The 57,249-nt window shown below is 46.0% G+C and carries 53 protein-coding genes and 2 pseudogenes (1 of these 55 only partly in view); 33 read left to right on the top strand and 22 right to left on the bottom strand.

Annotated features, from left to right (window positions below):
• Nucleotides 1-8, top strand: the end of a protein-coding gene (gene glnA, locus QUA53_RS17750) for a type I glutamate--ammonia ligase (protein WP_333069245.1). Its footprint begins 1,414 nt before the window's first position; only the last 8 of its 1,422 coding nucleotides appear in the window; its start codon lies beyond the left edge, outside the window; the stop codon is at nt 6-8.
• A gap of 112 nt (nt 9-120) precedes the next feature.
• Here glnA and QUA53_RS17745 read toward each other — a convergent pair whose 3' ends face one another.
• On the bottom strand, nt 121-600 hold the full coding sequence (locus QUA53_RS17745) for a hypothetical protein (protein WP_333220695.1): 480 nt from the start codon (nt 598-600) through the stop codon (nt 121-123).
• A gap of 37 nt (nt 601-637) precedes the next feature.
• Between QUA53_RS17745 and QUA53_RS17740 the strand changes: the two genes are divergently transcribed.
• From QUA53_RS17740 to QUA53_RS17725, 4 genes are all read left to right on the top strand, one after another.
• The gene (locus QUA53_RS17740) at nt 638-964 is read left to right on the top strand and encodes a hypothetical protein (RefSeq protein ID WP_333098785.1); all 327 of its coding nucleotides are present in this window, start codon (nt 638-640) and stop codon (nt 962-964) included.
• The gene (locus QUA53_RS17735; RefSeq protein ID WP_333098786.1) at nt 961-1,194 is read left to right on the top strand and encodes a hypothetical protein; all 234 of its coding nucleotides are present in this window, start codon (nt 961-963) and stop codon (nt 1,192-1,194) included. The genes QUA53_RS17740 and QUA53_RS17735 overlap by 4 nt, the downstream gene beginning before the upstream one ends.
• A 303-nt stretch (nt 1,195-1,497) precedes the next feature.
• The gene (locus QUA53_RS17730) at nt 1,498-2,403 is read left to right on the top strand and encodes a ferritin-like domain-containing protein (protein WP_333098788.1); all 906 of its coding nucleotides are present in this window, start codon (nt 1,498-1,500) and stop codon (nt 2,401-2,403) included.
• 177 nt (nt 2,404-2,580) lie between these two features.
• Entirely contained in the window at nt 2,581-3,084 is a 504-nt protein-coding gene (locus tag QUA53_RS17725; RefSeq protein WP_333098789.1) for a YbjN domain-containing protein, read from the top strand.
• A gap of 46 nt (nt 3,085-3,130) precedes the next feature.
• Here the strand turns inward: QUA53_RS17725 and QUA53_RS17720 are convergent, their stop codons facing one another.
• The 3 genes from QUA53_RS17720 to QUA53_RS17710 all read right to left on the bottom strand — a co-directional run bounded on the left by QUA53_RS17720 (nt 3,131) and on the right by QUA53_RS17710 (nt 5,609).
• Nucleotides 3,131-3,589 carry a divergent PAP2 family protein gene (locus tag QUA53_RS17720; protein ID WP_333069238.1) on the bottom strand — a complete coding sequence of 153 codons (459 nt, stop codon included), beginning with the start codon at nt 3,587-3,589 and terminating at the stop codon, nt 3,131-3,133.
• 14 nt (nt 3,590-3,603) lie between these two features.
• Entirely contained in the window at nt 3,604-4,530 is a 927-nt protein-coding gene (crtE, locus tag QUA53_RS17715; protein ID WP_333098790.1) for a geranylgeranyl diphosphate synthase CrtE, read from the bottom strand.
• 197 nt (nt 4,531-4,727) lie between these two features.
• Nucleotides 4,728-5,609 carry a LysR family transcriptional regulator gene (locus tag QUA53_RS17710; protein ID WP_333098792.1) on the bottom strand — a complete coding sequence of 294 codons (882 nt, stop codon included), beginning with the start codon at nt 5,607-5,609 and terminating at the stop codon, nt 4,728-4,730.
• A gap of 111 nt (nt 5,610-5,720) precedes the next feature.
• On the opposite strand from QUA53_RS17710, the gene QUA53_RS17705 reads away from it, so the two are divergent.
• The 3 genes from QUA53_RS17705 to QUA53_RS17695 all read left to right on the top strand — a co-directional run bounded on the left by QUA53_RS17705 (nt 5,721) and on the right by QUA53_RS17695 (nt 7,549).
• Nucleotides 5,721-6,209 carry a GNAT family N-acetyltransferase gene (locus QUA53_RS17705; protein ID WP_333098794.1) on the top strand — a complete coding sequence of 163 codons (489 nt, stop codon included), beginning with the start codon at nt 5,721-5,723 and terminating at the stop codon, nt 6,207-6,209.
• A gap of 92 nt (nt 6,210-6,301) precedes the next feature.
• Entirely contained in the window at nt 6,302-7,072 is a 771-nt protein-coding gene (locus tag QUA53_RS17700; protein WP_333098796.1) for a methyltransferase domain-containing protein, read from the top strand.
• A gap of 342 nt (nt 7,073-7,414) precedes the next feature.
• The gene (locus QUA53_RS17695) at nt 7,415-7,549 is read left to right on the top strand and encodes a hypothetical protein (RefSeq protein ID WP_333098798.1); all 135 of its coding nucleotides are present in this window, start codon (nt 7,415-7,417) and stop codon (nt 7,547-7,549) included.
• A gap of 166 nt (nt 7,550-7,715) precedes the next feature.
• On the opposite strand, the gene QUA53_RS17690 is transcribed toward QUA53_RS17695, so the two are convergent.
• Both QUA53_RS17690 and QUA53_RS17685 read right to left on the bottom strand, forming a co-directional pair.
• Nucleotides 7,716-8,654, bottom strand: a complete 939-nt coding sequence (locus QUA53_RS17690) for a histidine kinase (protein ID WP_333098800.1) — start codon at nt 8,652-8,654, stop codon at nt 7,716-7,718.
• 541 nt (nt 8,655-9,195) lie between these two features.
• Nucleotides 9,196-10,608: an S-layer homology domain-containing protein gene (locus QUA53_RS17685; protein ID WP_333098802.1), complete on the bottom strand. Its 1,413-nt coding sequence runs from the start codon at nt 10,606-10,608 to the stop codon at nt 9,196-9,198.
• A 69-nt stretch (nt 10,609-10,677) separates the two neighbouring features.
• Here QUA53_RS17685 and QUA53_RS17680 point away from each other — a divergent pair, with 69 nt between their 5' ends.
• From QUA53_RS17680 to speD, 5 genes are all read left to right on the top strand, one after another.
• On the top strand, nt 10,678-11,232 hold the full coding sequence (locus QUA53_RS17680) for a hypothetical protein (protein WP_333098805.1): 555 nt from the start codon (nt 10,678-10,680) through the stop codon (nt 11,230-11,232).
• Between the two features lie 499 nt (nt 11,233-11,731).
• Nucleotides 11,732-12,214: a BON domain-containing protein gene (locus tag QUA53_RS17675; protein WP_333098807.1), complete on the top strand. Its 483-nt coding sequence runs from the start codon at nt 11,732-11,734 to the stop codon at nt 12,212-12,214.
• A gap of 405 nt (nt 12,215-12,619) precedes the next feature.
• The gene (locus QUA53_RS17670; protein WP_333098809.1) at nt 12,620-13,828 is read left to right on the top strand and encodes a histidine kinase; all 1,209 of its coding nucleotides are present in this window, start codon (nt 12,620-12,622) and stop codon (nt 13,826-13,828) included.
• 1,487 nt (nt 13,829-15,315) lie between these two features.
• Entirely contained in the window at nt 15,316-16,377 is a 1,062-nt protein-coding gene (locus QUA53_RS17665) for a pentapeptide repeat-containing protein (protein WP_333098811.1), read from the top strand.
• Between the two features lie 367 nt (nt 16,378-16,744).
• A complete protein-coding gene (gene speD / locus QUA53_RS17660; RefSeq protein ID WP_333098812.1) occupies nt 16,745-17,167 on the top strand; it encodes an adenosylmethionine decarboxylase in 423 nt (140 codons plus the stop codon).
• 84 nt (nt 17,168-17,251) lie between these two features.
• Here speD and QUA53_RS17655 read toward each other — a convergent pair whose 3' ends face one another.
• Nucleotides 17,252-17,848, bottom strand: coding sequence for a hypothetical protein (locus QUA53_RS17655; protein ID WP_333098814.1), 597 nt, complete (start codon nt 17,846-17,848; stop codon nt 17,252-17,254).
• Nucleotides 17,849-17,993: 145 nt separating this feature from the next.
• Between QUA53_RS17655 and queF the strand changes: the two genes are divergently transcribed.
• Complete coding sequence (gene queF, locus QUA53_RS17650) at nt 17,994-18,413, top strand: preQ(1) synthase (RefSeq protein ID WP_333098815.1); 420 nt, start codon at nt 17,994-17,996, stop codon at nt 18,411-18,413.
• A gap of 449 nt (nt 18,414-18,862) precedes the next feature.
• Here the strand turns inward: queF and QUA53_RS17645 are convergent, their stop codons facing one another.
• The 3 genes from QUA53_RS17645 to QUA53_RS17635 form a co-directional block, all read right to left on the bottom strand.
• Entirely contained in the window at nt 18,863-20,275 is a 1,413-nt protein-coding gene (locus QUA53_RS17645; protein ID WP_333098816.1) for a cytochrome c biogenesis protein, read from the bottom strand.
• A gap of 321 nt (nt 20,276-20,596) precedes the next feature.
• On the bottom strand, nt 20,597-21,328 hold the full coding sequence (locus QUA53_RS17640; protein WP_333233091.1) for a cytochrome c biogenesis protein CcdA: 732 nt from the start codon (nt 21,326-21,328) through the stop codon (nt 20,597-20,599).
• Nucleotides 21,329-21,881: 553 nt separating this feature from the next.
• Nucleotides 21,882-22,586, bottom strand: a complete 705-nt coding sequence (locus tag QUA53_RS17635) for a pentapeptide repeat-containing protein (RefSeq protein WP_445304960.1) — start codon at nt 22,584-22,586, stop codon at nt 21,882-21,884.
• A gap of 605 nt (nt 22,587-23,191) precedes the next feature.
• Between QUA53_RS17635 and QUA53_RS17630 the strand changes: the two genes are divergently transcribed.
• Nucleotides 23,192-23,902, top strand: a complete 711-nt coding sequence (locus QUA53_RS17630; protein WP_333098818.1) for a tetratricopeptide repeat protein — start codon at nt 23,192-23,194, stop codon at nt 23,900-23,902.
• Between the two features lie 102 nt (nt 23,903-24,004).
• Here the strand turns inward: QUA53_RS17630 and QUA53_RS17625 are convergent, their stop codons facing one another.
• Nucleotides 24,005-25,342 (bottom strand): peptidylprolyl isomerase, encoded by a 1,338-nt coding sequence (locus tag QUA53_RS17625; RefSeq protein WP_333098820.1) that lies wholly within the window; start codon nt 25,340-25,342, stop codon nt 24,005-24,007.
• Between the two features lie 119 nt (nt 25,343-25,461).
• Here QUA53_RS17625 and QUA53_RS17620 point away from each other — a divergent pair, with 119 nt between their 5' ends.
• On the top strand, nt 25,462-26,013 hold the full coding sequence (locus tag QUA53_RS17620; RefSeq protein WP_333098821.1) for a peroxiredoxin: 552 nt from the start codon (nt 25,462-25,464) through the stop codon (nt 26,011-26,013).
• 227 nt (nt 26,014-26,240) lie between these two features.
• Here QUA53_RS17620 and QUA53_RS17615 read toward each other — a convergent pair whose 3' ends face one another.
• On the bottom strand, nt 26,241-26,780 hold the full coding sequence (locus QUA53_RS17615; RefSeq protein ID WP_333098822.1) for a phosphate-starvation-inducible PsiE family protein: 540 nt from the start codon (nt 26,778-26,780) through the stop codon (nt 26,241-26,243).
• Between the two features lie 381 nt (nt 26,781-27,161).
• Here QUA53_RS17615 and QUA53_RS17610 point away from each other — a divergent pair, with 381 nt between their 5' ends.
• On the top strand, nt 27,162-27,764 hold the full coding sequence (locus QUA53_RS17610) for a superoxide dismutase (protein ID WP_333098823.1): 603 nt from the start codon (nt 27,162-27,164) through the stop codon (nt 27,762-27,764).
• 102 nt (nt 27,765-27,866) lie between these two features.
• Here the strand turns inward: QUA53_RS17610 and QUA53_RS17605 are convergent, their stop codons facing one another.
• The gene (locus tag QUA53_RS17605) at nt 27,867-30,602 is read right to left on the bottom strand and encodes a bifunctional acetate--CoA ligase family protein/GNAT family N-acetyltransferase (RefSeq protein ID WP_333098824.1); all 2,736 of its coding nucleotides are present in this window, start codon (nt 30,600-30,602) and stop codon (nt 27,867-27,869) included.
• A gap of 423 nt (nt 30,603-31,025) precedes the next feature.
• On the opposite strand from QUA53_RS17605, the gene pflB reads away from it, so the two are divergent.
• The 6 genes from pflB (at nt 31,026) to QUA53_RS17575 (ending at nt 39,111) form a co-directional block, all read left to right on the top strand.
• The gene (gene pflB / locus QUA53_RS17600) at nt 31,026-33,254 is read left to right on the top strand and encodes a formate C-acetyltransferase (RefSeq protein ID WP_333098825.1); all 2,229 of its coding nucleotides are present in this window, start codon (nt 31,026-31,028) and stop codon (nt 33,252-33,254) included.
• A gap of 279 nt (nt 33,255-33,533) precedes the next feature.
• On the top strand, nt 33,534-34,274 hold the full coding sequence (gene pflA, locus QUA53_RS17595; protein ID WP_333098827.1) for a pyruvate formate-lyase-activating protein: 741 nt from the start codon (nt 33,534-33,536) through the stop codon (nt 34,272-34,274).
• A gap of 126 nt (nt 34,275-34,400) precedes the next feature.
• Nucleotides 34,401-37,031, top strand: a complete 2,631-nt coding sequence (adhE, locus tag QUA53_RS17590) for a bifunctional acetaldehyde-CoA/alcohol dehydrogenase (protein WP_333098829.1) — start codon at nt 34,401-34,403, stop codon at nt 37,029-37,031.
• A 226-nt stretch (nt 37,032-37,257) separates the two neighbouring features.
• Nucleotides 37,258-37,551: an ATP-dependent Clp protease adapter ClpS gene (clpS, locus tag QUA53_RS17585; RefSeq protein ID WP_015178834.1), complete on the top strand. Its 294-nt coding sequence runs from the start codon at nt 37,258-37,260 to the stop codon at nt 37,549-37,551.
• 123 nt (nt 37,552-37,674) lie between these two features.
• Nucleotides 37,675-37,989 (top strand): hypothetical protein, encoded by a 315-nt coding sequence (locus tag QUA53_RS17580; RefSeq protein WP_333098830.1) that lies wholly within the window; start codon nt 37,675-37,677, stop codon nt 37,987-37,989.
• A gap of 216 nt (nt 37,990-38,205) precedes the next feature.
• Nucleotides 38,206-39,111 carry an MvdC/MvdD family ATP grasp protein gene (locus QUA53_RS17575; RefSeq protein WP_333098831.1) on the top strand — a complete coding sequence of 302 codons (906 nt, stop codon included), beginning with the start codon at nt 38,206-38,208 and terminating at the stop codon, nt 39,109-39,111.
• A 7-nt stretch (nt 39,112-39,118) separates the two neighbouring features.
• Here the strand turns inward: QUA53_RS17575 and QUA53_RS17570 are convergent, their stop codons facing one another.
• Both QUA53_RS17570 and QUA53_RS17565 read right to left on the bottom strand, forming a co-directional pair.
• On the bottom strand, nt 39,119-39,619 hold the full coding sequence (locus tag QUA53_RS17570) for a plastocyanin/azurin family copper-binding protein (protein ID WP_333098832.1): 501 nt from the start codon (nt 39,617-39,619) through the stop codon (nt 39,119-39,121).
• 54 nt (nt 39,620-39,673) lie between these two features.
• Nucleotides 39,674-40,792: a tocopherol cyclase family protein gene (locus tag QUA53_RS17565; protein ID WP_333098834.1), complete on the bottom strand. Its 1,119-nt coding sequence runs from the start codon at nt 40,790-40,792 to the stop codon at nt 39,674-39,676.
• Nucleotides 40,793-40,958: 166 nt separating this feature from the next.
• On the opposite strand from QUA53_RS17565, the gene QUA53_RS17560 reads away from it, so the two are divergent.
• Nucleotides 40,959-41,540, top strand: a complete 582-nt coding sequence (locus QUA53_RS17560; RefSeq protein WP_333098836.1) for an Npun_F5749 family FMN-dependent PPOX-type flavoprotein — start codon at nt 40,959-40,961, stop codon at nt 41,538-41,540.
• Nucleotides 41,541-41,631: 91 nt separating this feature from the next.
• Here the strand turns inward: QUA53_RS17560 and cysE are convergent, their stop codons facing one another.
• The gene (cysE, locus tag QUA53_RS17555; protein ID WP_006634002.1) at nt 41,632-42,429 is read right to left on the bottom strand and encodes a serine O-acetyltransferase; all 798 of its coding nucleotides are present in this window, start codon (nt 42,427-42,429) and stop codon (nt 41,632-41,634) included.
• Between the two features lie 203 nt (nt 42,430-42,632).
• On the bottom strand, nt 42,633-43,115 hold the full coding sequence (locus tag QUA53_RS17550) for a hypothetical protein (protein WP_333098838.1): 483 nt from the start codon (nt 43,113-43,115) through the stop codon (nt 42,633-42,635).
• Nucleotides 43,116-43,518: 403 nt separating this feature from the next.
• On the opposite strand from QUA53_RS17550, the gene QUA53_RS17545 reads away from it, so the two are divergent.
• Together QUA53_RS17545 and mrdA are read left to right on the top strand one after the other, a co-directional pair.
• Nucleotides 43,519-43,653 carry a hypothetical protein gene (locus QUA53_RS17545; protein ID WP_333098840.1) on the top strand — a complete coding sequence of 45 codons (135 nt, stop codon included), beginning with the start codon at nt 43,519-43,521 and terminating at the stop codon, nt 43,651-43,653.
• A 21-nt stretch (nt 43,654-43,674) separates the two neighbouring features.
• Nucleotides 43,675-45,501, top strand: coding sequence for a penicillin-binding protein 2 (gene mrdA / locus QUA53_RS17540; protein ID WP_333098841.1), 1,827 nt, complete (start codon nt 43,675-43,677; stop codon nt 45,499-45,501).
• 95 nt (nt 45,502-45,596) lie between these two features.
• On the opposite strand, the gene QUA53_RS17535 is transcribed toward mrdA, so the two are convergent.
• Nucleotides 45,597-47,351: a DUF3352 domain-containing protein gene (locus QUA53_RS17535; protein ID WP_333098843.1), complete on the bottom strand. Its 1,755-nt coding sequence runs from the start codon at nt 47,349-47,351 to the stop codon at nt 45,597-45,599.
• A 113-nt stretch (nt 47,352-47,464) separates the two neighbouring features.
• Between QUA53_RS17535 and QUA53_RS17530 the strand changes: the two genes are divergently transcribed.
• Nucleotides 47,465-48,091: a Uma2 family endonuclease gene (locus QUA53_RS17530; protein WP_333098844.1), complete on the top strand. Its 627-nt coding sequence runs from the start codon at nt 47,465-47,467 to the stop codon at nt 48,089-48,091.
• A gap of 9 nt (nt 48,092-48,100) precedes the next feature.
• Here the strand turns inward: QUA53_RS17530 and QUA53_RS17525 are convergent, their stop codons facing one another.
• Nucleotides 48,101-48,706: a pentapeptide repeat-containing protein gene (locus QUA53_RS17525; RefSeq protein ID WP_333098846.1), complete on the bottom strand. Its 606-nt coding sequence runs from the start codon at nt 48,704-48,706 to the stop codon at nt 48,101-48,103.
• 150 nt (nt 48,707-48,856) lie between these two features.
• Here QUA53_RS17525 and purL point away from each other — a divergent pair, with 150 nt between their 5' ends.
• From purL to QUA53_RS17510, 5 genes and pseudogenes are all read left to right on the top strand, one after another.
• Nucleotides 48,857-51,418: a phosphoribosylformylglycinamidine synthase subunit PurL gene (purL, locus tag QUA53_RS17520; RefSeq protein ID WP_333098848.1), complete on the top strand. Its 2,562-nt coding sequence runs from the start codon at nt 48,857-48,859 to the stop codon at nt 51,416-51,418.
• Nucleotides 51,419-52,012: 594 nt separating this feature from the next.
• Nucleotides 52,013-52,393, top strand: a complete 381-nt coding sequence (locus tag QUA53_RS29265; protein WP_445304961.1) for a hypothetical protein — start codon at nt 52,013-52,015, stop codon at nt 52,391-52,393.
• Between the two features lie 186 nt (nt 52,394-52,579).
• A complete protein-coding gene (locus QUA53_RS29260) occupies nt 52,580-53,035 on the top strand; it encodes a hypothetical protein (protein WP_445304962.1) in 456 nt (151 codons plus the stop codon).
• Between the two features lie 50 nt (nt 53,036-53,085).
• Nucleotides 53,086-53,364 (top strand): annotated as a pseudogene (locus QUA53_RS29255) (transposase); the annotation flags it as partial.
• Between the two features lie 324 nt (nt 53,365-53,688).
• A complete protein-coding gene (locus QUA53_RS17510; protein ID WP_190662287.1) occupies nt 53,689-53,970 on the top strand; it encodes a YiaA/YiaB family inner membrane protein in 282 nt (93 codons plus the stop codon).
• A gap of 94 nt (nt 53,971-54,064) precedes the next feature.
• Here the strand turns inward: QUA53_RS17510 and QUA53_RS17505 are convergent, their stop codons facing one another.
• From QUA53_RS17505 to QUA53_RS17495, 3 genes are all read right to left on the bottom strand, one after another.
• The gene (locus QUA53_RS17505; RefSeq protein ID WP_333098850.1) at nt 54,065-54,535 is read right to left on the bottom strand and encodes a ferredoxin; all 471 of its coding nucleotides are present in this window, start codon (nt 54,533-54,535) and stop codon (nt 54,065-54,067) included.
• 77 nt (nt 54,536-54,612) lie between these two features.
• Nucleotides 54,613-54,999, bottom strand: a complete 387-nt coding sequence (locus QUA53_RS17500) for a DUF1257 domain-containing protein (RefSeq protein ID WP_242716193.1) — start codon at nt 54,997-54,999, stop codon at nt 54,613-54,615.
• Nucleotides 55,000-55,039: 40 nt separating this feature from the next.
• Nucleotides 55,040-55,249, bottom strand: coding sequence for a DUF2997 domain-containing protein (locus QUA53_RS17495; protein ID WP_015176940.1), 210 nt, complete (start codon nt 55,247-55,249; stop codon nt 55,040-55,042).
• Nucleotides 55,250-55,845: 596 nt separating this feature from the next.
• On the opposite strand from QUA53_RS17495, the pseudogene QUA53_RS17490 reads away from it, so the two are divergent.
• Nucleotides 55,846-57,001: pseudogene (locus QUA53_RS17490) on the top strand (IS4 family transposase).
• Nucleotides 57,002-57,249: the final 248 nt, after the last annotated feature.

The following is a 57,249-nucleotide window of genomic DNA, read 5'->3' as shown; positions in this document are numbered from 1 at the left end:
ACTGTTAGAAGAAAATTAATAATTAAAAATTAAAAGTTAAAACTGGGAATTATACCATTTTTAACCTGTAATTTTTAATTAATAAGAACGCCGCCTTTAAAAGCGGCGTTTTTTTCGAGTTTAGAACTTCTGGATCAGAGCCCAGACTCTCCCGTTACCCGACACTATCTGGGCAACGCTGTTAGTAGTAGGACCCATTGTAGCCTCAGAGACATCCTCTACAGCCCATTTATTTGCTTTCTCATCAACAATAAATAAATCGTCAGGAGTAGTGCCTTCCTGAACCCGATATATCTTATTCAGAATGAAACGTGCCTTGGCCTCAGCTTTTGGTATGCCTGTAACTTCATCAGGATCGACAGAGAGGGCACTGCCTTCTTTTAATGTACCTTTTGAGTTAGTTAAATTGCGATCGTCCCTTTGAGTAACCCGCACGCCGTGAAGTTGCAAACCAGGCTCATTCTCAGAGATATTCCAGACAGCAGCTAGAACCACACTTTTTCCTAAACCGAGAACCGCTGCACTAACAGGCAAAATTAGCAAAAACTTGAAATAATTCACCGTATTTATGCTCCTTTGTTTGTGAGATTCTGCACTCATTCTAAATTAGCAATTAGCAATTAACAATGACTAAACGATGTCCGATATTTTTGTGATGATCCGCAATCAGAGTAACGTCGCCATGACTTCAGTTGACGGCATTGCGTTTGTCACTTTACTGACTCAAGAAGGACGAGTGCTGGCCGAGGAGACAGTTGACCTGTTTGAGGCAGATGTGAATTTTGATAACCTGAAGCAGGGAAAATATACTGTAGTTGTCAGGCACGAAGGCGTTGAACCTCGATCGGCAACTTGTAGTGTTACAATCACCGATGAAGATAAAGTAATCATGCTGACATTTGTTTACTTGGAACTAGAACGGGTGCTGCTGGGCATTCAAACTTCAACAGAAGAAAGACTATGACCGTGAAAGTTACTCCGCCAAATTCAATTAAAATGTTTCGCTATCGAGTACATTTCTTGGCAAAAGACCTCTGGAGGGAAAAAAACCCGGTTTGTCGGATGAATCTGGCTTTACAGTTAGCTGATGTGGCGACAACTCTGGCTAGGTTAGAAGTAGAAGAGGCGCGAAAATTTCAACAAGAGTCTGCTAGTGTTGAGACCCAAGACTCGAGGGAACCTGAAAAGTTTTGAGTGTATGAGGTTGCTTTCTGCGATCCGCGCAACCCTTGCGCGATCGCAGTTTAAAAAAATAATCTAACTGTAGAAAAGCTCCCAACTCTGATAATCATCAGTCATTTTTAATCTAAAATCTAAAATCTAAAATTGTATGACTGGCAACTCCAAACTATTGTCGTTGGTTGAGCTAGTAAAAAAACTGTCTGTATAAAATTGACTCTCCGTGCTAAACAATAACTTTCTGCCTTGCGAGGTAATTGGTTGTCGAAAAAACTGCGTTACACTTATATAAGTATCTTTACAAAACAACATAAAAGCATGACTGTTGCCTACCCCCGCAAGCTACGCAACGCAATGGGAGCGCGCGAAATTTTAGCTAATGTAGTGCGCGATCGCGAAATTCACCTGATCACCCTCAACCGCTACCGCTACAGCGAACAGCGCAGTTGCAAAGACCTCACCGACGTGATCGAACGGCTAGACGGGGAACCGGCCGAACTCGTACGCGACCTCTCCCGGCACATTTCCGACGAAGCGCGGCACGCTATGTGGCTCACCGACTTGCTGGTAGACCTCGGTCAAAATGTGGGAACGCCGCCGGGAATGTCCTACATTGACGAATTTGACCGCCTGCTGGACAAAGATATATACGACCCGAAACGCAACCTCGATGACAGTATAATTGCAGGCTTAGTCGCAATCAATGTCACCGAAAAGCGTGGCTGCGAATACTTCTCAGCGCACATCCACGCCCTCAAACAGGCTCCCCAAACCGCAGAAAACATCAAAATCCGCGAAACCATCGAAAAGATTTTTCCAGAAGAAGCTGGTCACGTCCGCTGGGGCAACCGCTGGCTGGCCAAAATCGCCGACAAAAGCCCGGAACACCGCCAAAAGGTGGAACAGGCAAAGCGCAAGTATATGGCGATCGAACAAGCAGCTTTTGAATCGGGAATGGATATCATGCTGGGGGCAGAACTCCGCCGCGTCACCCGCCTTGTGGATATTGCCAACACCATGCCGATGTGGGAACGCCCGCAATACCTGATGGAACGCTTGCCCGCAAGCCTGCTGGCCCCCGATCTACAAATGACCAGAGTCGATGTAGCTCAGCGGGCCTGGAACCGCGACCCGCAGGCATTTATGGAGAAATTGGTACCCATGTTCCTCAACGGCTTGAATACCATTGAGAAGAAGCCGGCGGCGGCTAAGCCCAAGGCTTAAATACGATCGCGAACCTGGTTGAAACCGCTCTGCAAGTCAAACTTGCGCCTGCCTCTGCAGACAAGCGAGATATACTGGTTCCCAGGCATAGCCTCGGAACCAGTGTATTTAAAGTCATAATTTTAAGCTTTAGCAAGTAAACTGATTATTGGAATAGTTTTCCGTCTAAATATAATCATGACTACCAGCGAGCCGAACCTACAAACAGCTTCCGCAGAAAGCCAATCGAGTGAAAGCGCGATCGCCTCCGAGCAGGTCGAAAAAGCCACAGCCGTCACCTATGCAGAAGAAATTGAAACTGTCATCGCCAGCATGGCTGTAGACCAAAAAGTGATGGTCGGTCAAAGTGAAGCTGGCGGACATCTTTGGAAGTTCAAGTACGGCAGTGTCGAAGTGTTCGTACAACTTACGGGCGAAACCGAAGATGATACTTTGACTGTTTGGGCTTTTGTACTGCAGTTGCCAGCGAAGAATGAAGCTCAATTAATGCGGAAAATTCTAGAAATGAATTGGCTGTCTACTTTAGAAGCTCATTTTGCCATTGTTGATAATCAAGTTGCCGTAGTATCGACTCGGACGATGGCGGAAATCTCGGCTGGGGAAATTTCTCGGGTTATTACTATTGTCGCCACGATCGCCGATGATAATGACGACCTGCTGCAAGCAGAATTCGGTCAGTAGTCATTAGTTAACAGTTAACAGTCAACAACTAACAGTTAACAGTTAACTAATATGCAGGCCCTGCGATCCAAGCAATAGTGATTCCTAGCCCCAAACCGACAAGCACTTGAAAAGGAGTGTGTCCCAACAACTCTTTCAGGCGAGCCTCATTAAGGTTGTGATCTTCCTCAAAAAACTCGTCAATAATTTGGTTGAGGATGCGAGCTTGCTTGCCTGCTGCTTGGCGGACGCCTGCTGCGTCATACATCACAATAATTGCAAAGATCGCAGCGATCGCAAAATCCGGACTTTCCCATCCCATCGTTTGTCCGACTCCAGCAGCCAAAGCGCCCACAAAAGACGAGTGAGCGCTGGGCATTCCCCCCGTTGTTACCAAATACCGAAGATTAAACTTGCGATTTTTGACCAACTCGATCGGCAACTTCATTATCTGAGCCGCCAGACAAGCGAGCAAAGCAACCACGAGTACATGATTGTTTAAGATGGCGCTGCAAATTTCCTGCATAGTGTTTGGTATTTCTAGTTACTCCGGCTGGTAATAAAATCGGCTATCGCCAGCAGCGGTAGAGCTTTGCTCCCAAACACTGCCAATTGAGCCTTAGCATCAGCAACAAGCTGCGAAGCTTGGCGCCGAGACTCCTCAATTCCCCACAAACTCGGATAAGTGACTTTCCCTGCTTGAACATCTTTGCCAGCAGTTTTGCCCAGTTCTTCTTGGGTAGCAGTAATATCCAAAATGTCGTCAACGATCTGGAAAGCCAGCCCAATATTTTGAGCGAAACGAGACAGTCGCTGCAAATCTGCTGCTGAGGCACCAGCCAGAATTGCCCCACAAACTACGCAGGCTTCTAACAGCGCGCCTGTTTTGTGAGCGTGAATGTAATTCAAAGTTTCCAGAGAAACATCTGTCTTTCCTTCCGATTCCAAATCAACCACCTGACCGCCTACGAGTCCAGCAGCACCCGATGCCCGCGCTAAATGGGCGATCGTCTGCAACACCTGGTGGGGGGGTACGTTCTGAGTTTTAGTGGCGATAAATTCAAAAGCATAGGTCAGCAAACCATCGCCAGCCAAAATGGCAATATCCTCGCCGTAGACTTTGTGGTTCGTCAGTTTGCCGCGCCGGTAGTCGTCATTGTCCATTGCCGGCAAATCGTCGTGAATCAGCGACATCGTGTGGATCATTTCCAAAGCGCAAGCTGTGGGAATTGCCATAGATGTAGTGCCGCCTGCCAGTTCGCAGCTAGCCAGACACAGGATCGGACGCAGGCGCTTGCCCCCCGCTAGCAGCGAGTAGCGCATTGCTTCGTAGATTTTCTCTGGGTAGATGACCGGCAGTGCACTGTCGAGAGCTACCTCGATCGCCTCTTTTCGCTTGACTAGATAAGTAGATAAATCGAAAGAGGATTCCGGTTGGGACGAACCCATTTCTGTTGCCAATACCATCCCTTGCTCTCTTGTACTGAATAGTTACGTGGGATATTGTGATCCGTTGGGGTCGGATCGTGCCGACTTTTACGGCGGTAGTTGCTCGAACTCCGAGCATCAATTAATCATTCTACGGGTGTTGTTGCACAGAAAATCTTTGAGTTTTGATAACTTTGTCAATTTACCAGTCAATCTCAAATTTACAATCTCAAATATCAAATCCGCTGCTGAAGTCTGGCGACTTCCAAAAAGCGCTGCACTGCCGCCGTTGGATCGCTGCGCCAAATCAGAGCGATCGCCACAATGCAGGTTGATTCTGGTAACGCTTTGTAAACAACCCCGCTGCGTTGAAAATTTTGCATTGATGCCGGGACGATCGCCACTCCCATCTCGGCGGCTACCAAGCTGACAATCGTTTGCATTTGAATTGCTTCTTGAGCTGCGATCGGGCTAAAACCTGCTTGCTGACAAAGACTGACGATCGGATCGTACAACCCCGGAGCTAGGGAACGCGGAAATAGGATGAACGGTTCCGTGGAAAGTTCGCGTAATTCCACCTTCGCGCGATCGGCCAAATGATGCGTTTCTGGCAGTGCCACGATCAGCGGTTCTCGAAAAACGATTTCAGAATTTATCCCGTCTTCCTCAACCGGAGGGCGCACGAAGCCGATATCAATTTGCCCGAACCGCAGCCGCTGCAACTGTTCGTTTGTCGTCAGTTCGTGCAGTTCCAGCTTGACGGCGGGACACCGAGTGCGAAAGGCCTGCAAAATCGCTGGAACCACGTTGTGGGCGGAGGAACTCACAAAGCCGATCGTCAATTGTCCGAGTTCGCCCCGACTGGTTTGTCGGCCGAGTTGAATTGCTCGATCGACTTGCTGCAAAATTTTCCCTGCCTCCTCGAAAAAAACCTGTCCCGCTGCCGTTAAATGCACCGTCCGCTTGGTGCGGCGAAACAATTGAAACCCCAACTCTGCCTCTAAATGCTGGATTTGTTGGCTCAGCGGAGGTTGCGCAATATGCAGTTTTTCCGCTGCACGAGTGAAATTCAGTTCCTCTGCAACTGCAATGAAATAACGCAAATGCCGAAGTTCCATAGCTCCCCTATCATTTATATTTTAAAAGTATAAGTTGTTAGTTAAACATATATTGGACATTGATGATGCCATTTAATACAGTGATTGATAGGCGAAGTTGAGAATTAAACAATGGCTAATTTGGATATCAAAATTAGAGAAGCAGAGCTGGCTGATTTGGAATTAATTGTGGATTTTATTTCACAAAAAAGCGAGTTCGATGGAGCTAAAAATCTGTTGAGAGCAACAGCAGATAAATTGCAGCAAACGTTGTTTTGCCAGCCTCTGCTAGTGCGGGTTTTGTTGGCTGAAGTTGCAGGAACAGCGGTAGGCTTTGCTCTTTTTTATTCCTCCTATTCAAGTTTATTGACGCAGCCGTGTCTTTGGCTTGATGATTTATTTGTGCAAGCTCCTATGCGAGGAATGGGAGTCGGTACAGCGCTGTTAAAGTATTTGGCACAAATTGCTGAGTCCACAAATTGCGGGCGTATGGAATGGACTGTTAATACTAGCAATGCACCGGGAATTACTTTTTACCAAAAGCAGGGAGCGCGCATTTTGGAAAATATTAGGGTTTGCCGAATCGAGGGAAGTGCGATAGCCCAACTCGCCAACAAATAAGTTGATTGGTTTTGTGAATAAGAATTTTTTTTTATTAACCGCAGAGACGCAGAGAACACAGAGAAAGAGAAGAAAAATTCAGGGTAGTTATCATGGCACAAAATTCTTGGAATACCGCTCTTTATGAGAAAAATCATGCTTTTGTTTGGCAGTACGGCGAATCGCTTTTGGAGTTACTCGCTCCGAAGACTGGTGAACAAATTCTGGATTTGGGCTGCGGTACCGGACAGTTAACTGAAAAGATCGCTCAAAGTGGTGCTTTTGTGCAAGGTATTGATTCATCTTTGTCGATGATTTCCACGGCAAAAGTTAACTATCCTCACATTAAGTTCGCTGCCGCAGATGCGAGGATTTTTCAAGTAAAAGAGCCGTTAGATGCTGTGTTTTCTAATGCGGTTTTGCACTGGATTAAACAGCCGGATGCTGTGATTAATTGTGTGGAAAAAGCACTGAAGCCGGGAGGGCGTTTTGTGGCTGAGTTTGGCGGTAAGGGGAACGTGGGGGCGATCGTCCGGGCAATTTTGAGTGTTTTGGCAGAAATTGGCTGCGAGGAGCCTGAAGCGCTTAATCCTTGGTATTTTCCGAGTATTGGCGAGTATGCTGGGCTTTTGGAAAAGCAGGGATTTGAGGTTAGTTATGCCGTTTTGTTCGATCGCCCGACTTCCCTAGAAGGTGGCAGCGCGGGTATGGTAAATTGGATTGAAATGTTTGCTGGCGAGTTTTTGTCGGGGTTGTCTGATGGTGTGCGATCGCAGGTAATGAACTCCGTTGAAGAGCGTTTGCGGCCGACGCTGTACCGCTATGGTAATTGGATTGCAGATTATCGCCGAATTCGCGTTGTTGCTGTCAAAAATTCCTATTGACAAATATAAGGCTACAAATCTCCCCGATTTGTAGCCTTCGTCCACTCAGTATCCCCATCGCGCCGCACGCTAGTCCCAGCAGTTATTTTCTTTTCCTATTGTAACTGCGCTTTTGTGTAGATCCCCATCAATTATCCCCTGCCAAAAGCTTACGAATCAGGCTTTTCGGATGTTGAATTTTACAGTCATATTTGTAGGGGTAAGCCGGCTAAATAAAAAATATTGTTAGCATGATACTTAGCCTCAACCAAAATAGACTCTTCCTTAACAAATAATAATCTAAGCTGACGTTTCCATAGGGAGCCGGAAGCAAAAACGAACTAACACTTAAGGAAATAGGAAATGCTACAAAAGTTACGCTCAAAGCGTTTAGCCCTTCTCCCCAGTGCGACCAATTTCCCGCAGAAAGGCGCGCCGTTAGCCATTTGTAAATTTGCTGATAGCGAAAAACTCGATCGAGAAAATGTGCGATCGTAAATTAGTATCCGCAAATACCGCAACAACTCGGTTTCATGGATAAACCGGGTTGCTAAACACAGACCTTAGTTTAAATCTGTTCTTCCCCTTGATTAAAACGCTGAATTTCGTGATTTTCCTCGACTTGCAAAGTAGCATCATTGGGAATATTGAGGATGCCTGTAAATTAACTTTGGCTTATTTTCCAAGCTTGTTCCTTATTTTTGTGTTCGGCAAGTTCTTGCTGTAAATTGTCAATAATCTGTTGAAACTGAGCGGCTTGTCTCAGCATTTCTTGTTCTGAAAAGTCCAGCAATTGCATCAGAGTAGCCACTTGATATTCCAGTAATTGGGTTTCGCAATTATTGTTATTTGTAAGAAAGGTTGTATGCTTTTCTGAATATTCAAAAACACTCTTTTCGTCGGGAAGGAACAATGCTGTTTTGACACTAAGTGCCAAATCTTTAAACATTTCAGCCCTGCGTTGGGAAATTTTAACTTTCAGGAACATCACTACCGCAAACAAACTTCCTGACGGCAGAAGTCCCCCAAATCCCAAGACAGACTTGACATTGTAGGGAATAATTAAAGAATTTTGCTCAGGAATAAAGGGGCTGCCTTTTGCCTCTGATACATAAAAAATATTTAATACTGCCGGCTCTAATTGCAGGAACCTTTCTGGCTCACTTCCGAGGAATGTAGGAATGTCTAAACCAAACTGCCGGATTATTTCCGAAATCGCCGGCATTTGAGCCACTAATTTTGTGCTAACTAATGGAATAGCTCTATTTTCTGCTGCTGTGTGCCGAGAATTCCACTGCGGTTCTGTGCCTGCGGCTGCTAGCAGAGTCCAACATTTCATGTCGGCGGCGGGGGAATTGCCCTTCATCAAGTGGCGGGCGGATTGTTGCAATGAGTCTTCTAATTCCCGGTAGGGATGAGTTTTGAACAAACGCACTAAGGCACAGCTATTTTCTCCAGTTTGCGAATCGCAAAAATGTTGGTAAATATAGTTAACAATCTTCTGGCTGGTGGCTTCCATACTAGCAGTATTTCTACCTAAGTGGCGCAGGACTAAGCTGCATTTAGCCATGTCTTGCGGGGTAAATAAGGTAATATCGTACATGAAAAAATGCTCTCCAAGAGCTCAAACACTCTTGTTCATTTATCGTTAAGGCCGCTACGGCATCCGGAATCCTACTGAGAGTTTTGAACAAAGTGTTAGTGAAAATATGTATAAAATTAGCCCGCCAAATGCAGCGCTTGTCTGGCAGGATACAGAAATTAAGATTAAAGCAAAAAAAAATCTATTTCCTAGGGTAGGCGACAAGGACAGAAAAGCAGATGTACAATCATTAAAAAAAATTTTAATGACAACTCTCCTAAAGAAATTAAAGAAACGGAGTTTTTCACCGGATATGCCTCGCGTTTTACAGGGCATTTTCGTAGATAAAAGTCGGTTTCTGGGTAAGCCATATTCACCGAACTCCTAGAAACTCAAGCTGCAATTTTTGTGGCGCGCGATCGCACGCCGATTAATCAAAAATTGGTAAAATTTCGGCAGTCTTGGACGCAGAAACCGGGTTTGCTTACAGAGAAAAAACCCAGTTTCCTGGGTATTGGTAAGTAGAGGGTGTGTTCAAAACTTTTAACCACCCTAAACAACTCTATTGAGCTGGTTGAGACTTTGCTTCCAGGGCATCTTTAGCAGACAATCCCTGATCTTGAACGCCAAAATACCACAAACTAGCAGCAGCTTCGGCGCGAGTCACGGCTTTCTTCGGCTGAAACAGAGTAGTAAAACCAAAAACGCGGCGAATATTCGCCAAATCTCCATTGTTAAAATCAGCTAAAACTGCCCGCGATGCCTGGGAATCAATCTTAGAAGCATCTTGAAAACCCCACTTTTCTTTCACTCCGTCAATGTTAGCTGTCGGTAAAACTTGACGACTATCTAAAGGCACTTTCCAGAGAATCATTGTTTCGCGAGTTAAAGGTGCATCGGGGCGAAATTTCACATCTTTACTTTCACCCGAAAGCGAACTCGGAATTACACCGGCTTCTGCTAAACCTTGAATTGCTGAAAAATCGGGGTCTGTTTTGGGTACGTCAGAAAAGGCTGGTTCGCTAGAGTCTACTGCTAATCTAATTTGTTTGGCTTGACGGCTAGCATAAATCTGATTGTTAGCTGCTACTAACCAGCGGGCGTATTCGCGGCGAGTGACAATTTTGTTGGGTTTGGGCAAAGTGCTGGCTGTTTCTAAATTAGCACTTTCTGTCGTTAGCGAAGCGCTCGGAGAGGATCGCACTTTCAGCACTTCCAACTGACTTAAATCAGCTACATACTGCCGCAACTGTTGAGGAATTTGGGTATCTAGTTGGCTAACTTGTGCTGATTTTGGCGAGGCGGATGGCGTTGGAGTAGTTCTTTCTGAATTAGATGGAGTTGGTGAAGCGGTTGGAGATGCGCTAGACTCGGAATTGTTAGGTTGCGGACTGGCGGCAATTTCGGGGCTTTCTTTGCTGTAGTCGATCGCAAATTCTGTAGAACCCCCTACTTTCTGAGTAGGAGAAAGCGACACAGTTACCCGTAAATTATCTCGCGTTGCTACCAAAGAACCTTGTCCCTCGGCGGTGGGGCGGCTGACTATTTCCCAGTTGCGACGCCCAAACTCTGTGGAGTAAAAGTTCTGAACCGAATTAACAGGATCAGTGCTTTCCCAGCGCAGCCGCACATTTTTTTGCGACGGATCGGTTTGCCCACCAACTTCTATTAACTCAGCATTAGGATAGAGTGGAATCTCTGTCGGGAAATCGGGAGGAAGTTTGGCGGTAGAGTTTGTCTCAATTGCTGTCGCTGGTGGCGGGGAAGAGAAAACTACTGGGTTTTGTTTTAATGTGGGATCGGCGGCTAATGATTCTTCGAGGGCCTTGCTGTTGGGGCTGTTTGCACAAGCTGTGACAGCAGCCAACAGACACACAGCCAGCCAAGTATTTACAGCAGCGAGTATATTGGTTTTATTGGTTTTAGATCGACCTGGAGATTTGCCTTGCCGTTGAGTAAATATAATATTCAGCATAAATCGCCCCTTTGCAGATATATTTCTAGGCTAGCGCAGATCGATCGGGCATATATAATTTTTACCCAAATGAAATTTCTGTATTTACTTCTAGTTACTGCTACATTAGTTTCATACCCTGTCAAGTTTGCCCGTCCCGCTGCATCTCAACCAGCCCCGCTGCGGGCAGAAATTCAGACGCCAGAGTGGCAGCCATTTTGCTCGGCGATGGGTCAGTTTGCGATCGATATGCCCGCAAATCCCAAAATTAATTCCGAAACTTTTTCAAATCAAATTATTGCTCATACATACCGATCGAACTTAAAAAACAAAGAAACTTATTTGCTTCAATACTTTGACCTTGATTTTAGGCTGAGGAACAATAATATCAATAATACCAGAATTACTTTAAACAATGCCGTTGATTTTTTCGTCGTGGCAGCGAATGCTAAAGTTTTGCAGGTGCGGGATATTTCCCTCGGAGGCTATCCCGGAAAAGAATTTGAGTTTCAGCCGCTTTCCCCCAGTGAACCCGTAGGTGTAGGTCAAGTTTTTTTGGTGGAAACGCGCGTTTACGGCCTGGTTGCCACTACCCCAGAACCAGAAAATGCTCAAAAATTTCTCGACTCTTTTCGTTTGTTTTGAAGCAGGAAGTTTGGCAATGAGTAGTGTAGGAAATTTAACATATTTAATGGAGAGAGGTTGAGGGAATAAGTCACAGGTTCCAGGGAATAGAGAAAAATTAGTTGGGATTGGCGATCGAATTTATTAATAAAACTTACGCTTTTCAACTTGTTGTCTAGGAAAAAAGTGACCTGAGCAAAGAAAAATTTCGGCATCAACCGAGTTTCTGAGGAATAATGCGCTCAGAACTCATTAATTTAAATGTGACTTAAGACCTTATTTTATTTTTTGTACTCTATCTAACGGAATAGATAAATTTTACACCTGTGGAGCGATGTAGATACTTCCTCAAATTTATATATTTGATATAAGGATTTTTAAATCGCAGAAAGCACAAGCAAAGATGCTCTCTTGCTCCATCTGGCTCCCATCTGGCTCCCATCTGGCTCAACGAAGTCAAGGAAGTGAAGTCAAGGAAGTCAGGCTCATCGAAAGCTTACCCGGAGGGTATTAACATATTATGAACAAACTAACACCCATTCTCCTCAGCGGCATCCTGTTATTTGGAGCTGCTGCTTGCAGCGAAGGGGCTAAAACTAGCGCTGATGCTCCTAATTCTACCACAGAAAATACCACCAGCCCGCCCCCAGCGGAGACAGTTCAAAAAACTCAGGGTGACGCAACGAGCGATATTCGCAAAAATCAAGCAAATTCTGATATCAGGGCCAGAGAACAGCGCAACAATGTGACGGGTGGCGATGCTGTAAGAGCCGATGGCGACCTCCAAAGTGAAGTGCGCTCCAAGTTAGAAGTAAACATCACTAAAGGTCAGCTAACTGTTGATGCAAAAGACGGGGTTGTCACCGTAGGTGGCACAGTTCCCAATCAAACTGATTTAGCTAAAATTGAGCCACTAGCTAAAGAGATTAAGGGTGTTAAACAGGTCAATGTTACCGCTGTTGTCGCCCCCGCTGCATCCGCATCGCCTAGCAGCAATCAATAAATGTGAAGGAAGAAGTCCGAGGAAAAGAAGGGAAAAAGATGTAGTTCTCTAGGAGAGAAGTCTGAGGGTAGAGGGTAAAGTTTGGCATTGTAAGATTGCTTTCGCAGCGGATCGCAACGCTTAGTTAACTCTATAGGGAGAGCGTGGTTTTAAGTTAAAGAGTTTAAATTGAAGTTAAAATTCATGAACTCAAAACTCCCGCAAGACCTACACTTTCCCCTTCCTAATTTCCGATTTCCCATCCCGGAGAATTAGTTGGAAACCAGCCTGAAGATAGAGACAGAGGTTATTCCCAGCGACCGATGAAAATTGTTGGGAAAGAATGACTAAATGTGATTGATGGCAGCAAGCAGAGCATAAATTCTGTGGTTGTGAAAAAGTAGTATATTTTGCAGGAGAAAGAAAATGGCTTTAGGTCAACACAAGCGAGCTGTAGGAGCATTTTCTACTTACCGAGATACGGAACTAGCCCTGAAGGAGCTACAAAGTACCGGGTTTCCGATGAATAAAGTTTCGGTAGTTGGGGAAAATCTCGATCGCAACGAAATTGCGGGCGCTACCGCTGGTAAGGGTACCGACGAGAAAGTGGGCGGTGGTGCCAAAGCAGGCGCGACAGCGGGAGCAGTGACGGGCGGTTTGATTGGGTTACTCGGAAGCATTGGAGCGCTAGCGATTCCCGGAGTGGGTCCGGTGATGGCAGGGGGTGCGATCGCAACTCTGCTGGCAGATACTGTGGTCGGAGGCGCGATTGGGGCTGCAGCAGGCGGTTTGGTCGGCGGTTTGGTCGGCTTGGGAGTTCCCGAAGAAAAAGCTAAAGTTTATAACGATCGCGTCTCGCGCGGAGAATATTTGGTATTCGTAGAAGGAACAGATGCCGAACTTGCCACAGCCGAAGGAATTATGAGCGTGCGGGGCATTCAGGATTGGGGCATTTACGATGTGCCGGCAGACACCGGTCGCAGAGCTTCGGGTCGCCAGAAGCGCGCGGTGGGAGTATTTTCAACCCGCCGCGAGACGGAACACGCACTGGGAGAACTGAGAACTGCCGGTTTCGACATGAATCGGGTTTCGGTCATCGCTAAGGATGCTGACTCGAAAGGAGACATCGCAGGCATTGACGTGCATGACAGCGCGGACAACAAATCCGATGAAGGAGCCACAAAGGGCGCACTCACAGGTGGTACTTTGGGCGGTTTGACAGGCTTGTTGGTAGGTCTGGGCCTAGTGGCAATTCCGGGAATCGGGCCGATTATGCTGGCAGGAGCCTCAGCTACGGCGATCGCCACTACACTTGCCGGTACGGCTTTGGGTGCAGCAGCAGGCGGCTTGATCGGAGCTTTAGTCGGTATGGGAATTCCCGAAGAGGAAGCTAGAGCATACAACGATCGCGTAGCGAGAGGAGATTACTTGGTACTGGTTGACGGCAGCGAAACAGAAGTCGCTCAAGCCGAAAGCATTCTGAGTCGCGGAGGTATTCAACATTGGAACACCTACGACTATCCCAGCGTAGATACTTCTCGGGCTGATTACGGCGCTCCTGGCACTCCCGGTGTTGATACCACGGCTGATATTTACGATCCCAATCAGGGCATCACCGGCCACCGTCGGATTTAATAATAATTCAGACTTTGTTTGGGTATTGTTTCTACTTTCTGCAGGGTAGTCGCACTCCCGGACTCGGATTGTCGAAAGCGATCCAACCAACATCGGCGAGCTAGCGGTTTTACGCTTCGTCGGTAAAATTATCTCAAAAGTCGGCTTTTTATCTGAAAGCCGGCTTTTGTTTTGTTCTGGGAACTTAAAAAAGCCACCTGTCAAAAGTTTAATTTTGATTAGGGTCCCAGTCCGTGAGCTCGGCTTTGCGCCGGAGGATCGATCGGCTCCCTGAATTTTAACAGCAGAAATCCGCAGCGGTTTTTTAGTCTGTAACACTCACTACTGCTCGATTTTAAACCCCGCAGTATTATCAAATTTAATGACCTAAATTACCACAGATATTGCCCAGTTAGTCAAAGAGCGACTATCTTTAATTATGGGTAGCTAATTTCAGCAACTTATACAGGTGAAGTAGCCAGTCCCGCGCGCCGAGTACGGCATGCAGTGGTCGGCAGCTATTAGAATAATATTGTCGTCGCCTTCCCGCAAGACTTAGGCTGGTCATTGCTTGGCTGTAGCAGCCCAATTGCTGTTGGCAAGACCTGCGGCATGAATACAGTTTTTCTGGGAATGCCTCAGAGAAACATTTGAGAAGCCCAGGAACAGCTTTTATGTCCGGGAGCGCGTCTGGTGTCGAGAGTTCTGTAAATTAGAACCGCAAGCGCTCATGGATCGAGAAAACATTAACAGCAAGCACAGCAGCGCGGGAATACGGGAACGACTCGCGATCCATTTTTTCGCGCAATCTCAGGCTCAGCACAGCGTATTGCTTGCTTCGCCGGCGATTCGCTCAGCACTCCGAGGGAAGCCTCCCTGTTGGTTTTCACTGGCACGGAGCACAGTGGGGGGAGGTGACACTAGCTGAGCTGGCCTGGTGCTGCCGTCCGGGTTACTCGAAGGTAGAAAGCACTTATTTAGAAGGCATTAGGCGTTGAAGCTCGGATATCTTCTTTCTTGATTGCACTCATAAATTCGATCGCCTGTACTGGCAAATTTTCGGGTGAGAAGGCCGCGCGGATGCCGCCAGCAATAATCCAAATATTCGATCGACCTTGACAAGATCGATCGACAACTTCTCGGTATTTTGGTAAAGAGTTAGCAGGTAATATTTAGTTGTTACCAGTTAGTATAAATACAACTAACCATTAACAACTAACCATTAACAACTAACTAATTACTAGCAAAATAATACTTACAGGACTTACAGGCGGCGAGAAACGCGATTTTTTCATAACTTCCGCGCTAGCCAAACTCAGATTATACCAGAACCCGGTTTATTTTCGTAAATTATAACTAAGTGAGCAGGGTGATGGTAGGAATCAAGCAGTTTTGACAATTGTTAATGTGGCAGTATTAGTTTAAAAAACTGACTGGCAAACACGATAGTACAAACTTTCACACAACATAGAACATCGAGAAATTAAGGAAACTCACTCAATTTTTTTATGAATTTCACTGAAATTTTAAGTGCCGATGAACTTTTAATTAGACATAGAAACGGGGAACGAGATTTTCGAGGTACCAACCTCATTGCAGCTCATTTGAGTGAAGCTAATCTCAGTAGAACAAATTTGAGCAGCGCTAATTTGAAAGGTGCTAACTTAATTAGAAGCAAACTGATTGGATCTAATTTAAACGCCGCCGACTTGAGCGGGGCTAATTTGTCTAAGGCGAAATTAATTGAAGCTAATCTGGGGAGTTCTAGTTTAACTGGAACTGTGGCGATCGCCGCAGATTTTAGCGGGGCAAATCTCAGCGGAGCAATATTGTCTCAGGCTGACTTGAGCAAAGCTGTGATGACGGGAGCGAGTTTAGTAGGAGCTTGTTTGCTAAGCGGCTCGAAACTAACTGAGGCTAATTTGAGCGGGGCGACGCTGAGCCGAGCAATTATGAGCGGGGTTGATTTAAGCAGAGCTAATCTGACTAGAGCGATTCTCAGCGAGGTAGATTTGAACGGGGCGAACCTGAGCGGAGCAACTTTAACTAGGGCTTATCTCAATCGCGGAAATCTCAGCGGTGTCAATTTGGTTGGGGCTAGTTTGAGCGAAGCAAGTCTGCGGGAGGCTTCTATTTGCGCTGCTAATTTGAGCGGAGCTGACTTGAGCGGTGCTGACTTACAATCCGCCAATCTAAATGGCTCTAATTTGAGCGGTGCCGATTTGCAGGGAGCTAATTTGAGCAAAGCAAATTTGAATGGTTTGATTCTGCACAATGCTGATTTGAGGGCTGCGAATTTAAACAAAGCTTCTTTGCGGGGAGCTAATTTGAGCGGTGCGAATTTGGCAGGTGCTAGCTTGCTGGAAGCGGATTTGCGGGGGGCGAATTTGAGTCACGCCAATTTATCGGGAGCGGGTTTGCTGCTGAGTTCTCTGACCGGGGCGAATTTGACAGGAACTAATTTGTCGGAGGCTAATTTGATTGGGGCGAGCTTGAATGTTGCTAACTTGAATGAAGCAGCTTTGGGCGGGGCGATTTTGCCCAATGGAGCTACTCACAGCCGGGATTGATGAGTTGACTAACCATAATTAAGTGGCTCAACTTCAAAAAATCGAACACCGAGAAACCCGGTTTATGTAGGGGCTGTGCCAAGAGTGCTGGCCCTTCCTGCTTTCTAGCCTTTTCCATCGCCACGAGCTGATTAAAGCGGTTGGGCTTTAACCGCATTCTACCGAAAGCCGATTTTGGCAGGAAATATCGAACTCAAATCGAACTCAACCCGAACTCGATCGGGGTCAGAGCGCCCCAAAAAACCCTGATATCCTCGCGATCGCCGCTATTTTTGAAATATTTTTGGAATTTACTTGAAAATTTCTGGACACCGTGCTATCGTCAAAAGGTTTGAGACATTGTGAGTTAGAGGTAAAACCCCGCAGAATGAAACAATTGGGAACCCATCTGGTCGCTGATGCTTGGCAGTCTCCTGGAGACCTGCTCAACGATCCTGAACGTATCCGCCGCGCCATACTCGATGCGATCGAAGCCGGAGGAGCTACTCTCATCGATTTGTGCGTACACCAGTTTAGTCCTCACGGAGTGACAGCTACTGCTACTTTGGCAGAGTCTCATATAGCAATCCATACTTGGCCTGAACACGGTTATTTTGCTGCAGACTTATTTTTCTGCGGAGCCGGCGACCCTCACCGAGCCATGAAGGTGCTACAGACAGCTTTGGAAGCTAAACAGGTAAAACTCACTGAGTTTACGCGCGGTTTCGAGCCAGGGGTGGGCATCGTAGGTTCTGCTTGTGAAGAGCAGTATGCGCCTCGTTCAGTAGAAACGAGTGCCGCCCGAGCATGATGGCCAATTAGCGTAACTTTGAATATTTTATGCTAGGTTTTGTTTAAAATCCCACGGCTTGAGCCGTGGGATTCTTGTTGGAATTTACTTTTTCATTAATAAAGGGCGGACAACTAAATAACCTGCGCCGAAAGCTGCAATGACAATCAGAAAAATCGCGATCGCCAACCACAATCCGCTTAAGTCTGAGGTTTTTTTGGGTTGAGATATCACACGGTAAGGAGTTTCCGGCACCTCTGTAAATAATTTTTCTGGAAGTGGCTGCGGCATCGGGGAGCCTTTTGGCTCCGGTTCCGGTAGTGGGAAGGGGAAAGCCACTGTCTGAGGTGGTTGAGGTACCGTAGAGTTAGTCCGCGAGGTGGCAGGTGCTGGGGGCGGAGGTTCAATGCTGAAATTGAATTTGACTGAGGGCATCTGAGGCATCCCTGTCTGGGTGACACTCTGAGCAGAGTTGACTACTTGCTGTAACTGTTGGGATACTTGAACTACTGTTTCTACTTCTCGCCGCAGTTGTTGATTTTGTTGGACTAATTGCTGATTGTGGGTTTTGAGGGAGTCCACCATCGCTTGGGCTGCTTGCAGCTCTGCCGTGACTTCTCGATAAAGGGAAATTGGTACCGATGGAGAGTAACTATTTGAGTTTTCAGGGGAAGTATTGTCAGATAAGGTAGTATTTTGCATAATTGTAGATGGCGAGGGTTAACTTGTTTTAGTTTAGCCTGAGAGTATTTGCAATTAGATCGATCGCAACACAATTCGTCAAGATATTTGTTACAAACATTGAACGTAAATTTAATTTAATGTTACAAGTTATTAGTCAATCGCTATGAACAACTACGCCACCGAACAAAGTATGTCGCAAAAGTCAAGCACCGAGGAAATGAAATACGGCGAACGCCAGATATTGGAAGGGGAGTTAATTACTTTCCCGAATCCGCGAGTCGGGCGGCGCTACTCTATTAACATTACTTTGCCGGAGTTTACTTGCAAGTGTCCATTTTCTGGCTATCCAGATTTTGCGACAATTCACGTTACTTATGTACCCGACGAGCGGGTGGTAGAGTTAAAGGCGCTGAAACTGTACATTAACAGTTATCGCGATCGCTACATTTCTCACGAAGAATCGATTAATCAAATTTTAGACGATTTTGTGGCAGCTTGCGCGCCGCTGGAAGCGACGATTAAGGGAGATTTTTCGCCGCGGGGGAACGTGCACACTGTGATTGAGGTGTCGCACCAGAAGTAGGGTAGGTATTAAGCTGTTGTGGCATTGAGATTTAATTGTGGGGCGGCGTCGAAGCTCACCCCACAAGGGTTTTAAGCAATAAAATTGTTAAAATTAGTAAGTAATTGTAGAGTGCGTCAGGGCAGCCCTCTCAATGTAGTCAAAAATTCCCTCAAACGCTTAAAATCTCGTAGTTGGTAGGGCGTGTACTGCGCGTAGGTTGAGTTTTTTACCCACCGGAGAGTACCGATAGACAGGCGTTTCAGCATTTGGATTTTGTAAACCAAAGCTCAGTATAGAAATTTTCATTACTTGAAATTTGAAAACTCGGAAAGTGAAATAGCGGTTTTCTGCTTTTTCTCCGGTTCACATTGATCACCTCAACAAATCTGGCAAGGCGCACCCTACAAACTCAACTAATCTTTTTGATATTTATCGTTGGTGTAAGGTGCGCCTAGCGCACCCTACGGTTAGCTTTGACTTGCAACAGAAGTCGGGGCGATCGTACTTTTTTCCTCTGTTGTTTTCGATTCTGCCAACTTGTCCAAAATCTCCACAACTTCTCTTTCAAAACTTACCTGGGCACGATTCGTGCGCCCGCCGATGTAGAGTTTGCCGTTTTTTTCCAAAGCCCAAATTTGCGAGTGAGACAGATAGCTCATCAGCACGCTGAGCATTAGCAACCCGAAGCCAGTATAAACTATTGGAATTCCTGGATCGGCTTTAATTTGCAATCCCGTACTGCCTACAACTTCGTCAATTGTCAGCATGACTCCGTTAACTTCTACCGCCGTCCCCGCGCGAACTGTAGTTAACAATTTGCCATCCGTACCGTACACTAACATCGTTCCTTGCAAGTCTTTTGCTAGCAGAGAAACTCCCGCACTCAAATCTGGTTTTGTGGGAATCCAAGCACCCCAAATTCGACCTTTACCTTGAGTGTCTAACTGAGCCATTGGCAATTGTAAAACCGGGCTTTTGTTGAGGCGAACTCGCAGGGCGGATATTGCCCAATCTGCTTGATAAAAAGTGACTCCCCGGTATCTGAGGGGCTGGTTAACATGAATGGTTTTGCGATCGACCTCTTGGCCTGTTTTGTCCAAAACTGACAGGTCAGAGTAAAATTGGTCGATACCACCCTCGGGAGTATAATCAATCCAAAACCGATTAACTCGCATCGACCAATCCTTCGGTATTTGCGGCCCCGCCCAAGGCCCCGCATCCAGGATATTCTGCACCTGAAATTTTTCACCGCTGGGAACCATTTCTTGACCGAGAAATCCCGTCATCGCGCCCCACATCGACCCAGCTAAAATAATTAGCATACTGGCGTGAACAATAATCGGACCGATTTTACCAATTATTCCCTTGCGAGCATAAATTTTTTCGCCTTCTCGAAATATGCGGTAGTTTTTTTGGTGCAAAAGTGGTTCTAACGAACTTAAAGTAACTGTTTCTAATTCAGCACTGAGAGCTAATTTTTGAAACTGCTTTGGTTCTTCATAAAATTTCCAGCGGCGGGCGGCTTTTAATGCGGGAAATTGTCGGGTAAATGTACAAGCTGTTAAGCTGCTGCCGAACAAAATTAGGATTGACAAAAACCACCAAGTCCGGTATACGTGGTCTAGTCCTGCAATTAGCACAACTTTCCAAGTTAGAAAGCCGAACAAAGCGGGGTGTTCTGGATAGTTAGATTGGTAAAATGGTACTGATTGACCTTGTTCGATGACAGTGCCAGAAATGCTGAAAAATGCGATCGCCAGCAGCAAGATAATTGCCAGCCGCAAATCTGCTAGCACCGGCAAGATTTCTCGCTTGAAAAACTTTTGAGGGGCTGTCGCCCAGTTTGAGAGCTTTGATAGAAATACTTCTTTTGATGTCATTGGTAATTATGAAGAAAGTTCGGCAACGGATTTTGTAACGGATGGAAGGAAGTTCGGCAACGGATGTAACGGATGTAACGGATGGAATAAGGGAGAAAGAAGAAAGAGGAGGGAAAAACAAAAAATGAATAAAATATTATTATTTTTATCGAGCAAGTCTCAATCAATTTTGAATTCTTTCTCTTTTCTTCCTTCCTTCCTTCCTTCCTTCCTTCCTTCGTGTTATTCGAGTCTTCGCGGTTCGTTAAAAAAAACTTAATTCACGCATTCAGTAGAGATTGCTATATCTTTAAATAAAGACTGAACTCCTTACTACTAAACTTAAGCGGGAAGGATGCGGGAAAGCAGAGAGAACACGCCAAATCCTACTAGCAAAACGCCGCTAACAGGAGTAATCCAACTCGACCACCGACGTAATTCTAACAACTTTTTAATGCTAGCAGTGAAAGTCCCTGCTATAATCAGCGGAGCGACGTAGCCAGCAGCATAAAACAGCAGCAGCACACCACCTAAAACTGTATCTCCCGTTTTGGAAACCCAAGCTAAGAGTGTAGCTAAAACAGGCGTGCTGCAGGGAGACGCTACCAAACCAAAAGTTAAGCCCAATAAGTACGATCGCACGCCTGCGGGCAAATCTTTCGGCACCCACCCCACAGCGTCAAAAGACGGCATTTGTAAGGGTAAAGCTTCGAGTAAATTCAGCCCCATTAGAATAGCAATAATGCTGACAAGAATCGGCAAACCCAGGCCAATTTTGCCGTACACTTGTCCGGCAAATGATGCTACAATACCTAAACCCGCAAGGGTGGTGGCTAATCCCAGAGAAAACCACGCAGACTGGGCTGCAGCTTGCAGGCGACTTTTTGCTTCGTATCCACCGATGTAGCCGATCGTGATCGGTAACATGGAAAGCATACAGGGCGTTAAGCTCGTTAGCAACCCTGCCAGAAAGATGACTCCGACGCTGACTAAACTGAGGTTTGTCAGTTGAGTATTTACTAAATTATTAGCAAATTGTGCTAGTTCGTAAAGTTGAGTTTGCAGGGTTTCCATCAGTCGATTTGAGATTTGAGATTTTAGATTTTAGATTTTAGATTGACTCTACAGCAGAGCGATTTTAGACTTTAGATTTTAGATTTTAGATTGACTCCACAGTCGATTTTCTATTTTAAAGAGCCTCTATAGATAAATCTGGGAGCTTAAACTAAATATCTAATATTTTTGCTGTTGACGACTCCTGGCGGGGGCTTGTATCCCTAGGCAGGTGCCTTCAGCTTCGGGGCTGTTCGGGCTTTGTTGAAAATTGTAACAGATGCGCGCAGGTTCGGTTTGAGATTTAAGATTTTATTTACTGGTTCGGAGTTAAAAGGTCGATCGCACCCTGGTTTGAATTGATATCTTGACAGCATCCTCAACAAGCTATGGGCCACGGGCGCAGCTTGGGAGTTAAAAGGTCGATCGCACCCTGATTTAAATTGATATCTTGACAGCATCTTCAACAAGCTGTTGGCAACGGGCGCAGCCTATTGCACCAGATAATTCATTGACTGCGAAATCAGCCCTAAAGCCTGTTGTTGAAATTATTCAAGCAGACTTTAATTTTACTCTACTGTAAATTAAAGCCACTTTCTTCATTAATAGACCCGTCCGGCATTATTGCCCCTGCTAGCACCGCACCTCTGAGATTTGCGCCCGTTAAAATAGCGCCTTCTAAATTAGCATTGCTCAAATTTGTGATTTGTTTGGAACCTCGGAAAAAGAAGCTGTGCAAGTCAGCACCTGTTAAATTAGTGTCTGCCAAATTAGCATATTGCAAGTCAGCACCGTGTAGCGTCGCATCCATTAAATTAGCTTGGGTAAGATTGCTTCCCCAAAGCCGAGAATCTAAGACATTAGCATCTTGTAAATTGGCGCGGCTCAGATTTGCCAAAGTCAGATTAGCATCCCACAACTTCGTGCCGTTGAAATTAGCTTCGGTCAAATTGGCTCGACTGAGATCCGTGCCTAAAATATCAGCATTTGCTAAATTAGCGCCGGTGAGGTCTGCGTCAGAAAGATCCGCATTCTTTAAGTTAGCACCGGACAAATTAGCGCCCGACAAATTAGCGCCCGACAAATTGGCTTCTTGGAGATTAGCGCCCCGCAAATCTACAGTGCTCAAATCGCATTGCTTCCACAGAAAGCTGACGCACCAATTATCTTTTAATAGGTGACTCAAATCCTCCGAATTGGCGGCCATCACAGGAGGAGTTAAGTAGAGAGTGAACAGGACGATCGCTAACAATGCAGCGAAGAAAGTTTTCAAACTCATAACTTTTTTCATTGGCACTAATTTGCGTCATAAATTATTGATGTCTAATCAAAGCATAGCAAATAATCTGCAACTTCCCTCAGCAAGATTACTCAAAAATATTAGTGTAGTGAAAGGTTAATCAGGGTTGGCGCAGGCACAAACTTAACTTAGCTACTCTTAGACGCGCTTTGAGCTAGAAACCCGGTTGATTCACAGATACCTCGCTGCCAAACTAATATTTTTCCTAAAAACCTGGTATAAAATGACCGCAAGTTTGACCGGGATTTGCCAGTGGAATATCGCTACAAAGTAATACTTGCCGCAGGCAGTTGCGATCGCTCCCCCAGGGGCATATCTGCAAACAATCCTGGTATAAACTCCTCAATATGGGAATAAAGAAACCGCTCCTCTAGCCTACAAGCCTTATATTTAAAGGATTCTAGACGGCATTTTTGTTAATTGCGATCGGCATCACTAACTAAGCCCAACTTTCATCACACAACTCAAGCCCCAGCATCACGCACTCTCATCAAACTTATCACGTACCTGAGACTGCGGATATCACTGTTAATAGCTCAGCTATGGAGGAAAATAAGAGCATACAGTTGAACAGCACTTCTCCCATGCCTACTATCCCCCTTTTCCCAACCCAATTAGTTGTCACAACTATTTTCAATTCGATCGAATCTTTGGGATTCACTAATATTGCTGGCGTATTTTCGGGGGAGCAAGCTGAATCCCGACAACAGGCAAATTTAAAAATTAGTACCAAAAAGTTTTACACTCAAGGTTTAAAAAATCTAGAACAACAAGACTTGCACGGCGCTATTAAAAATTTTACTGCCACAATTAACATTAATCCGCAATTCGCGTCAGCTTACCACGATCGCGGTGTGGCACGCTACAAATTAGGCTACAAGCAATCGGCGATCGAAGATTTAACTACAGCCATCGAACTCAATCCTTACCAAGCCAAGTATTACAGCAATCGCGGGTTTATGCTGACTCGTTTAAAAGATTATACTGCGGCGATCGCAGATTACACCTCAGCACTACTGCTCAACCCTAATGTAGCTCAATCTTATTTTAACCGAGGTGCTATCCACCTGCAAATGGAGAATTCCCTGGCAGCACTAGCTGATTTTGAATCAGCAATTCGCCTCGATAGCGATTTTGCTAAAGCTTACTTCAACCGAGGAGTAACTAGATATAAACTGAGAGAGGTTCAGGGAGCATTTGAGGATTTCCAAAAGGCGGCTGAGCTTTTTAAGCAGCAGGGGAGAATGGATTCTTATCAAGAGGCAGTTTCTCAAATTACAAAGCTATGGTGTTAGTTTAATTTCGTAATTATCAATTGGCAATTGCCAATTGATAATCAGGTAATGTGTACCGAAAAGCACCCTACACCTATAATTATTGCCTCAGTCTTGTTAGAGTTAGCCAATACTCAAGGCGGCGTCTCTGGAAGGCAAGCTATCGGCAACGACAGCAGTAGAAAAGTTAATTGTAAAAGCAGCATTTTGAACTGCTGCGGGGGTGGCATTTTGAACGACAGCCAAAGTAGCTCCTCCAAATTGAATGAGTGTGTTGCTGCCTGATTGGGTGAAGGAGGTGTTGGATAAACCGCTGGTTAAGCCAATACGATCGCCATCTCCCGGCCTAAAATCAAGAATTATATCGCTCGACCCATCCAACTCCAGATTTTCACCCGTAACCAGAACAAACGTATCAGTACCGCCACCGCCGGTCAGAGTATCACTGCCAACATCGCCAAGTAAAATATCGTTACCATCGCCCCCGATTAAAACATCGTTTCCTCTGCCGCCTCGCAAAAAGTCATTACCAGCATCGCCATTGAGATTATCGTCGCCGAGATTTCCGTTGATAATATCGTTGCCAACACCGCCGCTAATCGAGTCGTTACCTTTGCCGCCTCGCAAAAAGTCGTCGCCTGCTTCGCCCGTGAGGGTATCGTTGCCTTGGCTGCCATTAATTGCATCATCAGTGGGTGAACCGAGGATGCGATCATTTGCGCTACCTCCCACTACACCGTTAGGATTTTGCTGAGAGTCTTGGGAAGTGACTTGATAGTTGTTTGGGGTGTTGGCCAATCTGAGGGCCCCCAAAGGCAGATTTACAAAATTGGTACTATTAATTAAATCGTTGAGCACATTAACATCGCTAATGATGCTAGAAACCCGACTAGGGACGATTCCTCCAACGACTTTTGCTGTCGAAATGCGATCGCCCTGCTGCACCGCATTCACCGTTTCAAAACCTTGAATAACGTTGCCAAAAACAGCATAATTACCATCCAAAAATGGCAAATCATCCAAAGCAAAATAAAACTGCGAAGAAGCCGAATCCAAAGCATTAGAACGAGCCATTGCCACGGCCCCGCGATTGTGCCGCAACTGCGGCGTCTGGGTTACAACTTGGTTGTAAACAGGTTGCGCGGCCCCTTGCGGCTTAATTTCCAAAGGAATAAAACGCGCCTGATTGGTATCCGGGTCAATAAAACTACCCGTTCCCAATTGACTTGCTGGAATTGTCGTATCTCTGCTGCGCGGATCGCCTCCTTGCACCACAAAAGGATCTGGCTGACGCACAACTCGGTGAAACATCACCCCGTCGTAAATGCCGCGTTCAACTAAGTCAACAAAATTTCCTCCAGTAATCGGGGCATTAGTGCCGTCTACTTCGATCGCAACGGGTTGACCGTTAATTACCTGGACTACTATAGCTTTGCCTGTTAACGGGAGTGCAGCGCTCATGGGTAAATTGCTATTTGAGTAAGTGATATTGGGGTTTTAGAAGCAATCCACGAATTGCCCCTACCCATTTAATCAGAAAACTGTAAACTTGTCTTAAGTACAGTTCTACTTCTAAATTTATGATGTCTCGCCGCAAGTTTTTTACCACTTTATTGGCAATTTGTCTAGTTTTTCTAAGTTTCAATTTTGCCACACCTGCATTTGGCCTCGGCGGCAAGCTTCCGACGGTAAATCAACCAGCGCCGGAGTTTTCTTTGCCAACAAACAGCGGCGACGGACAAGTCTCCCTCTCTGATTATCGCGGTAAGTGGCTGGTAGTCTATTTCTATCCGAAAGACTTTACATCGGGTTGTACGATCGAAGCACGTCGATTTCAGCAAGACTTGCCGAAATACTTGGCAAAGAATACTCAAATTATCGGCATTAGCGCGGATGATGTCGATTCTCATGCGGAATTTTGCGATTCCGAAGGTTTGAAATTTCCGCTGTTAGCTGATACCGACGGTAAAGTGAGTAAAGCTTACGGTTCTTGGATGAGTTTTATCTCGGCGCGCCACAGTTTTATTATTGACCCTGAAGGCATTTTGCGGGAAACTTTTGTGAAGATTAATCCGGCGATTCACTCAAAAGAAGTGTTGGCTCGTTTGGGAGAATTGCAGGCTAACGGGTAATACCATTTTAGATTTTAGATTTTAGATTTTAGATTTTAGATTTTAATAATTGGGCATGGTTGATGAAGCTTGTATTTGTAGTGAGGACTAAAGTCCTCTGTATTTTCAGAGGACTTTAGTCTTCACTACAAACGTTATCCCGTTGATTTTACTGGAAATGATGGCTGGTAACGTGACAAGCAATATCAGAGTAAATCTAAAATCTAAAATCGCTTGTGCCGTCATACTCAGTGAGAATTAAACTTGCTATTGACTGCAACAGGCTCGGCAGAAGATTCAGGGTCGTAAAGTTTTTTATTTCTGCTAGCAAGGCGGCGTTCTGGGTCAATTCCCTCGAAGGTTGGCGGCAACCAAACTCGGACTACCAACAACACTCCCAAAACCAGCAAAAATGCGCCTGTTGATAATATTTGAACCCAGGGAGTTTCCAGCACTCCCCGCACGATGACTTCTCGCAAAACAGATACTATACACACTTCCACAGCCACCCCTATCGAAACGCGCTGCTCTTGCAAGTAAATAATTAGCAGCCGAAATAATTCCACCAAAACCAATAAAAATAGAATGTCTGCCGTCACTTGCTGAAAATTCAAAGGAGGCAGCAGCGAGAAAAACATTTCTCGCAGCTCGATTACCATGAAACAGAACAAACCAATACACAAAGAAATTACAATTAAATCTTGAACAGTTTCCAGAGCGGTGACTATTAGTTTTAGATTCAACCATTCCGGGGGGTGATTAATCGGGTTATTTGAACGGTTTTGCATAGACTACTCCTGCAATCTGTTTGACTTAGTTACAGCTTAAGTTAATCTGAACTTATCTTTGACAAAAAATAGGTTTAATTTATTTATCACCCTTATAAAAATTCCCTCTGTTGACAATTTCCCACAAACTTTTATTTACTGCGCTGGCGGGTTGACATTTTGCCAAACTTTGTGGTATTTAAAACCTGCTATTAGTAGATTTGACTGGTGAAAAGCAGAACTCAAAATCCTAAACTGCTGCAACTGCTATAAAATAGGAAAATTGTAAAGAATTATTTACCACAGCTTGATAAACTCAAGCTAGTGACTCTCGGCTTTAGTCATACAACAGCCACCAAGTCAACCGAAAAACCCAAAGTAATCCAGAGAGGATTGAACACAATGGCATTTGAACTCGCACCATTACCCTTCGCCGCTGACGCCTTAGAACCAGCTCATATGTCGGCCAACACGTTTTCGTTCCACCACGACAAGCACCACGCTGCTTACGTGACCAATCTGAATAAACTGATTGAAGGGACTGAAATGGCGAGCAAATCCCTTGAAGAAATTGTCAAGGAATCTGCTAAAGACCCATCCAAAGCAGGCATTTTTAACAATGCAGGTCAAGTTTGGAACCACAATTTCTTTTGGAATTCCCTCAAACCGGGCGGCGGCGGCACTCCGACAGGAGCTTTAGCTGACAAAATTAACGCTGACTTCGGCAGCTTCGACAAATTCAAAGAAGAATTCAAGACTGCTGCGACAACTCAGTTCGGTAGCGGCTGGGCTTGGCTAGTTTTAGACAACGGCACTTTGAAAGTCACCAAAACAGCTAATGCTGACACGCCGATAGCACACGGCCAAACTCCGTTGCTGACTTTGGATGTGTGGGAACACGCTTATTATTTGGATTTCCAAAACCGCCGTCCTGACTACATTACTAATTTCTTGGATAATTTGGCTAACTGGGATTTCGCAGCAGCAAATTTGGCTGCGGCTTAGTAGCATCTGAGTTTGAGGACTTTAGTCCTCACTACAAACCTATAAAGTTTGTAGTGAGGACTTTAGTTGTGATGAATGAGAATTATTTAACCCAACTTGCTATTAGCAAACAAAGACAGCTTTCAACATTCCTTCGCTTCGGTCTGGTTGGAGTTCAAATCCTAGTTTTTTACAGAGGCTCTGCATCTTGTAGTTGCTATTGAGAATGTAGCCGACGATCGCCTGTAATTTCTCTTCCTGACCAATTTGGAGCAGCCGCCTCAATAATTCTGTTCCCAAACCGTGCTGCTGATAACTGTCGCTAACGATGAGGGCAAATTCGGCTTCGTTTGTGCCGTGGAGTTTGCTCAGACGCGCTACTCCCAAAATCCGGTGTTCTGAGGTTTCCGGGTCTTGACGATCGGCTACTAACAGCATTTCCCGATCGTAGTCAATAAAACAAATCCGGGTCAAACGTTCGTGAGCGATGCGGTGCTTTAACTTTACCATGTGAGCGTAGCGCAAATACACGCTCTCTTCCGAAAGTTCTTGGTGGAACAGCACCATCAGCGGCTCATCTTCTGGGCGAATCGGACGGATGGTGATGGGACGATCGCCATTAGTTGACCATGTTTGAACGTATTGCGTAGGATAGGGGCGAATCGCGGGTGAAATGGTGTTTTCTGTTGTTTGGAGAACAACGCGGGCATCAAGAGCGATCGCACCTTCAGGAGAAACCAACAGCGGATTAATATCAATCTCGGCAATTTGAGGTTGCTCTACAATCAGTTGACTGAAACGAACTAATAACTGTTCGAGTTGTACCAGGTCAATTGCCGATCGGCCGCGGACTCCTTGCAAAGCTTTATAGATGCGCGTTTGCTCCATCATCCGCCGCGCTAGGGTGGTATTTAAAGGCGGAAGTGCCAGCGATCGATCTTGAAAGACTTCCACTAATTGTCCGCCGGAACCAAACAGCATCACCGGCCCAAATTGTGGGTCGATACTGCTACCCAAAATTAATTCGTAGCCCTCCAAATGCACCATCGGCTGCACGGTGACGCCGAGAAACGCTGCCGGATCGATCGCCCGTACTCGATCGGATATCCCCTCAAAAGCACTAATTACAGCCTTAGCATCGCTTAAATTTAGTTGGACGCCCCCCACCTCAGTTTTGTGAGTAATCGTCTCAGAATGGAGTTTTAGCACCACAGGATAGCCGAGGCGATCGGCAATTGCCACAGCTTCGGCCGCACTCGCTGCAATTTCTGTCGCTACGGTGGGAATGCCGTAAGCTGCCAGCAACTGTTTTGATTCGTACTCGGTTAATAAAGTGCGATTGTTTTGGCGGGCTGCAGTCAAAATCTTCGCAGCAGTCGCACACCCGGAAGTCTCGATTTCGCAATCAGCCGGGAGAGATGGCGTTTCGTAGATAGCGCGCAGGTTGTACGTGTACCGCCACATATAGTTGAATAACCTGACGGCGGTATCGGGATAAGGGAAAGTCGGAATATTTGCCTGATTGAGAATTTGCGTTCCCGCTGACACTTCCACGCCACCCATCCAGCTTGCTAATAAGGGCTTTCCGAGTTGGCTGTAAGACTTGAGTTTTTCTGCGGTTTGCGTCGGATTTGTCATCGCTTGTGGCGTCAGGATGACCAGCAATCCGTCACTATTGGGATCGGGAGCGACCACTTCTAGAGTTTTGGCGTAACGATCGCTACTAGCATCGCCCAAAATATCGATCGGGTTGTGATGACTCCACTGAGGTGGCAAAAACTCATCAAGCTGCTGCAGCGTCTCCGGTGCCAAATCTGCCAGGGCACCGCCGTCGCTAATTAAGGCATCAGTGGCGATCGCCCCCGGGCCTCCCGCATTAGTGACGATCGACAGTCGGTTGCCCTGCGGTCGCGGTTGCTTGGCCAGAATTTCTGCCATGTCGAACAAATCGGAAATCGTATGTACCCGCAGCGCGCCACAGCGGCGGAAAGCAGCGTTAAGCACGTCATCGCTGCCGGTCAAAGCTCCCGTATGGGAAGCGGCGGCGGCTGCTGCTGCTGCGGTACGTCCTACCTTGAGAATGATGATCGGTTTGTCGATCGCCACTGGGCGGGCGGCGGACAGGAAGGAACGAGCATCACCCATAGATTCCATGTACAAAACGATACTGTGAGTGTGGGGATCGTCCCCGAAATACTCGATCAGATCGCCCCAACCGACATCGAGCATAGAGCCGATCGACACAAAAGCGCTAAAACCGACATTTTCTCCCAAACTCCAGTCTAGGATCGAAGTACAGAGGGCGCCGCTTTGACTGATGAAGGCGACATTACCCGGACGGGCGATCGTACTTGCAAAAGTAGCATTGAGCCCGAGCACGGGATTCATCACGCCGAGGCAATTTGGGCCGATAATCCGCATTCCGCCCTGACGCGCTTGGGCCATCACTTGCTGTTCTAAAGCCTCCCCAGCCGCACCAATCTCTTTAAACCCAGCAGAAACAATAATTGCTCCTTTCACCCCAGCAGCGATACATTCGCGGATCACTTGCGGCACCCCAGCAGCAGGCGTAGCAATCACCGCCAGATCCACTCTTTCCGGGACGCTAGCAATGTCAGGATAAGACTTGAGCCCCAAGACGCTGCGGCGCTGCGGATTCACTGGAAAAACTGTTCCGCCAAACGGATTCCGAATCAAGTTCCACAGGAGAGTACGTCCGACGCTTCCTTCTCTCTCTGTTGCGCCGATTACAGCCACGGACTGAGGCCGAAAAATCCGATCGAGCGGATGACGCTGTTCTTTCCAAATATCGTGAGCCGGATCGCTCGCAGTGCTTTGATTTCTTGAATTTATCTGCATAATACCCTACTTCAATTAATCAGCAATTAATATTGCTCTGCTTTCGATAACAATTACCGCATCCAATCCGAACTATTTTTCTGCTATTTTTCTGCTATTTTTCTGCTTTTTCTTCCTCTTCTTCTGGTCTTCGCAGTTCGCGACCAAAAATCTCATTGCGGGTTTCCGACCGACCCGCACTTAAACAACATTTCCGTTGTCAAAGTGTTAGTTCGGAATCCCACTTTGTCAGAGCTACCTCAAAAATCCCAGAGGTTGTTCTGCATACTATTTATTTTAATTCTTCCCACCGAATTAGCAAGTCAAGTTTTGTAACAAAGAGCAAACAGGCTATTTAAAATATTGAGATTAAATATATAGTAGATATAGCGGTCCCAGAAGAAAAAATCGACCGCTAACAAAAGATTGAGGTGAAAGCAAGCTATGTTAGTACAATGGCACGGCTTTACTGAAGGCAAATGGACAAAGGAAGTCAACGTCAGAGACTTCATTCAAAAAAATTACACCCCCTACGAAGGGAATGCAGAATTTCTCGCAGCACCAACCGAAAAAACCCAGCAGCTTTGGAAAAAAGTTCTGGAATTAATGAAGCAAGAGCGCGAAAAAGGTGTATTGGATGTTGATACAAAAGTTCCCACATCTATCACCGCTCATGCAGCAGGATACATCGATCGCAACTTAGAACAAATAGTAGGTTTGCAAACCGATCGACCTTTGAAACGCGCGATTATGCCCTTTGGCGGAATTCGCGTTGTCAAGGCAGGTTTAGAAGCTTACGGCTATCAGCTCGACCCGCAAACTGAAGAAATATTTACGAAATATCGCAAAACTCATAACGATGGTGTATTCGATGCTTACACGCGCTCGATGCGTCTGGCGAGACGTTCTGGTATCATCACAGGTTTGCCCGATGCCTACGGACGCGGGCGGATTATCGGTGACTATCGGCGCGTGGCTTTGTACGGTGTCGATCGCCTGATTGAGGATAAAAAAACACAGCAAGAATCGCTCGAACTAGACGCGATGGATGAGGCAACAATTCGCTTGCGCGAAGAGTTATCCGAGCAAATTCGGGCATTGTTTGAGTTAAAAGAAATGGCTGCTAGCTACGGCTTTGATATTGGCCGTCCGGCGGCAAACGCGCGAGAAGCTGTCCAGTGGCTGTATTTTGCCTACTTGGGAGCAGTGAAAGAACAAAACGGGGCAGCTATGTCTCTCGGCCGCGTATCGACGTTTTTAGACATTTATTTCGAGCGCGATTTGCAAAGCGGCGCGAGTTCCGAAGTGGAATTGCAAGAACTGATCGACCATTTTGTCATGAAACTCCGCATGGTGCGGTTTTTGCGAACTCCCGACTATAACGATCTGTTTTCTGGCGATCCAACTTGGGTAACAGAGGCGATAGGTGGTATCAGTGATGACGGTAGAACATTGGTAACTCGTAACAGTTTCCGATTCTTACACACTCTCTCAAACCTCGGTACTGCACCAGAACCAAATCTCACCGTCTTGTGGTCGGAAAACTTGCCGGACAACTTCAAACAATTCTGTGCGAAGGTATCCAGCGACACAAGTTCGATTCAGTACGAAAACGACGATTTGATGCGTCCTCAATACGGCGATGATTACGCGATCGCCTGTTGTGTTTCCGCGATGCGAATTGGCAAGCAAATGCAGTTTTTCGGCGCGCGAGTTAACTTGGCTAAGACTTTGCTCTATGCGATTAACGGCGGTAAAGATGAGAAGTCCGGCGACCAAATCGCGCCGCAGTTCCCACCGATTACTACCGAATATCTCGATTACGACGAGGTAAGAGCGCGGTTCCAGGAAATGATGGCGTGGTTGGCAAAAACGTATATCAATACGTTGAATGTCATTCACTATATGCACGACAAATACTGCTACGAACGGCTGGAAATGGCATTGCACGATCGCGATGTTTACCGGACAATGGCCTGCGGAATTGCCGGGTTGTCTGTGGTGGCGGACTCGCTCTCGGCGATTAAACACGCTAAAGTTAAGGTGATTCGCAACGAGCAAGGTTTGGCCGTAGATTACTCGATCGAAGGAGAATATCCAAAATACGGCAATAATGACGATCGCGTAGACAGTCTGGCGATCGAACTTGTGCAAAGCTTCATGAACGAAATTCGCCAGCACAAAACCTACCGTGGCGCTGTAGCGACTCAATCGGTACTCACGATTACCTCTAACGTAGTGTACGGCAAAAAAACTGGTAGCACTCCCGACGGACGTAAAGCAGGCGAACCCTTTGCTCCCGGTGCTAATCCGATGCACGGCCGAGATTCCTGTGGGGCGATCGCATCCTTATCTTCTGTAGCGAAACTGCCTTACAGTGATTGTCAAGATGGCATATCGAATACTTTTTCGATTTTACCGCAGGCCTTGGGCAGAATGGAGAGCGATCGGACTAACAACCTAGTTAGTCTTATAGACGGTTACTTCCACGATGGCGGTCATCACATCAATGTTAACGCGCTCGATCGGCAAACATTACTAGATGCGATGGAACATCCAGAAAACTATCCCCAGCTAACAATTCGCGTCTCCGGTTATGCGGTTAATTTCATCAAACTTACCCGCGAACAGCAATTAGATGTGATTAAACGCACTTTCCACGAACGTGTCTAAATCCCAGCAGAAAAAACTCGGCGGTTTCAACCGCTCAAGAGTCAAACTTTCATCCGAACAGAGGGGGAATGAAGAAGCTGTTAAATGATTAACCTCAATCCCCCCTAGCCTTAAGAATGGGAGAACCGGAACCTCGGACAATCCCCCTTCTTAAGTGAGATGCCAGGGGGAGCGAGCCGAGGCTATCAACAAGAGTCCAGAAACTTTTCCGGCTATTGTTAACCCTGCCCTCCCGCTCATCCCTACTCTCAAAATCCCAACCAACAAACAGCAAATTAAATGTCTGGAATTGGTCGCATTCATTCAATCGAAACTTTTGGTACCGTAGACGGCCCCGGAATCCGGTTTATCGTCTTCACCCAAGGCTGTCCGTTACGCTGTCTGTACTGTCACAATCCCGACTGTCGCGATTCCCACGATGGTAAAGAAGTAACCGTCGATTATTTAATCGAGCAAATTACAAAATGTAAATCCTACCTGCGGAAAGGAGGCGTTACAGTCAGCGGCGGCGAACCGTTGATGCAGCCGGATTTTGTCAGAGAAATCTTTAGCCGCTGTCATCAAATGGGGTTGCATACAGCGCTGGACACATCAGGCTTCTGTGTTTTAGAAGCTGCTAAACCGGTTCTGGAAATGACCGATCTCGTTTTATTGGACATCAAATCCTACATTCCTGAACTGTATTACAAAGTCACGAACGTTTCCATCGAGCCTACTTTAGCAATGGCAAAATATCTCAGCGAAATTGGCAAACCGACGTGGATTCGCTTCGTTCTAGTTCCTCACCTCACAGATGACATCGAAAACGTAGAAAAACTAGCGGATTTTATTGCCAATCTGAACAATGTGGAAAAAGTAGAAGTATTGCCATTTCATAAAATGGGAGAATACAAATGGGAACAATTAAAACTGGATTACGAACTCAAGGATACACCTCCAGCTTCACCGGAACTCGTGCAACAAACGGTTGATATTTTTCGCAGTCGCGGCGTCAATGCGATCGGAGCTAGCGGTATATAATAATAATTAAAAGACCGCGTTCACAAATCACCGACAATCTTGAAATTATCTGCGTCGATCGGCGGGTTCCTACCAATCAAAGATTGAGGCAATAATTTTCCCGAAATAAACATCAGGAAAAACAACATGAAAGTTACCAATTTAGAAGAATTAGAAGTCCTAATTCAAAAAGTGAAAGCAGCCCAAGCTGAATTTGCCACCTACACTCAAGAACAGGTCGATCGCATATTCAAGCAAGCAGCTTTAGCCGCTAATGCCGCCCGCATTCCCTTAGCCAAAGCAGCAGTCAAAGAATCGGGAATGGGAGTCATCGAAGATAAGGCAATCAAAAATCATTTTGCCTCGGAAATGATTTACAACAAATATAAAAACGACAAGACTTGCGGTATTATCGAGTCCGATCGGCATTTTGGCTACGAACGCATTGCCGAACCCGTGGGAGTGCTGGCGGGAATCGTTCCTGTAACTAACCCGACTTCCACCACCATCTTTAAATCTTTAATCGTGCTCAAGACGAGAAATGGCATTATATTTTCGCCCCATCCCCGCGCCAAATCCTGCACGGCTGCGGCGGCAAAAATCATCCTCGATGCTGCTGTAGCAGCAGGAGCACCACCGGATATTATTGGGTGGATTGACGAGCCAACTGTGCCACTTTCCCAAGCTTTGATGCAGCACCCCGATATCAAACTAATTTTGGCAACTGGCGGGCCGGGAATGGTAAAAGCGGCCTACTCTTCAGGACATCCCTCCCTCGGTGTCGGCGCGGGAAATACTCCCGCCATCATCGATGAAACCGCCCACATCCAAATGGCTGTCAGCTCAATTTTGCTCAGCAAAACTTTCGACAACGGCACGATTTGTGCTTCGGAACAATCGGTGGTTGTTGTGGATGAGGTGTACGATGCCGTGCAACTGGAATTTATCAAGCGCGGTGCTTATTTCCTCACTGCTGAAGAACGAGAAAAAGTGCGGCAGGTAATCTTAATTGATGGGCGATTGAATGCCGAAATTGTCGGACAATCGGTGCAAAAGGTGGCGCAGATTGCTGGTTTTGTAGTGCCGTCAAACATCAGGGTTTTGATTGGAGAAGTGGATGCGGTAGGTAAAGAAGAACCCTTTGCTTGTGAAAAACTTTCGCCCATTCTCGCAATGTACCGCGCCAAGGACTTTACTGAAGCAGTAGACAAAGCTGAAGCGCTGATAATTTTTGGCGGGCACGGACATACTTCTGTACTTTACACGGCCCCCCACAATCAGGAACACATTCGTTATTTTGAAAGCAAACTAGAGACTTCGCGGGTGCTGATTAATACGCCTTCTTCTCAAGGTGCGATCGGCGATTTGTACAATTTCCGCCTCGATCCCTCCCTCACCCTCGGTTGCGGTAGCTGGGGCGATAATTCCATTTCTGTCAACGTGACACCCCATCACCTGCTCAATATCAAAACCGTAGCAGAAAGGCGCGAAAATATGCTCTGGTTCCGCATTCCTCCCAAGATTTATTTTAAGTCGGGTTGTCTTCCTGTAGCTTTGAGGGATCTTGCAGGTAAGAAACGTGCTTTGATTGTGACGGATAAACCTTTGTTTGAATTGGGATTGACTAAGGAAGTCACAGAGAGTTTGGAAGAAATCGGCATCGATCACTACACATTTTATGATGTGGAACCCGATCCTTCCCTTGCTACTGTTCGCAAAGGTTTAGAAATCTGCAATAGTTTCCATCCAGATGTGATTATTGCTTTTGGTGGTGGCTCGCCGATGGATGCTGCTAAAGTAATGTGGCTGATGTACGAGCATCCAGAAATTGAGTTTGAAGGATTGGCGATGCGGTTTATGGATATTCGCAAGCGGGTATACGAACTGCCGCCTTTGGGTTCAAAGGCAATTATGGTGGCAATTCCAACTACTTCGGGAACGGGTTCGGAAGTCACGCCTTTTGCGGTTGTTACGGATGAACGATCGGGGATTAAGTATCCGCTTGCAGATTATGCTCTGACTCCGAGTATGGCGATCGTCGATCCAGAACTTACGCTGAATATGCCCCGGAAACTGACTGCTTACGGCGGCATTGATGCGCTAACCCACGCTTTAGAAGCTTATGTTTCTGTGTTGGCTTCTGAGTATACAAATGGTTTGGCTTTAGAAGCGATTCGTTTGCTGTTTAAATACCTGCCCAGCGCTTACAAAAATGGTGCTAACGATCCGAAAGCGCGGGAGAAAGTACATTATGCTGCTACGATCGCCGGGATGGCATTTGCCAACTCTTTTCTGGGGGTTTGTCACTCAATTGCTCACCAATTAGGTGCAACTTGCCACGTCCCTCACGGTTTAGCGAATGCGCTGATGATTTCCCATGTCATTCGCTACAATGCAACGGATGTTCCGTTCAAACAAGCGATTTTTTCTCAAAACAAGTATCCTAACAGCAAGTGGCGTTATGCTCGAATTGCAGACTATCTGAATTTGGGCGGCGATACAGAAGAGGAGAAAGTGGAGAAGTTGATCGCAGCCGTGGAAGATTTGAAGCGTCAGGTAGATATTCCTAGCACGATTCAGGAGGCGATCGCCAGTCAGGGAATGAGTGATGATTTCTTCTTTGCTCGCGTTGAGGAAATGGCCGATCGAGCTTTTGACGATCAGTGTACCGGAGCGAACCCCCGCTATCCGCTGATTGAAGATTTAAAGCAACTTCTGGTGCAAGCGTATTCTGACGGCGACACTTCTGATCTCAATCGAGTGTTAACTTTAGTGTAATCGGCGCGGTGCCATAGATTTCTCCAGAAAAGCCTGTCAAGGGGGGGCAGGATGCCTAACCCTACTCCCCACAGTTTCTGGAGAAGTTTAACGCAGAGCCCGGTGGTAAAAATAAACCCCGAAGCGGATCAAAATACCAAGTAGGGGTTGAAAATTTTTGAAATTGTGTTAAAATTTTAGAGGTAACTCTTTTACGAATTTTGTAGTTTCAGTGGCTGTTCGCGCGATGACCTCTTCACCAACCATAGCACCCGTTCGATCGAGTCAAGTTACCCGCAAACCTTATCCCAACTATCGGGTAATAGTTCTTAACGACGATTTCAACACATTCCAGCACGTTGTGGAATGTTTGACGAAATACATTCCGGGGATGACGAGCGATCGAGCTTGGAAACTCGCCAACCAAATCCACCACGAAGGCCAGGCCACCGTCTGGGTTGGGCCGCAAGAGCAAGCAGAACTTTATCATATGCAATTGAGCCGTGCCGGACTGACAATGGCTCCGCTCGAGTCAGCTTAACATTTTTTAATTAACAGTTACAATACTTACTTTCAAATTTGCCAAAATGGCAACATCACTTCATCCTCTTGATTTAGATTATGTGTCAATACACCTAATCTTTTACTCAAGTAGGAGAATTTTATGAATCATCCTTTTGATCTAGATATTGCCGATCTCGAAGCCATTGATTTGGATTTTGAAGAGATATTAACTGATGAACAAGCCGCCCACATCGGAGGTGGAATTCGTTTCACGACTCTGGCTCTAGGTGAAGAAGGTGGGGGTGGTCCGATACAGTGTATCTCAGCTCCCTGTCCGGGAAGTGAAGGAGGAGGAGGATTTCCTCCGCCGCCTCCTATTTTCGACCCTCCGGTGACCACTCTGGCTATAGGTGAAGAGGGTGGAGGACCTTACACGAAAGCTTGGTTTGAAGGCGGTGGAGGCCCTATTTATTAGTAATCTCATGCCTGCCAACAATTGTATAATCTTTTCCTAACTCCTGAACTATTCCGATTGTTTCTGTAATGAGACTTTCAAAGATATAGCCTCATTTGAGTGTCTTTGTTCAAGAGTTCAAAAGTTGCAGCACTTTCACAATAAGTGATGCGACTTTTCATATCTGTACTTGATTTTAGCACATAGATTGATGATTTTTAATTTTTAAATTTCTCCATGAACATTTTAATTCTGGGTAATGATTCAGATGCTCATGCTACTCATATAAAAGATGCTCTCACCCAAGCCGGTGCAGAAGTAGATTATTTAGATACCTATCTGTTTCCAAGACAATTACGTCTGTCTTGGCAACCTGATACCCTGGTTGGGTGCTTGACGCTACCCGGAGGTCGCCAGTTGAATTTTCAAGATATTCACAGTGTATTTTGGCGCAATTTTTCCGGTGTTGGCGTTGCACATTTAAAAGATGCAAATCAACAGCAAGTTGCATTGAACGATTCCATGAGTACAGTGCGATCGCTAATGCAAGCTTGTCCGGCTCGCTGGATTAATTCCTGGCAGGCATACCAATTTCATAAAGAAAAACCACTACAACTGAGTCTGGCAAAGCAAATAGGAGTGACAATTCCTGCAACTTTAATCAGTAACAACCCAGAGCAAGTTAGGGAATTTGTCCAATCTCAGAAAAAAGTAATTTTTAAGCCAGTTTATGGTGGCGCTCATACCAAGTTGGTGACAGAGGCGCATTTAGAACCTAATCGGCTGGACTTGGCTTTGAGTATTTCTCCAATCACAATACAAGAGTATATTCCTGGGACAAACATTCGCAGTTATGTGATTGGTGAATCAGTCTATTCTGCGGAAATTCGCAGTCAAGCTTTGGACTTTCGGGAAGATTTAGAGTCCGAGTTAATTCCGATAGATTTGCCCGAATCAGTTCACCAACAATGTTTAGCAATATTAAAGGCATTTATGCTCGATTGGACTGCTATTGATTGGCGTCTTAAGCCAACGGGCGAGTATGTATTTTTAGAGGCAAATCCTAGTCCCATGTTCAGACATTTTGAGCGTCAAACTGGTTTTCCGATTACACAAAAATTGGTCAATCTGTTAATGTATTAACTCGGACTTAAGAGGCGATCGTAATTTTGCCAATCATTCCCGCCTCTGTATGTCCGGCTACCGTACAGCGCAGGTTGTAGGTTCCCGATTTCATGGGTACAAACACCCATTCTGCCATAGCGCCCGGTTTAAGTTCCAATTCGTGAATCGCTCCTTTAATTTCCACCTTACCCGCTTCAACTTTTTGAGTCCAACTCGCATCAGCAAAGTCTTTAGCAGTAAAATAATGTTTCTGCGAACTGGGATTTTTCAGCACTAATTTATAGCGCTTGCCAGATTCAAATTCTAATAGATTGGGAAAAAACTTTAGTTCCCCAGCTTCGTTACCTAAACTAACAGTAATTTCGGTGACAGGCTGCCGAGACAAATCACCTGCAGCACTAACAATTGCCGCCGGCATCAAGATTGTACTCAAACATAAAATTACTCCCAAAATCACCTTGAAAGTTTTTTGTAACCGCTGACAGCGGTAGAATTTGCCTAATTGCCAACCGAGTATATTGATCATGGCTGTTCTAACTCCTGTTAACTATTAACTGACTAATGACTACTCACTGCTGACTTAATTCGATCGCCAAACTTCATCCCAAGGCCCGCCCCCAACTTCCAAACCGCATAAAGAACTTTGAGCCTCTAAGATAATTCTAGAACGCTGCTTGCCATTTTTTTCCACATTTCCCCCCAACAACTCTCGCAGTTGCAAGCGCAATTCGCCGTGCGTCGTATCCCGGCAGCAAAAAGCCATACCTTTTTCTGTAGGAGCTCGCAGATAAGTACCAGAACTGTTTGTAGTGCCAATTAACTCAATTTCAAACTGACTGTTTCTCGCCTGCATTTTCCAGCTTCCCCAAGGTTCAATATTCCAACTAACTTCCGAATTCCAAGGCACAAATTCGTAAAACTTACCTCGGTAATGCAGACAAATCATTGCTACCGATTCCATCCACCACAGCACGCCCCGCTTGCCGCCGCCAGCAGTTAAAGCTAAATCATTTTCGCCTTGAAAACAATTGCAATTAATCCAAAACCACTTTTGCGGAAAAGCACCGCCCCAGTTTTTTTCGCTGTAAGCGGGAGCATCTTTAAATTCGTAGCGTTCGCCGTTCCAATCAATCCAGCCAGTGGCTAAACCATGAGCCATTAAAATTTGCCATCCCGGCTCAAATACAGGCAGGAAAGATAGCATTCCCGCAGTTGATTTCTGGATTTCTTCAGAGTTCCCCCAGCCATAAATAGGTTGGATTTCGTATTGCCAAAAACAGTGGCTGCCACTTCCCGGATCGTGCAGATAACCTTGATTTAAAGTAGCAGTAGCTTGATAGCCTTCTTCGACGCTGCTGTCGAATACTTGCGGTTCTAAATATCCGGGTTTAAGTTGTAAATCTGTTTTGCCCCAATGTCCGAAAGCCAAACCTTCTCGGTGTGCCCAAAACTTATTTACATCGGGAAAGGTGCGACACAAATAGCTATCTTTCGGACCGAGAATTTGAGCTGCACCGCCACTGTAACGTTGACCGCCTCTGGGGTCTTCTATTGAATACATGAATGCAAAGGATTGTCCGTGAATCGGTAATGTTATTCGGTAGTACCACCCTTCAAAAAAGCGCCGGGAACTGCCGTCCCAGTGGTAGCCGCTGTGGGGAGTTTCAATAGTTTTGAGTTTTGAGAGTGAATTTGACATAAAATTACCAATAGCAAGATTTTAATAGTTGTAAGTTGTGAGTTTAGGCAAGAGAAGCAGCAGGAAATTCGGCAACAGATTGGCTCGACGGATTTAATGGATAGAATTCCCAATTACCGATTACCAATTACCGATTACCCATTACCAATATGATAGGTTATTAATTATGTCTTTAGCACTTTGGCGATCGCCCTTAGCTCACGCGCTCCACCGCAACCGCAGTCTCGCTTTTGCCCGCTACTTGCAACTAGCAACTGTTCGCGCCACCGGGCGTCCGGCCAACCGCACTGTGGTGTTTCGAGGTTTTTTAGCTGATACTAATCAGTTGAAATTTATTACAGATATTCGCAGTCAAAAAGCCGAGGAAATTAACCTCTATCCTTGGGGGGAAATTTGCTGGTATTTCCCAAAAACTCGCGAACAATTTCGGATTGCTGGAAAGCTAGTTTTGGTAGGGCCAGATTATCCAGAGGCAGAGTTGTGTTCATCGCGGTGCACAACTTGGCAGGAGCTTTCAGAGGCGGCTAGAGCGCAGTTTGCTTGGCCGCATCCGGGGGATGACAAAGCCGAGGCTAGTGCTTTTGATTATGCTTCCCCAAATGCGATCGAGCCGCTGCCTAATTTTTGCTTGCTGTTGTTAGAACCGGAAACGGTGGATTTTTTGGAGTTGCGGGGGGAACCGCAAAACCGATCGCTTTATCGGCGCGACGGGGAGGGAAATTGGTCTGTGCGATCGGTTAATCCTTGAAAAAGAAGTCAGTAGTCAGTAGTTATTGGTTATTGGTTATTTGTTGTCAGTTCCAATGCGCAATGCCAATGCCCAATGCCCAATTCAAATTTTAGATGCCGGTGCCGTCAAAAAACTCTTGAATTGCTTTATCTTTTAACTGACACGTGGTAGCAACAGCTAATTGGGTTTTTTCAGCTACAGCTACATTGCTGGTTTGATTTAAAGTTGGGAATGCTGAAGGCGAATTGGGAACAGAATTTAAGGAGACAGATGCTTGAGGAAGCAAACTTTTCACTTGCTGTTCGAGGGATTCGATACGATCGAGCAAAGAGCGAATTACCACTGCTTCCGAATCCGGCAAACTGCCGTGTTCTAGCGGATTGACGCGCACTCCCGATCGATAGACGATGCGGCCGGGAATCCCTACCACTGTGCAGTCAGATGGTACGTCGCGGAGCACGACGGAACCGGCGCCGATGCGGACGTTATTGCCAATTTGCAGATTGCCGAGTACCTTGGCGCCGGCACCGACAACTACGTTTTCGCCTACGGTAGGGTGACGCTTGCCGCTTTGTTTGCCAGTACCGCCGAGGGTGACACCTTGGTAAATTAGGGCAAAATCGCCGATAATGGCTGTTTCGCCGATCACAACCCCCATACCGTGGTCGATGAATACGCTTTTGCCTATGGTTGCCCCTGGGTGGATTTCAATTCCGGTCAAAAAGCGAGCAATGTGGGAAATCAAGCGGGGGATGAAGGGAAGTCCCAACACATAAAGCCAGTGTGCGAGGCGGTGCAGCACTAGGGCCTGAAGACCGGGGTAGCAAAACAAAACTTCCAGCCAGTTGCGAGCGGCAGGGTCGCGATCGAAAATTATACTGAAGTCAGCTCTAAGAGTCTTTAGCACTTTCGGAGTTACCTATTTTGGTTAAACACGCCACTTTCGATTTTACATTTTACTGGATGGGAGAAGTGAGCGGTCGATCGGGAGATTGGCTAGTGGGAGATTAAGAGTGTGGGAGATTGGGGCAGTGGATCGCTCGGAGATGGGAAGATGGGGGTAGAATTTGACGGCATTTTATTGTGGCTATGCCACAGCGTCGCTGCGTTCTATTCCTGTACAGAGATTGTATAGTTAGACTTGACTCCGGGTTCGACAGTACCGACCCAAATCTTGTAAGAGCCTGCTTGCCAGTCTGAATCAACTATGCCAGCATCTTTATTCTGACCTATATCGTCTCCGCAGCGCACCGCATTACCGGGGCCTTGTACGAGTAAGGTTGTGTCCTTGCCTCCGCTGTTGACTTGGAGCGTGAGTTTTGAAAAGTTTTCCTGCAAGACTATGATGTGGTCGGGAGTTGGGGTGGCAAAACCCAAACATTTGTTTTTGTGGCGATCGGCGTTGGCTATCACAGATAGAGAGTACGATCCGCCTGTGGAACCTCTCAAAACTGCTGTTGGGGCTGCAAAACCTCGCGATAAAGTTAAAGTGCCGAAATTAGCTGTTTCTGCTAAAACTGGTAGGGCGGCGATCGCGGCAATCGCAGCCAAGAGCGCACCGTTTTTGAAATTGGGTCGCTGATTATACAACATGGCAATACTCCTCGGTCACAACTTAAAATCACAACTCAGAATTTACCCATCGCAGCCCCTCGAATACAAACTATGGAGGAAGAATAATTTTTAAATTAGTTCAAAACCTCCTGGCTTCTCTTCCTTATGTCTATCAGGACAATCCCTGTACGATCGCGCTCGCTTGTGCCACTCGGATTTCTGCCACAGGCGAGCCACTCATATCCGAAATTGTACGGTGTCAAGATGATAAATTTGATACTCCTCGCCTTGCTGTTGGCCATCGGTTCCCTATTGACACAGGCCTTGGTATTGTTACCTATAAGCCTATCCGGCTGGCTACACCTCCCTAATTGGCTGAGCCTGGCCTTGATTTTTCTGGCTACTTCTTGGTGCTTGGGGGATTAGTCAGCAGTCAGCAGTCATGAGTTACGAGCTATTAGTGATTAGTCAAAAGTTAACGATCGATCATTCCGTTTCTCCCAAGAGTCAAGGCCCGATTGTCCCCGGTTTGATGATGTATACTTCACAATTGACAATTCAAGAATCTAAAATCTAGGATTTGACATCTACCTATAGAATGATGCAACGACAAGTTTATTCAATCTCAGCATTTCCCTCTTCTGACAAAACCCTCGCGGAAACTCCTAAGAAACAGGAGCGTCCGATACACCGGGCGATCGTGTTAATGCTGGTGGCAACAGGTTTGCTGGGCCTGCACGCTAGTCGGCTGGTGGAATTGCAACTGATACAAGGGAAGCAACACCGGGAACGAGCCGAAAACAATCGCGTTCGCCTAGTGCCAATGCCGGCGAATCGCGGACATATCATCGATCGCAAGGGCAACTTGCTAGCAGCAAACAATTTAGCTCGATCGGTATATTTGTGGCCGAAAGAACAAACGCCGGAAGAGTGGAAAGCGACAGCAGAAAAGTTGAGTCCGCTGCTTAAAATCCCGGCGAAAGAAATTTTAAAAAAATTAAAAGAGGTCGATCCTCAATCCTACAGACCGGTGCGGCTCAAGCAAGCAATGCCGCCAGAGGTGTTTGTGCCACTAGCAGAACAGGTGGGACAGATGCGGGGAGTGGAAGTGCGGCCAGAAGCGAACCGCTACTATCCCGAAGGCAGTTTGGCTGCTCACGTGATCGGATATATTGGCGAAGCTACTGCAGCAGACTTGGAAGCTCATCCTGAATATCCGATGGGGATGATTGTCGGTCAGATGGGCATAGAAGCGAGTTCTAACAAGAAGATTGCAGGAGTTTGGGGCGATCGACTGATCGAGGTAAATGCCCAAAATCAAGAATTGCGGCTGATGGGAGAGACACCGCCCAAACCCGGTGAGGCGGTGCAGCTAACCATAGACTTGTCCATGCAAAAAGCAGCCGAAAAAGCCTTGGGGAACCGCCGGGGAGCAGTAGTGGCGCTGGATGTCAAAACCGGGGCGGTATTAGTTATGGCCAGCCACCCGACTTTTGACCCCAATCTGTTTACGCGAAAAATCACTAAGGATGAGTGGCAAACTCTTCAAGACCAGGAAAATCCATTTTTGAATCGGGCCATGCAAGGCTATCCCCCCGGCAGCACGTTTAAAATTGTGACTTCCGTCGCGGGTCTGGAGTCGGGCAAATTTTCGCCGGACTCAATTCTCGGTACTTCGTCTTACATTACTGTGGGGGGAATTGATTTTAACGAACACAGCGGCGGTTACGGCGACATCGGCTTTCGGGAGGCTTTGGCTTTCAGCAGCAATACATTTTTTTATCAAGTGGGGATTAGTACGGGGCCGGAGCAAATTTCTAAGTGGGGACACCGCTTGGGAATTGGCAAGGATACGGATTTGAATCTTTTGGGGCTAGGCGGTGGCACTCACGGTCAAATCCCGACGCCGGAGGAGAAGGAGAAAATTTATAAAGAACCTTGGTATGCGGGTGATACGGTAACCATGTCGATCGGTCAGGGGTTGGTGTTAGTGACTCCTTTGGAGGCCGCTGTGATGGTGAGTTCGATCGCTAATGGAGGCTATCGGCTGAAGCCTCATCTTTTGACTTCTATGACCGGCACAGCGGAGACTAAACGGGTACATACAGGGATGAAACCTTCAACAATTAAGGTGGTTAAGGAGGGACTGATCGCGGTGGTTGCCGAGGGTACTGGGCAGGGGATGAATGACGGTACGATTCCGATGACCGCAGGCAAAACAGGGACTTCGGAGGTTATTGGACAGGAGGATCACTCTTTATATGTAGCGTTCGGGCCTGCTGACAAGCCGGAAATTGCGATCGCCGTGGTTGTGGAAAATGGCGGTTATGGTTCTGTTGCCGCGGCCCCGATCGCCAAAGAGGTATTTCAAGCTTATTTTGGGCAACCGAAAAAGGTGAAGCAGCCAGTAGTTATTAGTCCTTAGTCCTTAGTTATTGGGTATTGGGAATTGGGCATTGGGAATTGGGCAAGTTTCTTGTTTTTCCTTCTTCCTTCTTCCTTCTTCCTTCTTCCTTCTGACTAATTCAGCCGCATAAATATTGTAGCTTTGCGAATTCCTGCGATCTCTCCCGTACTGGTGACAGTGAGCGATCGCAAGTGGTCGAACAAGGGTCTTGCCGAAAGTTCAATTAACCTCAACAGCGGGATTTGTTTTTCCCAAATTGCTCTGCTGGAGGGCCAGTCTAAATAAAAATAGCCGTCGTTAGATGGCGGTAGCGGTTCAATGCTGGTTTGAAAATCTTGATGGGCAACTAAAGAGCCTGTTTCGGCTGCTTCTAGTGCTGCGTCCATTGCTTCTACTGAAGTGGTAAAAATTTCGTATTTGCCGACGGTAGCTCGAACTCCTTTTGCCTCGGTTTCGATCGCACTTTTTCTATTATTTTCTTTTCCATAATTCTGGCTCGTTGTCAACTGCGTCCAAGCGGTAATTTTCTGGTTTCTGAGAGTGAAGCTGCCGATGCTGTATTCTTTGCTGCGGGCAATTTCATCCAGTTTGTCGATCGCCTTTTGGGAATCAGCAGATTTTTCGGCGGCAAAAATCCAGTCCGCATTGTCTGACGAATTCGGAAGCACTGCTAAAGCGTATTCTCCTTGTACCCAATCAAATATATCCTGCGGCAGGTTGACGCCCCAAAGTTGCTGAATATCTGCCAGAGCGCGATCGATTAATTTTGAGACTTCTGCATTAGTGGACACCGCCGATGACAAATCAGTCCAAAAATTCCTTAAATCGGTGCTGGCGACCGCGAAAGGACTGGCTGAGGGAATGTATTGCAAGGCTTGCACAGGTTCGGAGAGTGTTGGAGAAGCTGTGTTTTCTCGCGATGTCACTAAAGCGGTTTGAGCCAGCAATCCCCGTCGGTTGACTCCGACAGCAACTGCGAGGGAATTAAGAGAAACTTGGGGATTTTGCTCGGTTGCTGATTGCGGGAGATGGACAAATGCTAAAGCGATTCGGCCTTGAGTTAGCTGCTGCAAAGCTTTTTGATATTCCGGGGTATTATCGAGATTTAGGTTAGCTGATTCAACGTTATTAATTGCCTCTCGAATCACAATCGGGCTATTGGAGAATAAAACAAAACTTTGGTTATTCCCAGAATTTAAATTGCTGCCGATGGCTGCTGTTGCGAAGCTGGATGGCAACTTTGAATTCGGCAGAGAAAACGGGTTAAAAGGCGAAAGCGAAGCAGATTTTTTCTTTGCTATTGGTGCTTGTTTATAATTAATTTTCACGCCTTTATATATTTCCGACTGCACTGTTTTATCGCCACGAGATTGTTTGCGCCAGTAGGAGTCGAGAAATTGTTGACTGCGATCGACCTTTTGGGAGGAAACGGCCAGTAAAAACCCAGCTTGTTGGCCGTTCCTGCTGTCGCCATCGAAATCTGGCGTTGTGACGGCGAGGGTAATTTCGTCACCTATCCAAGGTTGGATATCTCTACTGTAATCGAGGCCTGTATTGGCGAGGAAACTTTTTTTGATTTGCTCAAATTCTGCGTGCGATTGACTTCTTTCTTCAGGAGTGGCAAAAACTTGTCGCAATGCTTCGAGGCGATCGGGATTTACCAGCATTGATGCTAACAAAGGTGCTTGTTTCGAGACAAACACAGCCGCAGCCGGAGTAGTTGTCGGCCCGCCGGCGAGCAAATTCAGGGGAGTTTGAGTTGTCAGCCAGTAAAAACCACCGGCACTCAAGCCTAAGAGTGCCAAGACGCCCGCAATGAGGAAAGAAAAGAACGATCGCAGCTTCATACAACAAGGACTAATGACCACAGTCTATTATTAACTAGAGTAGCGCATGACCGTAGCTGTCGGCAGATACTTTTTGTGCTGCTCGCAAAAAAAAGATAAACTAAAATATTCTCCAATTCTAAAATCCAAGTAAAATGCTAACAATATCAACGCCCGCCGAACAGCGAGTTTTACTGCAAAAGATCAGTTGGCAATTATATGAAAGCCTGCTAGCGGAACTGGGCAACAAACGTTCCACCAGAATTGCTTATCATCAAGGTCAATTAGAAATTATGGTGCCGCTACCGGAACATGAAAATCGCAACCGGCTGATCGATCGCTTAATTGTAACTCTCCTAGAAGAACTCAATCTAGAGTACAACCCCTTTGGATCGATGACTATTAAGAAACGCAAAAAAGCAGCCGGAAAAGAACCAGATTCCTGTTATTATATCCAGAATGAAGCACTGGTCAGAGGGAGAACAGAATTAGACTTTGCTCAAGATCCGCCACCTGATTTAGCACTCGAAATTGATATTACCAGCAGTTCCTTAAATCAATTCGATTTATATGGAGATTTAGGCGTACCAGAAATTTGGCGTTACGACGGACGAAGCATCAAGTTTTATCCATTGCAAAATGGCGAATATGCGGAGTGCAATTTTTCTCTGGCTTTCCCCATGCTACCGACTGCAAAAGTTGACGAATTTATCGATCGCTGTCAAACTACAGGCGCAACCGCAGCAGTGCGAGAATTCCGGGAATGGGTAAAAAATCAGTAATTGTTGAGTCTACCACGGCACTCCTCGCGCATCGGAAAAATCTGCATCTAGAACCGCCCCCGGATCGAATACAGCATCAGTTAAATCAGCTTTTCTAAACGACGTTATCGACAATTTTTCTATCTGTTCAACAGCGATAAAAAATCCGATCGCAGTTAACCCAAGAATTACCCCCGAAACCAAAAATAAGACAATTCCCCTGATAGTATCTCCGCCCAAAAATGTCACAATACCGCTAGCGCCGATCGCAGCAGCAGCCCCAGCCACAGCCCCCGCCACAATCCCAGCCTCGCACCGAGTCGCAGCAATTGCCGTAGCAGCGGTTCCGGCCACCGCCACAGCCCCCGCATCCGCCCCGGCAATCAGTCCAATCAAAGCCCCAGCCGTCGTCACTGTCACCGCAGTCACCCCAGCCCTAGCAATCAAATTTCTCACCCGCCTGCGGCTTTGTCCGGTTCTGACACCCTGAAAATTTGCCCCCCTCAAAATCGCCCCAGTGAAATTGCAGCCTCGAATGTCGCAACCGCTGAAATTCGCCCCTGACAAGTCAAGCCCTTTAAAAGAACGGTTCCGCAAGTTTTGGTTAGCAAAATTGAAATTTCGAGGTTGAGTCATTCGATTTTAGATTTTAGATTTTAGATTTTAGATTTTAGATTAACCAACCCAAAGACCTAGGGTTATAGATTTTAGATTTTAGATTATAGATTTTAGATTAACCAACCAAAGGGCATTTAGAATAAAGCCTGTGGTTTATAACGAGTTTCCATGTCTCCCATCTCCGAATCCCCATTTTCCCCCGAACAAATTGCCGGTGAAAGACTCACACCTGAAGAATATGAAGAAATCGTTCAGCGTCTAGGTCGCCATCCCAATAAAGCTGAATTGGGAATGTTCGGCGTCATGTGGAGCGAACACTGCTGTTACAAAAATTCGCGGCCGCTATTAAAACAGTTTCCCACAGAGGGCGATCGTATTCTAGTCGGACCCGGAGAAAATGCCGGCGTCGTAGACTTGGGAGATGGCTTGCAACTCGCCTTCAAAATTGAATCCCACAACCACCCGTCAGCAGTCGAACCTTTCCAAGGTGCAGCAACCGGTGTCGGGGGGATTCTCCGCGATATCTTCACAATGGGCGCTCGCCCGATCGCACTTTTGAATTCCCTGCGTTTCGGCAACTTAGACGACCCTAAAACTCAGAGATTGTTCAAAGGCGTAGTATCGGGAATTTCTCATTATGGAAATTGCATCGGAGTACCCACAGTTGGCGGTGAAGTTTACTTCGATCCTGCTTATTCCGGCAACCCATTAGTTAACGTGATGGCCTTGGGTTTAATGGAAACTCAAGAAATCGTAAAATCTGGGGCATCGGGCATCGGAAATCCCGTCCTGTACGTCGGTTCAACTACTGGCAGAGATGGCATGGGAGGAGCAAGTTTTGCCAGTGCAGAATTGACCGACAAATCAATGGACGATCGCCCTGCCGTCCAAGTAGGAGATCCATTTTTAGAAAAATCCTTAATTGAAGCTTGTTTAGAAGCATTCAAAACCGGTGCAGTCGTCGCCGCCCAAGATATGGGTGCGGCCGGAATCACCTGTTCGACATCAGAAATGGCAGCCAAAGGCGGCGTCGGCATTGAATTCGATTTAGACAAAGTTCCCGTTCGAGAAAGCGGTATGGTTCCTTACGAATACCTGCTTTCGGAATCCCAAGAACGGATGTTGTTTGTTGCCCAAAAAGGACGCGAACAGGAATTAATCGATATTTTCCACAGATGGGGATTGCACGCCGTAGTAGCAGGGACAGTCATCGAAGAGCCGATCGTCCGAATTCTATTTAAAGGCGAAATCGCTGCCGAAATTACTGCAACTGCTTTGGCAGATAACACGCCAATTTATCACCGAGAATTGTTGACAAAGCCGCCCGAATATGCTAAAAAAGCATGGGAATGGACGGCGGATTCCCTGCCACAATCCACAGTTACAGGTATCGAAATTAACGGTAATTTCCAAACTTGGAATCAGATTTTGCTGACGCTTTTAGATACTCCCACCATCGCTTCTAAACGCTGGGTTTATCGCCAATACGACCATCAAGTGCAAAACAATACTGTTGTTTTACCGGGAGGCGCTGATGCTGCGGTTGTCAGATTGCGTCCGCTAGAACCCTGCCAATCTTCCCTTGGTAACGGGCTAGAAGTACACCCCCTTGCTAAGGGAGATTTACAGAGAGAAAATGCTATTTCTCTAGCTTCTGAAAGCAAACAGGAAGAAGAGGTAATTCCTCTATTTAAAAAGGCACAAGGTAGGGAAACTCCAAAAGTTTCTCCCCCCCTTAGCAAGAAGCAAGCGCCCCTGGGAATGATTCCCGGAGTTGCTGCAACGGTTGATTGCAATTCTCGTTATGTTTATCTCGATCCTTATGAAGGTGCAAAAGCAGTCGTAGCGGAAGCAGCGAGAAATTTAAGTTGTGTGGGTGCTGAACCTCTCGCAGTTACTGATAATTTGAATTTTGGCAGTCCCGAAAAGGCGATCGGATATTGGCAGTTAGCGTCAGCTTGTCGCGGGATTGCTGATGCTTGTCGGGAGTTGGGAACGCCTGTTACTGGCGGCAATGTTTCTCTTTACAATGAAACGGTTGATGCGGAGGGGAATCCTCAACCAATTTATCCAACTCCGGTAATCGGAATGGTGGGGTTAATTCCCGATTTGAAGAAGATTTGCGGTCAAGCTTGGCTAAAGAAAGGTGATTTAATTTATGTGCTGGGAATTGGTGAATCATCTCAAAACTCAGAACTTCCATCTGAAAGCTCAAAAATCCAAACTTCTCCTACTCTCGGAGCTTCGGAATATTTAGCTGCAATTCACGGGATTGTAGCTGGGAAACCGCCAAGGATAGATTTTGAGTTAGAAAGAAAAGTGCAATCGGTTTGTCGTGATGGAATTCGGCAAGGTTGGGTAGGTTCTGCCCATGATTGTGCGGAAGGTGGAATTGCGATCGCCCTCGCGGAATCCTGTATCTCTGCTAAAATGGGTGCCGAAATTCATCTCAGTTTTAATTCAGCAAGTGTCAGCCGCTGGGATGAAATTTTGTTTGGTGAAATGGGCAACTGCATTGTAGTTTCAGTCGCGCCGAAAAATCAAGAAATTTGGGAGTCTTACCTGCAAGAACATTTGACCAAAATGTGGCAGAAAATTGGTTTAGTTGGCGGGGCTGAATCAGCTTTTCGGGTTTTTAGTGCTGACAATCAAGCGTTAATTGAGGTTGGGATGAGTGAGATTGGCGATCGATTCTATAATGCGATCGAGCGTCGGATTGCATCTGTTTGATTGCGCCTCATACACAGGGCGGTTGAAACCGCGTCTACACAGACGAAACCCCGCCTTCGCGGGTTAGATTTCTTGAGCCCGCGAAGGCGGACTTTGTTTGTGTAGTAGCGATTGAAAGAGACTGTTGGCGAATATCTGAGGGATCAAACCTCTCAGATATCGCCGTCATGAATAGGCAGAATGATTGTGTAATCACGCACCATATTAAATTATTTATTATTACTCTTCACCCTCGTGACAGGTCCTTGATTCCAGAAATGACCGCCTCCGTAGCACGAACCTCCTTTCTCAAAGGCAATACCTATATGAAAATGCGCGACGAATTAGGAGTATTGTATTTAGATGCTGACTTTATTACCTTGTTTTGAGCTGACTGCGGTTAAATTGCTTTATCACCTAGATAATTAGCATTCATCAGTGTTATCCAATTTGCAGAGTGATTGACTGACCGATAAGCGACTGTCAGAAGCCGTAGAGATTGGAAATATGCTTATTCGATTAGAAATTACTGATAGTGGTTTTGATAATTAAGTTTTAAGTGAATGGATAAGTCGGTTAATTTCAGCAGGACCTGAAAGTCAATTACCAGCTCAAATGCTAGCACATTTTCAAGATAGAGGAGGGTTCAAAGCTAGAGGGAAAGCCAGAAGTGATTTGACTCATGTCATCGGAACCCTTCGGAAAATGAACCGCCTAGAATGCGTTGGAGAAACTTTAAGTCAGGCCTTAAATCAGTTAGCAACTGTTGCCGATGAATGGTTATTAACATTAGTCAATCAGGATTGGTCTGAGCGTTATGGCACGAGATTTGAGCAATATCGCTTGCCGAAATCTGAAACTGAAAAACACAGATTGGCATTGACTATTAGCGATGATGGTCATCACTTGTTGTCAGCTTTGTATGACCCCTTGAGTCCTGAATGGTTGCGCCAGCTCAAAGCGGTAGAAATTTTACGCTGTGCCTGGATACAGTAATATGGGTGGTGCAAAGGTAAAGTTTATTGGCCAGAAGCCGATGATTTACCGCCCCACAAGCAGTTAATTACTTCGCCTTACGATATCGAGGCTCGCAATCGGACAAAAAGAGATACTAATTGGACAGGTTATACAGTAAATCTTACAGAAACTTGCGATCGAGATTTGCCTCATTTAATTACCAATATGGAAACGACACCCGCAACTACTGGAGTTGTCGAAATGACTCAGGTGATTCATCAAGCTTTAGTTGATAAACACCTGTTACCACAAAAACATATTGTCGATACAGCTTATGTTGATGCTCAACACTTGCTCACAAGTGAGACTCAATTAGGCCTTGAACTCCTTGGCCCTGTACCCTCCAACTCAAGTTGGCAAGAAAAAGCCAAGCTGGGCTTTGAGCTTTCTTGTTTTACCGTTGATTGGGAGCATCGCCATGCTACTTGTCGGCAATGCCACATCAGCAAATCCTGGCATCAATGCTCGGATAACTATGGCTATCCCGTGATTCAAGTCCGTGAACGTCTGCCCGATTGCGTGGCTTGCTCTGTTCGCTCTCAATGTACTCATTCACCGGCTAGGGCTCGTGTTCTGACTCTCATACCTCAACCTCTTTATGAAGCGGAAGCGAAGCTCTAGCCAAAGGTAGGGCTAGACAACATACCCAGGAGTTTAAGCAGCGTTATGCCCTACGGGCTGGTGTTGAAAGTTCGCTATTTCAAGGAATTCGTGTTTTTGGTTTGCGTGAGGCTCGTTATATGGGTATTGCCACAACTCGTCTGCAACATATTGTGACTGCCGCTGCGATGAATCTGTCAAGAATGTGGGCATTTTGGCACCACATTCAGATTGGCTTGCCCCCTGTCTGTCGTTTTTCCGCTCTTTTTCCTTCTGCCTCATCATCGTTTGTTTCCATGATTATGGGATGTTTGGTTTCACCCTTTTTTAATTCGCCAACAGTCTCTTGAAACTGGGGCTACACCAACGAAGTAGATAAGATTCGGCGGTTGAAAGCGCTGTATAGGGCCGATTGGAAGAAGTATGGTGCTCTTCAGCGCACTTTACGCTATTTTGAGAAAAAACAAGCTTTCGTTAGTGGAGTTTTTAAACTGTCCACTCGCTGCGAGTCTTCTTTGAGACTCAAACCCTACCTACACCGTTGAAATATTTAGTAAAAAGCCCGATCGCACTGTTCACTTATCGAAACTGTCCCTTCCTCTCCTGACCGCTTCACTCACGCTATCTATTCTTTAAGTTAATGAACCAAAAGATATATTTGACTTAGAGGCACTATGCAGAAACAAATCATACGCCAAAAAGATACTAATGCTTGGATACTTCAGTGCTGGCTTTCTTTTATTCTTGCCATTTCTGCAACTACTGTAGGTATCATTTATTTACAGGTAGATCCCTGGCAAAAAGCTTTTATGGGTATGGGTTTAACTTTTTCAGTCGGCTCGTCTTTTACTTTAGCAAAAACCATTCGCGATAACAACGAGGCAACAACATTAACTGCCAGAATCGACGAAGCTAGAGTTGAGAAAATTCTCGCTGAACACCATCCTCTCAAATAATGTTGGCTATACAATGTATACAAAAAACAGCCCGCGCGGGCTGTTTTTGTTGTTTGAGCCACAGGTTTCAAGCTGCGGATGGGAATTGGGGATTTCAAGGGCTACCTTTGAACTTACGATCGCGCAACTTATTCTTTTGTCGCTGGCGAACACCGGCCTGAACCATCGCCATATCCACCGGAAAACCAACGACTGGCATCACCTGATTCTTGCGTTCTTCTTCCAGATTCTTAAGTTCGGTGTAATCAACCCAGTGAATGCAATTCACCGGACAAGTGTCGATCGCCTCAGCAATCAAATCTTCAGAATCCCCGTCTTGTCGCACTACGCGCGATCGACCGTAATCCGGTTCAATATAAAAAGTATTGCGAGCAACGTGAGCGCAGTGCTTGCAGCCAATGCAGGTAATCTCATCAACATAGACACCTTTTTGGCGCAACACACCGCCCAATTCCGGTTCCAAACCAGAGCGATCGGGCGCATCCCGCAAAAAACCTCCCAACTCCGGCTCTAAACCAGAGCGATCGCTTGCTGTATCTATTCCGAGTCCAGAAAGCTCAGACATTTAGACCCCCACAATAGTAAATAAGTCCGCGAAAGCGGACTTTGATGAGACAAGATTGCAAAAATCTCGAAAAATTATTAAGCGCACCAGCGTTGCACCACCAAGCGGAGTGAACCGTCTTGATTTTGCTTTTGCTCAGAAATTTGGAAACCCTGCTTAGCGCTTTCATTCACCACAGTATGGTAAGCGTAGCGCTGAGTCACCTTATTCAGAAAACGGTCTACAGACCAAGCTTGCTGCCAAAACTGCAAGTCAGCCACCAATTCATACTCAGTCCCGTTCCAGCTAAAACCTACGTCGTAGCCGTTTTTTTGCTCAATCACGACCTCAGCGGTGCTGGTGAGACCGCGATAGCCACGCACCTCAGTCGGGCCCGACTTCCAGTCGATACCCAAGTCAGTTAAAGCAGCTTCCAAAGAATTCAAATTGCGGATCTGGGTCTTAATTTGGCTAAAATGTGACATGGTGGTTCCAAAAAAACTTAAGTGAACTCAACAACAAAAATTACCAATCGCTAAAAGCCACTTGGGCCGTCGCTTCGGCTGACTGATGCAGCGCTTGCGTGAAATATTCAGATGTTGACTCTTGGTGAAGCACCACGCCGAGCTGAGCTTCAATTGCAGCCGTTACCTCAGCACAGGAAGCACCGACAATGCCGGTGACTGTTTCCTGTACGCGACCATCTGGATAGATCACAAACTCTAGTGTTTCCATAATTCGGGCTGACTGAATAGGAATATTGAGAACAGACACCGACACCAGCAAGCCAGGGACGATGCCTCCTGAAGTAGCTTCTTGAGAGTTGGCTGACTGACAAAGCGCTATATCAATTTTGACCAATTGATAGGTTTTGAGTCACAACTTAACAGAACTTATTAATATGTAGAAGCAATACATCAGTTGTATGTAAAGTTTCGCGTAGATCGTGACAGCAGTCAAGTCATACATGAGTGGTGAATTTTAGCAACGGCTATTTGGGATCGATCGTCGGGGAGAGAGGATAGATCGCGAGATAGTAGGCCGAGGGTAAGGTGCCGTGTGCTTTGCCCTATGGATAATAAGCTGTTGGGCATCTAAATTTTATTTTTCGGGCGGGCGGGACAGCCCAAAAAAATTCTATCGAAAGTGACGGTAAAACTTAGATGCCTCTCAATACTTCTCGGTTAAGCGCCAAATCAAGTAAACTGGTATTAATTTGTGGAGCGGTGAGGGTAAAATCGATGCCACTAAAAGAATTTATCTTAATCACTCCAATTATCGAAGCAGCATCCGTATTGAAGGCACTAGAAACAGCAATACGATCCGAAGCGATTCAACAAGCAATTGGTCAGACTCATAGCCAGCAAAAGCGCCAAAGAAAACTACCATCTGAGTTGGCGATTGGTTTGGTGATTGCCATGAGTTTGTGGTCATCGGTGTCAATGAGAACAGTTCTCAAAAATCTCGTTCATGGTTTAAGCATGAAGTGGATTCAGTTAGGAGAGTATTGGCAAGTACCAAGTAGTTCCTCAATAAGTGAAGCACGGGGTGCGAGTTGGATGTAGAGTAATGACTCAGTTATTTGAGCTAATCGTTCATCCAATGGCTTCACCACAAAGAAATGGGGCTTTTTTGGGTGGATTACGAGTCATGGCAGTAGATGGAACAGTGATAGATGTCCCAGATAGTCCAGGTAATGCGAGAGTTTTTGGGTATCCAGGAACAGGACCTGGGACTAAAGCAGCTTTTCCAAAAGTCAGATTAGTGCTACTGGTAGAAACAGGAACTCATCTAATTGTTGATGGGTTGATATGTCCATATCGTATTGAGGAGCGGGTGCGCGTTCAAAAACTCCTCCGGTCAGTTACGGAGGGAATGCTGCTGATGTGGGATAGAGGATTGCACTCTTATAAAATGGTCAATGCGACAATTAAACAATCTTGTCACTACTGAGGTCGATTACCTGCCCATGTCAAGTTTGAGGTAGAACAAGTGTGAGAAGATGGCTCTTATTTAAGTTGGATAAATCCCCATGGTAAATCTCGTAAACAAGGTGCAATAAAGATTAAAATCAGAATCATTGAGTACACAATGGACTCGGGTTCAGATCCCAAAACTTATCGTATGATTGCGAGTTTAATGTATTTAACGGTCTTGCCATATTTATTGTTAGCAGCAAAATACCACCAAAGATGGGAAATATAAAGTACCATTGATGAACTTAAAATTCATCTTTTATCTCGCAAAACTCTCATTCGTTCTCTCAAGCCTCGCGAAGTTGTTCAAGAAATTTATGGCTGGCTACTCGGACATTAGTGCATCCGTTATTTAATGTTTCAAGCGGCAGAAACAGCGAGAATTTCACCATTACGGATTGGCTTTACTGGTACTTTGAATGTGATTAGGCGGGCAATTCCTAATTTTCAAGATATTGAGGCATCTCAACTCCCTTTTTTTTCCATGGCTAAGCCACGAGATTTTAGATGAAAAGCTCCCAAAACGTCAGCGTCGAAATAATCCCCGCGTTGTTAAAAAGCCTCGCTCCAAGTTTTTGTCCAAAAAACCTGTTTATCTAGGTATTGGGACTCAGCGCCAGGAGCTTCATTTTTCTATTCTCAGTAACGCTTAGACCTTAACCGAGAAGTATTGGCTGCAAGCTATAGTCATTTCAAATAAAAAAGAGACACTATTGAGCGCAGTAGGCACAGATGAGTTCATCTAAAGATGTGCCAGGA

The organism is Microcoleus sp. Pol12B3 (assembly GCF_036701355.1).
Taxonomy (GTDB): Bacteria; Cyanobacteriota; Cyanobacteriia; order Cyanobacteriales; family Microcoleaceae; genus Microcoleus.
The sequence above is the reverse complement of the archived record's forward strand: the minus strand, read 5'-3'. Positions and strand labels throughout refer to the sequence as shown.

Excerpts from the sequence above, each read along its gene's own strand:
- QUA53_RS17670 (WP_333098809.1), top strand. The coding sequence starts at position 12,620 with ATGGCTTTAGGTCAACACAAGCGAGCTGTAGGAGCATTTTCTACTTAC.
- speD (WP_333098812.1), top strand. The coding sequence starts at position 16,745 with ATGAAACAATTGGGAACCCATCTGGTCGCTGATGCTTGGCAGTCTCCT.
- crtE (WP_333098790.1), bottom strand. The coding sequence starts at position 4,530 with ATGGTATTGGCAACAGAAATGGGTTCGTCCCAACCGGAATCCTCTTTC.
- QUA53_RS17720 (WP_333069238.1), bottom strand. The coding sequence starts at position 3,589 with ATGCAGGAAATTTGCAGCGCCATCTTAAACAATCATGTACTCGTGGTT.
- QUA53_RS17570 (WP_333098832.1), bottom strand. The coding sequence starts at position 39,619 with ATGATCAATATACTCGGTTGGCAATTAGGCAAATTCTACCGCTGTCAG.
- QUA53_RS17505 (WP_333098850.1), bottom strand. The coding sequence starts at position 54,535 with ATGTCTGAGCTTTCTGGACTCGGAATAGATACAGCAAGCGATCGCTCT.
- QUA53_RS17615 (WP_333098822.1), bottom strand. The coding sequence starts at position 26,780 with ATGCAAAACCGTTCAAATAACCCGATTAATCACCCCCCGGAATGGTTG.
- QUA53_RS17500 (WP_242716193.1), bottom strand. The coding sequence starts at position 54,999 with ATGTCACATTTTAGCCAAATTAAGACCCAGATCCGCAATTTGAATTCT.
- QUA53_RS17580 (WP_333098830.1), top strand. The coding sequence starts at position 37,675 with ATGAATCATCCTTTTGATCTAGATATTGCCGATCTCGAAGCCATTGAT.
- QUA53_RS17605 (WP_333098824.1), bottom strand. The coding sequence starts at position 30,602 with ATGCAGATAAATTCAAGAAATCAAAGCACTGCGAGCGATCCGGCTCAC.
- QUA53_RS17685 (WP_333098802.1), bottom strand. The coding sequence starts at position 10,608 with ATGCTGAATATTATATTTACTCAACGGCAAGGCAAATCTCCAGGTCGA.
- QUA53_RS17665 (WP_333098811.1), top strand. The coding sequence starts at position 15,316 with ATGAATTTCACTGAAATTTTAAGTGCCGATGAACTTTTAATTAGACAT.
- QUA53_RS17575 (WP_333098831.1), top strand. The coding sequence starts at position 38,206 with ATGAACATTTTAATTCTGGGTAATGATTCAGATGCTCATGCTACTCAT.
- QUA53_RS17510 (WP_190662287.1), top strand. The coding sequence starts at position 53,689 with ATGCAGAAACAAATCATACGCCAAAAAGATACTAATGCTTGGATACTT.
- QUA53_RS17705 (WP_333098794.1), top strand. The coding sequence starts at position 5,721 with ATGGCTAATTTGGATATCAAAATTAGAGAAGCAGAGCTGGCTGATTTG.
- QUA53_RS17565 (WP_333098834.1), bottom strand. The coding sequence starts at position 40,792 with ATGTCAAATTCACTCTCAAAACTCAAAACTATTGAAACTCCCCACAGC.
- QUA53_RS17690 (WP_333098800.1), bottom strand. The coding sequence starts at position 8,654 with ATGTACGATATTACCTTATTTACCCCGCAAGACATGGCTAAATGCAGC.
- QUA53_RS17735 (WP_333098786.1), top strand. The coding sequence starts at position 961 with ATGACCGTGAAAGTTACTCCGCCAAATTCAATTAAAATGTTTCGCTAT.
- QUA53_RS17645 (WP_333098816.1), bottom strand. The coding sequence starts at position 20,275 with ATGACATCAAAAGAAGTATTTCTATCAAAGCTCTCAAACTGGGCGACA.
- QUA53_RS17700 (WP_333098796.1), top strand. The coding sequence starts at position 6,302 with ATGGCACAAAATTCTTGGAATACCGCTCTTTATGAGAAAAATCATGCT.
- QUA53_RS17745 (WP_333220695.1), bottom strand. The coding sequence starts at position 600 with ATGAGTGCAGAATCTCACAAACAAAGGAGCATAAATACGGTGAATTAT.
- QUA53_RS17640 (WP_333233091.1), bottom strand. The coding sequence starts at position 21,328 with ATGGAAACCCTGCAAACTCAACTTTACGAACTAGCACAATTTGCTAAT.
- QUA53_RS17680 (WP_333098805.1), top strand. The coding sequence starts at position 10,678 with ATGAAATTTCTGTATTTACTTCTAGTTACTGCTACATTAGTTTCATAC.
- QUA53_RS17625 (WP_333098820.1), bottom strand. The coding sequence starts at position 25,342 with ATGAGCGCTGCACTCCCGTTAACAGGCAAAGCTATAGTAGTCCAGGTA.
- queF (WP_333098815.1), top strand. The coding sequence starts at position 17,994 with ATGAACAACTACGCCACCGAACAAAGTATGTCGCAAAAGTCAAGCACC.
- QUA53_RS17675 (WP_333098807.1), top strand. The coding sequence starts at position 11,732 with ATGAACAAACTAACACCCATTCTCCTCAGCGGCATCCTGTTATTTGGA.
- QUA53_RS29265 (WP_445304961.1), top strand. The coding sequence starts at position 52,013 with ATGCTAGCACATTTTCAAGATAGAGGAGGGTTCAAAGCTAGAGGGAAA.
- QUA53_RS17560 (WP_333098836.1), top strand. The coding sequence starts at position 40,959 with ATGTCTTTAGCACTTTGGCGATCGCCCTTAGCTCACGCGCTCCACCGC.
- clpS (WP_015178834.1), top strand. The coding sequence starts at position 37,258 with ATGACCTCTTCACCAACCATAGCACCCGTTCGATCGAGTCAAGTTACC.
- QUA53_RS17655 (WP_333098814.1), bottom strand. The coding sequence starts at position 17,848 with ATGCAAAATACTACCTTATCTGACAATACTTCCCCTGAAAACTCAAAT.
- adhE (WP_333098829.1), top strand. The coding sequence starts at position 34,401 with ATGAAAGTTACCAATTTAGAAGAATTAGAAGTCCTAATTCAAAAAGTG.
- QUA53_RS17525 (WP_333098846.1), bottom strand. The coding sequence starts at position 48,706 with ATGACTCAACCTCGAAATTTCAATTTTGCTAACCAAAACTTGCGGAAC.
- purL (WP_333098848.1), top strand. The coding sequence starts at position 48,857 with ATGTCTCCCATCTCCGAATCCCCATTTTCCCCCGAACAAATTGCCGGT.
- mrdA (WP_333098841.1), top strand. The coding sequence starts at position 43,675 with ATGATGCAACGACAAGTTTATTCAATCTCAGCATTTCCCTCTTCTGAC.
- QUA53_RS17620 (WP_333098821.1), top strand. The coding sequence starts at position 25,462 with ATGATGTCTCGCCGCAAGTTTTTTACCACTTTATTGGCAATTTGTCTA.
- QUA53_RS17710 (WP_333098792.1), bottom strand. The coding sequence starts at position 5,609 with ATGGAACTTCGGCATTTGCGTTATTTCATTGCAGTTGCAGAGGAACTG.
- pflB (WP_333098825.1), top strand. The coding sequence starts at position 31,026 with ATGTTAGTACAATGGCACGGCTTTACTGAAGGCAAATGGACAAAGGAA.
- QUA53_RS17635 (WP_445304960.1), bottom strand. The coding sequence starts at position 22,586 with ATGAGTTTGAAAACTTTCTTCGCTGCATTGTTAGCGATCGTCCTGTTC.
- QUA53_RS17495 (WP_015176940.1), bottom strand. The coding sequence starts at position 55,249 with ATGGAAACACTAGAGTTTGTGATCTATCCAGATGGTCGCGTACAGGAA.
- QUA53_RS17545 (WP_333098840.1), top strand. The coding sequence starts at position 43,519 with ATGAGTTACGAGCTATTAGTGATTAGTCAAAAGTTAACGATCGATCAT.
- QUA53_RS17550 (WP_333098838.1), bottom strand. The coding sequence starts at position 43,115 with ATGTTGTATAATCAGCGACCCAATTTCAAAAACGGTGCGCTCTTGGCT.
- pflA (WP_333098827.1), top strand. The coding sequence starts at position 33,534 with ATGTCTGGAATTGGTCGCATTCATTCAATCGAAACTTTTGGTACCGTA.
- QUA53_RS29260 (WP_445304962.1), top strand. The coding sequence starts at position 52,580 with ATGGAAACGACACCCGCAACTACTGGAGTTGTCGAAATGACTCAGGTG.
- QUA53_RS17725 (WP_333098789.1), top strand. The coding sequence starts at position 2,581 with ATGACTACCAGCGAGCCGAACCTACAAACAGCTTCCGCAGAAAGCCAA.
- QUA53_RS17630 (WP_333098818.1), top strand. The coding sequence starts at position 23,192 with ATGCCTACTATCCCCCTTTTCCCAACCCAATTAGTTGTCACAACTATT.
- QUA53_RS17530 (WP_333098844.1), top strand. The coding sequence starts at position 47,465 with ATGCTAACAATATCAACGCCCGCCGAACAGCGAGTTTTACTGCAAAAG.
- QUA53_RS17610 (WP_333098823.1), top strand. The coding sequence starts at position 27,162 with ATGGCATTTGAACTCGCACCATTACCCTTCGCCGCTGACGCCTTAGAA.
- QUA53_RS17730 (WP_333098788.1), top strand. The coding sequence starts at position 1,498 with ATGACTGTTGCCTACCCCCGCAAGCTACGCAACGCAATGGGAGCGCGC.
- QUA53_RS17740 (WP_333098785.1), top strand. The coding sequence starts at position 638 with ATGTCCGATATTTTTGTGATGATCCGCAATCAGAGTAACGTCGCCATG.
- QUA53_RS17695 (WP_333098798.1), top strand. The coding sequence starts at position 7,415 with ATGCTACAAAAGTTACGCTCAAAGCGTTTAGCCCTTCTCCCCAGTGCG.